The following is a 55,741-nucleotide window of genomic DNA, read 5'->3' on the forward strand; positions in this document are numbered from 1 at the left end:
CCCGGCAACCGACCGACGACCGCCACCCATGCAAAAGGGCCGCTGACGCGGCCCTTGCGGAAAGACGAAGCAGGTTGGCCGAGCTCGGCCAACCTCTACTCTATGGCGCGATCAACGCCGGCGACGCGGTGGACGGTCGCCAGCCGGCTTCGCAGCCGTCTTGCCCGCCGGTTTCTCCGCCGGCTCGGCGGAGGCGGCCGGGGCCGCCGGCTTCGCCGTCTTGCGACTGCGGCTGCGCGGCTTCTTGTCTGCGACTTCTTCATCCTTGAACAACACGAAATCGACCTGGGTCGCGTCGAGATCGACGCGCGCGACGCGCACCGTCATCGCGTCCCCCAACTGATAGCGCATGCCGCTCTTCTCGCCGACGATGGCCTGCATCTCCTGCTTGTAGTGGAAGTAGTCCTTGCCGAGCTCGGAGATGTGCACCAGCCCTTCGACGTACAGGTCGTCGAGCAGCACGAACACGCCGAAGCTGGTCACCGCGCTGATCTTGCCGCTGAACACCTCGCCGACTTTGTCGCGCATGTAGTAGGTCTTGAGCCACGACTCGACGTCGCGGCTGGCGTCGTCGGCGCGCCGCTCGGTCATCGAGCAATGCACGCCGAGCTTGGCCCACTTGCCCGGCTTGTAGGTTTCGCCCTTGAGCACCGCCTTGATCGCGCGGTGGACCAGCAGGTCGGGGTAGCGGCGAATCGGCGAGGTGAAGTGGGTGTAGGCCTCGTAGGCGAGACCGAAGTGACCGACGTTGTCCGGGCTGTAGACCGCCTGCTGCATCGAGCGCAGCAGCATGGTCTGCACCATCGCGGCATCGGGACGATTCTCGAGCTGGGACGCCAGCGCCGCGTAGTCCTTGGTGGTCGGCTTTTCGCCGCCCTCCAGCGTCAGGCCGAGCAGGCGCAACGCCTTGCGCAGGTTGTCGAGTTTCTCCGGCGTCGGACCCTCGTGGATGCGGTAGAGCGCCTTGTGCTTGTTCTTCTCGAGGAACTTCGCCGAGCAGACGTTGGCCGCCAGCATGCACTCCTCGATCAGGCGGTGCGCGTCGTTGCGCACCACCGGCACGATCTTCTCGATCTTGCCGGCGTCGTTGAAGATCATCTGCGTCTCGACGGTGTCGAATTCGATCGCGCCGCGCACCGCGCGCGTCGCGTGCAGCAGCTTGAACAGCGCGTACAGCGTCTGGATCTGCGGCAGCAGCGGATGATCGCTGCCGTTCTGCAGCCAATCCCAGACCTGGTTGTAGGTCAGGCGTGCCTTCGAGTGCATCACCGCCTCGTAGAAAGCGTAGCGCTTGATCTGGCCCTTGGCACCGATCTGCATGTCGCAGACCATGCACAGGCGCTCGACGTCGGGATTCAGCGAACAGATGCCGTTGGACAGCGCCTCGGGCAGCATCGGAATCACGCGACGCGGGAAGTAGACCGAATTGCCGCGCGCGAGCGCCTCGACGTCGAGCGCGTCGCCCGGCTGCACGTAGTGGCTGACATCGGCGATCGCGACCACCAGGCGGAAGCCCTTGCCGGACTTCTCGGCGTAGACCGCGTCGTCGAAGTCGCGCGCCGTTTCGCCATCGATGGTCACCAGCGGCAGGTCGCGCAGATCAACGCGGCCCTTGATGTCCTTCTTGCGCACCTTCTGCGGAATCTTCTTGGCGAGCTTCTGCACTTCGTCCGGGAACTGGTGCGGCAGGTCGTGCTTCCTGAGCGCGATCTCGATCTCCATGCCCGGGTCGGCGTAGTCGCCGATCACCTCGGTGACGCGACCGATCGCCTGACGGTAGTCGCCCGGCTGCTCGACGATCTCGAGCATCACCACCTGGCCGTGGCGGGCGCCGTTCTCGCCGCCCGGCTCGATCAGGATGTCCTGATTGATGCGGCGCTCCTCGGGACGGGCAAACCACACGCCGCGCTCCTCGTAGATGCGCGCGACCAGTTTCTGCACCGCGCGCTCGAGCACCTCGACCACGCGCCCCTCGCGGCGACCGCGGCGGTCGGTGCCGGCCGGACGCACCATCACGACGTCACCGTGCATCACTTTGTGCATCTCGCGCTCGGGCAGGAACAGGTCGCTACCCTCGCCGTCTTCCGGCACGGCGAAACCGAAGCCGTCGCGATGGCCGACGACACGGCATTTGACCAGTTCGACCTTCGCGGCGACGCAGATCGCGCCCTTGCGGTTGATCAGCACCTCGCCGTCGCGCGCCATCGCGGCGAGGCGGCGTTCGAAGAAGGGCATTTCCTGCGGCTGGATATCGAGCAGCGCGGCCAATTCGGCCGCCTCGCTCGGCACACCCTGCTCGGCAAGCAGCGTCAGCATGTACTCGCGGCTCGGCAGGGGATGCTCGTATTTGGTTTTTTCACGCTCAAGATAAGGATCCCGCTCGCGCAGGGATAGTTCTTTTTGTTTTTTTTGCTTGGGGGCCATTGACATCCTCAAATAGGGGCCTATAATGCACAGCTCATCGGCGCTGCGCTGATTTCAACGAATCATACAGCAAACCGATGCCCAGGTGGCGGAATTGGTAGACGCACTAGGTTCAGGTCCTAGCGGTGGCAACACTGTGGAAGTTCGAGTCTTCTCCTGGGCACCAAGAATTCAAATGAATCTGTTGGTTATCATCGACAGATTCTAGTAGTACAGTAGCAGAGACAATTTAAGTACATGCCCAGGTGGCGGAATTGGTAGACGCACTAGGTTCAGGTCCTAGCGGTGGCAACACTGTGGAAGTTCGAGTCTTCTCCTGGGCACCAAGGTTTCAAACGGATCGGTTGATCATGACCGATGCGGGCAGCACAGACAATTAAGAGTTTCATGCCCAGGTGGCGGAATTGGTAGACGCACTAGGTTCAGGTCCTAGCGGTGGCAACACTGTGGAAGTTCGAGTCTTCTCCTGGGCACCACTTGAAAAAGCCGTTCTCTTTCGAGAACGGCTTTTTTTCATTCCACCCCACCCGCGCACCCGCTGCCGCATCAAAACGGTGCGAGCGCCCGCCCATCGTTCCGATCCGGCGATCTGCCATCCCTCGCAGCCATCCGGCAACGACAGCCCACAAAAAAGCCGCCCTCGACGGGGCGGCTTTCATCGCGGACCGATCGCTCGGCCAACCTTGAAGACTTACAGGCCGAACGGATGGCGCAGCACGATGGTCTCTTCGCGGTCCGGACCGGTCGAGATGATGTCGACCGGCGCTTCGCACACTTCCTCGATGCGCTTGAGGTAGGCGCGTGCGGCTTCCGGCAGGTCTTCGTACTTCTTCACGCCGGCGGTGCTCTCGCTCCAGCCCGGCAGCGTTTCGTAGACCGGCTCGCACTGGGCGACGGCTTCCGAGCCGAACGGCAGGATGTCGACGGTCTCGCCGTTCAGCGTGTAGCCGACGCACAGCTTGATCTCGTCCATGCCGTCCATCACGTCGAGCTTGGTCACGCACAGGCCGGACACGCCGTTGATCTGGATCGAGCGCTTGAGCGCGGCGGCGTCGAACCAGCCGCAGCGACGCGGACGGCCGGTCACCGAGCCGAACTCGTTGCCGCGCTTGGCGAGGAAGGCACCGACGTCGTTTTCCTGCTCGGTCGGGAACGGGCCCGAGCCGACGCGGGTGGTGTAGCCCTTCACGATGCCGAGCACGTAGTTCAGCATCTGCGGCGCCACGCCGGCGCCCGGCGCGGCCGCGCCGGCCACGCAGTTGGACGAGGTCACGAACGGGTAGGTGCCGTGGTCGATGTCGAGCAGGGTGCCCTGCGCGCCTTCGAACAAGAGCTTGTCGCCCTTCTTGTTCAGCTCGTACAGCGTGCGCGACACGTCGCCGACCATCGGCTTGATGCGCTCGGCCAACTTCATGGTGGTCGCGAGGATCTCGTCGAAGTTCACCGGCTCGGCCTTGAAGTACTGGGTCAGCTGGAAGTTGTAGTAGTCGACGTTTTCCTTCAGCTTGGCGGCGAAGCGCTCGGCGTCGAACAGGTCGATCACGCGCAGCGCGCGGCGGGCGACCTTGTCCTCGTAGGCCGGGCCGATGCCGCGGCCGGTGGTGCCGATCTTGCCGGCGCCCTTGGCCGCCTCGCGCGCCTGGTCGAGCGCGACGTGGTACGGCAGGATCAGCGGGCAGGTCTGCGCGATGGTCAGGCGACCGACCACGGTCACGCCGGCTTCGTCGAGCTCGTCGATTTCCTTCAGCAGCGCCTCGGGCGACAGCACCACGCCGTTGCCGATGAAGCAGGCGACGCCGTCGCGCAGGATGCCGGACGGAATCAGACGCAGCACGGTTTTCTTGCCGTTCACCCACAGGGTGTGGCCGGCGTTGTGGCCGCCCTGGAAGCGGACCACCCCCTTGGCGTGATCGGTGAGCCAGTCAACGATCTTGCCCTTACCTTCGTCACCCCACTGGGTGCCGATCACGACAACGTTCTTGGACATGGGAAAACAACCTCTTTACGTCAGATACCGGTTCAATTGAACGGAACCACCTGCCAGCCGGAAGCGGCCGGGATGAGTTCGCGATCGCAATACAGGGCCTCGGCGGATTCGCCCAGGTAGTCGATCAGCACGACTTCGCCGGCGGCGCGCAGCCGGGCGATTTCAGCCTTGGCCGCCGGCAGCTGCGCCGCGGCGACGCGGATGCCGCGCACGCTGTCGCGCTCGGGCAGGATGCGGATCAGGTCGCGCAGGTCGAGCGAGAAGCCGGTGGCCGGTCGCGCGCGGCCGAAGCGTTCGCCGACGTTGTCGTAGCGGCCGCCGCGCGCCAGCGCCTCGGACCAGCCCGGCGCGTAGGCGGCGTAGACGAGACCGGTGTGGTAGTCGTCGCCGCGCAGTTCGGCAAGGTCGAAACCGATCTCGGCCTGGCCCTTGAGCGCGTCGCCGAGTGCGGCGAGCTGGTCGAGCGCCGCGTCGATCTCGGGCAGCGGCGGCAGCACGGCGCGCGCGCGCGCGAGCACGTCGGCCGGGCCATACAGTTCCGGCAGCGCCAGCACCGCGGCGCGCCACGGCTCGGCCAGACGGCCGGCCAGCTCGTTGACGGTGCCGACGTCCTTGCCCTGCAGCGCGAGAAACAGTTCGCGCGTCGCCTTGTGCGACAGGCCGGCCGCCGCGGCCAGCGCGCGGAAGATGCCGACGTGACCGAGGTCGAGCCGCAGGCCGGCGACGCCGGCCTGGCTGAGCACCTCGAGCATCAGCGCGATGATTTCCTCGTCGGCCTCGATGCCGGCGTAGCCGTACAGTTCGGCGCCGACCTGCAACGGCTCGCGCGAGCTCATCAACCCCGACGGCAGCGCGTGCACGACGCTGCCGGCGTAGCACAGGCGGGTGACGCCCTGGCGGCCGGACAGGAGATGGGCGTCGATGCGCGCCACCTGCGGCGTGATGTCCGCCCTCAGGCCCAACTGGCGGCCGGACAGCTGGTCGACCAGCTTGAAGGTTTTCAAATCGAGCGCGTCGTCGCCCTCGCTGATCAGCGAGTCGGCGTATTCGATCAGCGGTGGCGAGACGAGCTCGTAGCCGGCGCTGCGGAACAGGTCGAGCATCGCGGCCTTGGCCGACTCCACCTGGCGCGCGGTGGCGGGCAGGATGTCGGCGATATGTTCGGGTAACAGCCAGTTGCGCATGGCGTGTCGTCGTTTCTTTCACATGAAACAGGCGGGGAGGTCCCCGCCTGCGTTTTAAGTGCGCCCCGGCACGGGGCCGCACGATCGGATATTGTACCCGCTTCGCGCTACTTGGTCCGCTCCCCGCCCTGCGGGTTCTGGAAGTAGCGGAAGAAGGCCGAATTCGGCTCCAGCACCAGCACGTCGCTCTTGTCCTTGAACGACTGCTTGTAGGCCTCCATGCTGCGCCAGAAGGCGTAGAACTCGGGGTTCTTGCCCAGCGCCTCGGTATAGATGGCGGCCGCCTTCGCGTCGCCCTCGCCCTTGATGGCCTGGGCCTGGCGATAGGCGTCGGCGAGGATCACCTCGCGCTGGCGGTCGGCGTCGGCGCGGATGCGTTCGGCCTCGGCTGCCCCCTCGCTGCGCAGCTGGTTGGCCACCGTGCGGCGCTCGGACTGCATGCGGTCGTAGACCGAAGAGCTGATTCTATCCGGAAAATCGACGCGCTTTAAGCGCACATCCAAAATTTGCACGCCGATCTTGCGCGCGTCGGCGTCGGCGCGGCGCCTGACGACCTCCATCACCTTGTCGCGCTGCCCGGAAATCACGTCGGCGACGGTCTTCTGGCCGAACTCCGCCCTGAGGCCGTCGTTGATGGTCTGCCTGAGGCGCGCCACCGCGGCGGCCTCGTTGCCGCCGACGCTCTTGTAGAACTGTTCGACGTCGATCACGCGCCATTTGACGAAGCTGTCGACCAGCACGTTCTTCTTCTCGCGCGTGTTGAACAGCTCCGGCGTCTCGGCGTCGATGGTCAGGATGCGGCGGTCGAAATAGCGCACGTTCTGCACCAGCGGGATCTTGAACTGGATGCCGGGCTCCTTGATGACGCGCACCACCTCGCCGAACTGGAACACCAGCGCGAACTGGCGCTGGTCGACGGTGAACAGCGCCAGACTGCTCACGAACAGCGCGAGGACGACGGCGACGGCAACGGGAATCAGCTTGTCCATGTCAGCGCCCCCCCAGTTCGCGGCCGCGCGTGCTGTCGCGCCCGGAACGCCCCTCGGAAGGCGCGGCCTCGGCGGGCAACTCCGGTGGCGCCGCCTTGGCAGACGCCGTGCCGGGCGGCGTTGCGCCGGCCTTGCCGGCTTCGAGCAACTGGTTCAGCGGCAGATAGAGCAGCTTGCCGCTGCCCGACTTGCTGTCGATGACGATCTTGCTGGTATTGCCGATGACCTGCTGCATCATTTCGAAATAGAGTCGGTTGCGTGTCACGGCCGGAGCCTTGTTGTATTCGGGCAACAACTGGCGGAAGCGCGCCGAGTCACCCTCGGCGGTCGACACCATGCGCTCGCGGTAGCCTTCGGCCTCGGCGATCAGGCGCGACGCCATGCCCTTGGCCTTCGGGATCACGTCGTTGGCGTAGGCCAGGCCCTCGTTTTTCAGCCTGTCCTTGTCCTGGCCGGCCTTGATCGCGTCCTCGAAGGCCGCCTGCACCGGCGCCGGCGGCTGTACGTCGTTGATGTTGACCTTGGCGATGCGCACGCCGAGGCCGTAACGGTCGAGGATGTCCTGCATGCCCTTCTGCGTGTCGACGGCGATCTGCGCGCGGCCCTCGTTGAGTACGAAGTCGACCAGACTCTTGCCGACCACCTCGCGGATCGCGGTCTCGCCGGCCTGCTTGACGATGTCCTTGGCGTCCGCGTCCTGTGCCAGGTTGTTGAACAGGAAGGCGCGCGCGTCCTTCACGTCGTACTGCACCGACAGCTGCACGTCGATGATGTTCTGGTCCTCGGTCAGCATCAGCGACTCCTCCGGCACGCGGTTCTGCGCGCTGCCGCGGTAGCCGATCTCGACGCTGCGCACCTCGGTCAGGTTGACGATCTCGGCGCGCTCGAACGGCGCCGGAAAGTGCCAGTGCAAGCCGGAGTCGCTCAGACGGTTGAAGCTGCCCAGCCGCAGCACCACGCCCTGCTCGCGCGCGTCGACCACGTAGAAGCCGCTGACCAGCCACAACGCGAGCGCGACGCCGCCTGCGGCCAGCAAGCTGCCCTTGAGCGCGAGGCCCGGCGCGGGTTCGGGCGTGTTGCCGCCCTGCGGCGGCTTGGCGCCCAGCAGCCTTGCCAGCTTCTGGTTGAGCTGGCGGAACAGCTCGTCGAGATCGGGTGGGCCATCGCGTCGGCCCCGGTTCGGGTCATGCTGTGACATCGTTTTCCTGTTCGTCGTTTCCGGATTCTGGCGACTCGCCCGTCACGCGCTCGATCAGCGCCGCGCGCAAGAGGTCGAGCCCCTCGCCCGTCAGGGCAGACACTCTGACCGCGACGAGCCGCCCCAGTTCATCGCGCTCCATGCCAGGTGGCAGGCCTTTCAGGTCGGTCTTATTCCAGACGATGAGCTGTGGAATGTCGTCGGCGCCGATCTCGGCCAACACCTTGTCGACCTCCTCGATCTGCTTGTCGCGCGCCTCGTTGGCCGAGTCGACCACGTGCAGCAACAGATCGGCCTCGATCGTTTCCTCGAGCGTGGCGCGGAAGGCGGCGACCAGCGTGTGCGGCAGGTCGCGGATGAAGCCGACGGTGTCGGACACCACCAGCGATACGTTCTCGTTCAGGTACAGCCGGCGGCTGGTGGTGTCGAGCGTCGCGAACAGCTGGTCGGCGGCGTAGGCGCGCGCCTTGGTCAGGCTGTTGAACAGCGTCGACTTGCCGGCGTTGGTGTAGCCGACGATGGACACCGAGTAGACGCCGTTGCGCTCGCGGCCGCGCCGCTGCGTCTTGCGCTGGCGCCCCACCGCCTCGAGCCGGTCCTTGAGCAGCTTGACGCGCTTGCCGAGCAGCCGGCGGTCGGTCTCCAGCTGCGTCTCGCCGGGGCCACGAAGGCCGATGCCGCCCTTCTGGCGTTCGAGGTGGGTCCAGCCGCGCACCAGGCGCGTAGCGAGGTGGTTCAGCTGCGCCAGTTCGACCTGCAACTTGCCCTCGTGGCTGCGCGCGCGCTGCGCGAAGATGTCGAGGATCAGGCTGACGCGGTCGACGACGCGGCACTGGATCGCGCGTTCGAGGTTGCGCTCCTGTGCCGGCGACAGGCTGTGGTTGAAGATCACCACGTTGGCCGAGTGCATCTTCACCAGCGCGGCGATTTCCTCGACCTTGCCCTTGCCGGCGAACAGCGCGGCGTCGGGGCGGCTGCGCCTGGCCTCGACCACGTCGAGCACCTCGACGCCGGAACTCTTGACCAGGTCGACGCACTCGGCGACGCCGTCGGCGTAGTCCGGCTCGCCGAAGTCCAGGCAGACCAGTACGGCTTTATCGCCGATATCGGGACGATCAAACAATAGCTATTCACTCATGCGGTAGACATGAAAACCGGCCGCCCGGGGCGCGATGCCCGGTGCGGCCGGCCCGATGCACGGTCGGTCGGGATCAACCTTCCTGCGATTCCTGCTTGTGGTTCGCACCGTGCTCGTGCTGGATGCTGACCGGGCGGGCCGGCACCACGGTCGAGATCGCGTGCTTGTACACCATCTGGGTGACGGTGTTCTTCAACAGCACCACGTACTGGTCGAAAGACTCGATCTGGCCCTGCAGCTTGATGCCGTTGACCAGATAGATGGACACCGGCACGTGTTCCTTGCGCAACGTGTTGAGGAACGGGTCTTGTAACATTTGCCCTTTGGCGCTCATGCGTGATTCTCCGAATCGTTGATTTGTTGTAATGGCTCAGTCTGCAGGGTCTTTCGGCTCACAAGGCTATTTGTAGCAGAAAAAAACCCAACGTACTATTTCTTGCCGGTCTTTGCCTTGCCAAAGCGCGGCGTTTCGCGGTGCGAACGCCCGCGCAGCGCGTGCCGCGGCATTTCCTTGGCCTTGACGCGCGCCTTGGGGTTGGCCGAGGCGTCCTTGTCGACGAAGGGGTTGTCGCTCGACTTGTATTGCACCCGCAACGGCGTCCCCTGCAGTTTGAACGCTTTTCGGAAGGTATGTTCCAGGTAGCGTGTATAACTGTCGGGCACCGCGTCGAGCGCGTTGCCGTGGATCACGATGATCGGCGGATTCATGCCGCCCTGGTGCGCGTAGCGCAGCTTGGGGCGGACCAGACCGGCGCGCGGCGGCTGCTGGCGCTCAAGCGCCACCTCCAGCACGCGGGTCAGCTTCGGCGTCGCCAGCTTCGCCATCGCGGCCTGATAAGCCTCGTCGATCGACTTGAACAGCTCGCCCACCCCCTTGCCCTGCAGCGCAGAGATGTAGTGGAACTTCGCGAATTCAAGGAAGCCGAGCTTGCGCGCGATCTCGCGCTTGATGTTGTCCTTGTGCTCGTTGTCGAGGTTGTCCCACTTGTTGACCGCGACGACCAGCGCGCGACCGGCCTCCAGCGCGAAGCCGGCGATGGTCGCGTCCTGCTCGGAGATGTCGAGCTGGGCGTCGAGCACCAGCACGGCGACGTTGGCGTCCTCGATCGCCTTCATCGTCTTGATCACCGAGAACTTCTCGATCGCCTCGTTGACCTTGCCGCGGCGGCGCACGCCGGCGGTGTCGATGATGGTGTACGGTTTGCCCTCGCGCTCGAAGTCGATGTATATGCTGTCGCGCGTCGTACCGGCCTGGTCGAAGGCGATCACGCGCTCCTCGCCGAGCACCGCGTTGACCAGCGTCGACTTGCCGACGTTAGGCCGGCCGATCACCGCGAACTTCGGATGCCTGAGGTTTTCCTCCTCCTCCGCCTCGGGGAAGGGCTCGAGCACCATTTCCATCAGCTCGCGCACGCCGTCGCCGTGCGCGGCGGAGATCACCAGGGGGTCGCCGAGGCCGAGCTCGTGGAATTCCGACGCGGCGATCGCGCGGTTCATGCCCTCGGCCTTGTTGACCGCGAGATAGACCGGACGGTCGCTCTGGCGCAAGCGGTTGGCGATGATCTTGTCCTGCGGCGTCAGGCCGTTGCGGCCGTCGACCAGGAACACGACCGCGTCGGCCTCGTCGACGGCCTGCAAGGTCTGGCGCGCCATTTCGAACAGGATGCCTTCGTCGACCACCGGCTCGAAACCGCCGGTGTCGACCACGAGGTAGGGCTTGCTGCCGACACGGCCGATGCCGTAGTGGCGGTCGCGGGTCAGGCCCGGCAGGTCCGCCACCAACGCGTCGCGCGTGCGGGTCAGCCGGTTGAACAGGGTCGACTTGCCCACGTTGGGCCGCCCGACCAGGGCTACGGTAGCTTTCATTCCTGCAAAATCATCCCAGAGTGATGCGGGCGACGCGGCCATTGCGGCCGAGCAACAGCACGCCGTCCGGCAGCGAGATCAGTTCGACCGCGCTGGCGAAGTCGCCCTTGAGGCGACCGGCGAGCCGCCCGTCGTCGCGCGACAAGAGGTGCACGTAGCCCTCGCCGTCGGCGACCAGAAGATAGGGACCGAGACGGGCCGGACCCGACACGTCGCGGTACTTGAGGCCGGCCTGCTGCCACAGGTTGCGGCCGGTGGCGCGGTCGTAGGCCTGCACGCTGCCGTCGTCGGCGGTCACGTACAGGTTGCGCTCGTCGAGCGTCAGACCGCGCGTCGACGACAGCTCGCGCGCCCACATCAGCGTACCGCTGCGCGCGTCGAGGCAACCGACGCGCCCCTGGTAGGCGACCGCGCAGACCTGGCCGGCGTCGAACACCGGGCGGCTGACGACGTCGGTGACGCGCTCGATCTCGGTCGCGCCGCGCGGCGCGGCCAGCGTCGACTCCCACAGCACGTCGCCGGTGGACGGGCGCAGCACCGCGACGCGGCCGGCCGGCTGGCCGACCAAGAGCGCCCCGTCGCCGACCAGCTGCATCGAACCGGCGTTGCGCAGCAGAAGCTGCGGCTGGCTACGCGCGCTCGACCACAGCTGGCGGCCGTCATTGGCGTCGAAGCCGGTGATGCGACCGTCGCTCGTGCGCGCGATCACCACGGAGCCGGCCAGTTGCGGCGCCTCGGTCGGCAGGCTGGTCAGCGTCGCCGCCCAGCGCTGCTTGCCGCTGGCGCGCTCGAGCGCCAGCAGGCGGCCGTCGCGACTGCCGACGAACACGGTTTCGGCGTTGGCCGACACGCCGCTGGCGATGCCGTCCTTGATGCGCCATTCGCGCACGCGCTGGCCGCTGCTTGCCTCCCACTCGCTGAAGCGGCCGTCCTCGGCGACGGCCAGCACGTTGCCGCCCTGATAGAAGGGCATGAAGCCGCCGCCGGCGACCTCGCCGACCCTGGCCGACCACGCGAGGTTGACCTTCTGGCCGGCTTCGAGCCGGGTCAGCGGCGTCGGCGGGTTGGCCGAGCTGCCCTCGAACCAGCTGGCGCAGCCGCCGAGCGCGACGACGGCGAGCGCTGCGGCGATCAGGGTCGGACGCGGAAAGAATGCACGCATGTCAGGCTCCGAGGGCGTCGAGTTTGGTCTGGATGAACTGGCGGTTCGGCGACTCGCCGGCGAGCTTGGCGAGCGCGGCCTGATAAGCGTCGCGCGCGCCCTTGGCGTCGCCGCGCGCGGCGAGCACGTCGCCCTTCAGGTCGAGGAACAGCGCGTCGAAGCTGGCCGGATGCTCGCGGGCAAGCTCGGCGAGCGCCGCGTCGTAGCGCTGCTCGTCGAGCAGCACCGCCGCCAGGCGCAAGCGCGCCAGCGCCCTGAGCGCGTCCTCGTCGCTGCGCTCGGCGACCCAGGTCAGCTGCTGCTTGGCGTAGGCGAGGTCGCCCTTGTCGAAGGCGACGCGCGCCGCCAGCAGCGCGGCGCGGCTCGCGTAGGCGCTGCCCGGGTAGGCCTCGGCCAACGTCGCCTGCGCGCCCTTGACCGCCTTCAGGTCGCCGTTGGCGAGCGTCGCCTCGAAGCGCTCGAACACCGCCGCGGCGGCGAGCGACTGCTGCTTCTGGTAGTACTGCCAGCCCTGATAGCCGACGTAGGCGGCGACCGCGAGACCCAGCGCGCCGGCCAGCCACTTGCCCCAGCGCGACCAGAACGCCTTGAGCGCGTCGAGCTGTTCCTGTTCTTCCAAATCGAAGGCCATGCGTTCCCCTTAGGCTTTCAGACGGGCGACGGCGGCGGCGACCTCGGCCAACGCCACCGTCACCTGTTCACCGGCGCCGCGCAGCGGCTTGACCACCGCCTGCCCGGCGGCGATCTCGTTCTCGCCGACGATCACCGCGCACATGGCGCCGCTGGCGTCGGCTTTTTTCATCTGCGACTTGAAGCTCGCCTCGCCGCAGTGCTGGACGACCGACACGCCCGCCGCGCGCAGCGCGCCGGCCAGCAACAGCGCGTAGCGCGGCGCGCCCTCGCCCTGCTGGACGAGGTAGACGTCCGGGCCGGCCGCCTCCGGCAGCAGACCCTTGTCCTGCAACAGCAGCAACAGGCGCTCGACGCCCATCGCGAGGCCGACCGCCGGCGCGGCCTTGCCGCCGAGCTCCTCGATCAGGCCGTCGTAGCGGCCGCCGGCGCACACGGTGCCTTGCGCGCCCAGCTCGGTGGTCACCCACTCGAACACGGTCAGGTTGTAGTAGTCGAGGCCGCGCACCAGGCGCGGATTCTCCTCGTAGGCGACGCCGAGCGCGTCGAGCATCGCCTTCCAGTCCTGGTAATGCTTGAGCGACGCTTCGCCCAGGTAGTCGATCAGGCGCGGCGCGCCCTCGCACATTGCCTGCAGCGCCGGGTTCTTGGTGTCGAGCACGCGCAGCGGGTTGGTGTAGAGGCGGCGCTTGCCGTCCTCGTCGAGGATGTCCTGGAAGCCTTCCAGGTAACGGATCAGCTCGGCGCGGTGCGCGGCGCGCTCTTCCTTGTTGCCCAGCGTGTTGATCTGCAGCTTGACGCTGTCGGAAAGGCCGAGGCGGCGCCACAGGTCGGCGGTCATCGCGATCAGTTCGGCGTCGATATCCGGGCCGGCGAAGCCGAGCGCCTCGATGCCGATCTGGTGGAACTGGCGGTAGCGGCCCTTCTGCGGGCGCTCGTGGCGGAACATCGGGCCGGCGTACCACAGCCGCTGCGTGGTGTTATACAGCAGGTTGTGCTCGATCACCGCGCGCAGGCAGGCGGCGGTGCCCTCGGGGCGCAGCGTCAGGCTGTCGCCATTGAGCGCGTCGGTGAAGGTGTACATCTCCTTCTCGACGATGTCGGTCGCCTCGCCGATCGAGCGCACGAACAGCCGCGTGTCTTCGACGATCGGGGTGCGGATGTTCTGGTAGCCGTAGTCGGCGAGCAGACGCCGAACTTGCGACTCGAGGTATTCCCACTGCTGCGACTGGCCGGGCAGGATGTCGTTCATGCCGCGGATGGCCTGGATTTTCTGCGCCATGTTGCTTTCTTGGTTCGGGTTTTGCTGGATTCGTGAAGGTTGGCCGAGCCTAAAGCGGCCTGATCGGGATGGTGCGCGCCGCGCCGTCGCGGCGCTTGGCGCCACCCTCGCCGTAGCGGGTGCGCACGTAGTCGTCGATGATGGCGAGGAAGTCGGCGGTGATGGTGTCGCCCTTGAGCGTCACCGTCTTCTCGCCGTCGACGTAGACCGGCGCGACCGGCACCTCGCCGGTACCCGGCAGCGAAATGCCGATGTCGGCGAGCTTGGATTCGCCCGGCCCGTTCACCACGCAGCCCATCACCGCGACGTTCATGTCCTCGACGCCGGGGTAGCGCAGGCGCCATACCGGCATCTGCTCCCTGAGGTAGCTCTGGATGCCGTCGGCCAGTTCCTGGAAGAAGGTGCTGGTGGTGCGGCCGCAGCCCGGGCAGGCGGTCACGAGAGGCGTGAAGCTGCGCAAGCCCATGGTCTGCAGGATTTCCTGCGCGACGACCACCTCCTTGGTGCGCGACTCGCCCGGCTGCGGCGTCAGCGACACGCGGATGGTGTCGCCGATGCCCTCCTGCAGCAGCACCGACAGCGCCGCGGTCGACGCGACGATGCCCTTGGAACCCATGCCGGCCTCGGTCAGACCGAGGTGCAGCGGAAAGTCGCAACGGCTGGCCAGCGAGCGGTAGACCTTGATCAGGTCCTGCACGTGGCTGACCTTGCACGACAGGATGATCTTGTCGGCCGCAAGGCCCAGTTCCATCGCCTTGTCGGCGTTCTCGAGCGCCGACACGATCAGCGCCTCGCGCATCACCGCGTCGGGCGCCAGCGGCTTGGCCAGCTTGGCGTTGGCGTCCATCATGCGCGCCGCGAGCGACTGGTCGAGCGAGCCCCAGTTGACGCCGATGCGCACCGGTTTGTCGTGCTCGATCGCCTGGCGGATCATGAAGGCGAACTTGTCGTCGCCCTTGGCGCCACGGCCGACGTTGCCCGGGTTGATGCGGTACTTGGCGAGCGCGCGCGCCGCGTCCGGATAGTCGCGCAGCAGGCGCTCGCCGTTGAAGTGGAAATCGCCGACCAGCGGTACGCCGCAGCCCATGTCGTCGAGCCGCTGGCGGATCTCGGCGACGCGGGCCGCCGCCTCGGGGCTGTTGACGGTGATGCGCACCACCTCGGAGCCGGCGTCGGCCAGCTCCTTGACCTGCGCGGCGGTGGCCGCCGCGTCGGCGGTGTCGGTATTGGTCATCGACTGCACCACCACCGGCGCGTCGGACCCCATCAGCACGTGGCCGACCTTCACCGTGCGGGTGGGTCGACGCGCGATCGAAGCACTATCCATATCAGACATCAGTTCAGTTCGAGCCTCGCGGTCGCGCCGCGGGTCTTGGATGCCAGCGGTACCGGCTGGCCCTGGTAATAGATCTGCACCTGCGGCGCGTTGCCGATGCGCACCTTCAGCGGCGGCTTGCCGCTGACCGTTTTCTCGTTGCCGCCCTTGAGCGTTTCGTAGATCAGCCGCTTGCCGTCGGCGTCCTGCACCGCGACCCAGGCGTCGCCGGCGGCGACCACGCGCAGGCTGCCCGCGCCCGGCTGCGCGGCGGTGGCGGCCGGTGCCGGCGCCGAAGCGGCCGGCGTCGCCGGAACGACCGGAGCCGCAGGCGCCGCCGCGGCCGCCGGCGCGCTCGCGGCCGCGGCGTTGGCCGAGGCCTCGGTCATCATCGGCGCCAGCGTTTCACCGCCAGCCGGCGCCTCGGCAGGCCCGCCGCGGTTGAACCAGAACACCAGCGCGGCGGCGACGGCGACGGCGGCGCCGGCCAGCAGCCAGCCCTTCCTGCCGCCCGGTTCGGCCGCCTCGTCGTCGAGCGCCGCCAGCGACGGGCCCGCGGCGTCGTGGTGGGCGAGGTTGGGCACCTCCCTGACGCTGGACGGGAAGTGCGCGTCGAGCGCCTGCATCAGCGGCGCGACGTCCAGTTCGAGGTAGCGCGCGTAGTTGCGCACGAAGCCGCGCACGAAGGCGGCGCCCGGCAGCGCCTCGAAGTGGTCGGACTCGATCGCCTCGAGCTGCTTGAGCGACAGCTTGAGCCGGTCGGCGACCTCGCCAAGCGACAGACCGCGCGACTCGCGCGCGGCCTTCAGACGGGCGCCGACCGATTCGGTCACGCCGGATTGGGGGAATTCTGCGGGTTGCTCCATCGCTCAGCGTCCGGTTAGCAATTGCTGGGTTTCTTTGGCATCGGGAAAACGGCTGCGCAACTGCGCGCTCATCAGGGCTTCAAGCGCGCGGTCGCCGGTCTGCTGCGCCACGCTCAGGCCGAGCGACAGCTCCGCCGCCGTCGCCGGCGGCGCGACCTTGCGCAGGCGCTCGAAATAAAAGGCCGCCAGCTTGCCGTTGCCCTGCGCCAGCTGCAGCCGGACCATCTCGCGCAACGCCACCGGAAAATCCGGCGCGACGCGCAAGGCGGCCAGCAGCGCCTCGTTGGCCTCCTCGAGCCGCCCGAGCCGCGCGAGACAAACGCCCAGGTTGGCGTGCGCGGTGTGCGGACTGTCGTACAACGGGTCGGCCAGCGCCTTCTGGAAGTATGGCAGCGCCGCTTCGGCCCTGCCCCGCTCGCACAGGAACCAGCCGTAGTTGTTGTTCGCCTCCGGGCTGGACGGCTCGAGCGACAGCGCACGCCGCAGGCTCGCCTCCGCGTCGGCGTCCTGGCCCAGCAGCTGGTGGATATAGCCCTTGATCAGGTGACCGGCCATATAGCGCGGCGCGGTCCTGACCGCCATGTCGGCAGACTCCATCGCCGCGCGCAGGTTCCCCTCCCTGAGGTAGCCGACCGCCAGCTGCGTTCGCAGCTCGGCGATCTCCTGCGGCGGCGCAGGGTTGGCCGAGGCCGCCGGCGCGCCGAGGCAGAGCAGCGTCGCCAGCGCGATCAGGCCTTGTCGCCAGCCTCGGCGATCTGGATCCACTTGGCGCTGCGGCGCGTCTTGTCCTGCACCTGGCCGGCCAGCTGGCCGCAGGCCGCGTCGATGTCGTCGCCGCGCGTCTTCCTCACCGTCACGACGAAGCCCGCCTGCTGCAGCGTCTCGCGGAAGGCGTGGATCGCGTTGTTGCTCGAACGCTGATAACCCGAGTTCGGGAAGGGATTGAACGGGATCAGGTTGAACTTGCACGGCACATCCTTGACGAGTTCAATCAACTGGCGTGCATGTTCCGGTCTGTCGTTGACGCCGTCAAGCATGACGTATTCGAAGGTAATGAAATCGCGCGGCGCCTTTTCCAGGTAGCGCTGGCAGGCTGCCATCAGCTCGCGGAGCGGGTATTTCTTGTTGATCGGCACGATCACGTCGCGGATCGCGTCGTTCGGCGCGTGCAGGGAAACGGCGAGCGCGACCGGGCATTCCTCGCGCAGCCGGTCCATCTGCGGCACGAGGCCGGAGGTCGACAGCGTGACGCGGCGGCGGGAGAGACCGTAGCCGTGGTCGTCGAGCATGATGTTCAGCGCCGACACCACGTTGTCGAAGTTGGCCAACGGTTCGCCCATGCCCATCATCACGACGTTGGAGATCACGCGCTCGTTCTTCGGCGTCACGCCCATCGCCTTGTTCGCCCACCACAGCTGGCCGATGATCTCGGCGGTGCTGAGGTTGCGGTTGAAGCCCTGGCGGCCGGTGGAACAGAAGGTGCACTCGAGCGCGCAGCCGACCTGGGATGACACGCACAAGGTGCCGCGATCGTCTTCGGGGATGAACACGGTTTCGACACCGTTGCCGGTGCCGACGTCGAGCAGCCACTTGCGGGTGCCATCACTGCTGGCCTGCCCGGTCATAAGCTCCGGCACGCGCACCTCGGCCGACGCCTGGAGCTTGGCGCGCAGGCTCTTGGCGATGTCGGTCATGGCGTCGAAATCGGCCTCGCCCATCTGGTGCATCCAGCGCATGACCTGGCGGGCGCGGAAGGGCTTTTCTCCCATCGCGGCGAAGTGTTCGGTCAGTTGCGCGAGATTGAAGTCGAGCAGGTTGGTCTTCATGATGGTCTTTCTGGCATGACGGGGCCCGAAGGCCCCGTCCGGTACAACTCGATACCGCTTAGCGCTTAGCGGGCGATCTGGCTGGCCGCGAAGAAGTAGGCGATCTCGATCGCGGCGTTCTCCAGGCTGTCCGAACCGTGCACGGCGTTGGCGTCGATCGACTCGGCGAAGTCGGCGCGGATGGTGCCCGGCTCGGCCTTCTTCGGATCGGTGGCGCCCATCAGGTCGCGGTGCTTGAGCACGGCGTTCTCGCCTTCGAGCACCTGGATCATCACCGGACCGGAGATCATGAACGAGACCAGGTCGTTGAAGAACGGGCGCTCCTTGTGCACGGCGTAGAAGCCTTCCGCTTCGGCGCGCGACAGTTGCTTCATCTGGGCGGCGACGATCTTCAGGCCGCTGGATTCGAAACGGTCGTAGATCTTGCCGATCACGTTCTTGGCGACGGCGTCCGGTTTGATGATGGACAGAGTGCGTTCGATTGCCATAAAAATTCTCCCAATGACCAATACAAATGGCTAAACTGGTTCGAGCCTAGCCTGGGTGCGGGTGACCCGAATTCGAGGAACCCGCTATTTTAACAGCTTTTTTCCCACACGCTGCAAAGTTTGAGCGAGCCGATGAGCGACCCGCACCGCGAACCCGATACGCCCTCCCCCGAAGACGACAACCGGCGCAAGACCACCCGGCGCGTGCTGACCGCCGCCGTCCTGGTGGCGCTCGCAGTCGCCGGCGTCGCGCTGGTCGACTTCCTCTCCGAACCCGAGCGGGGGCCGGTCGGCGCCCGCACCCAGGCGCCGAGCACCGGCCGCATCGTCGAGAAGACCGCCTCCGCGCCTGCGATCGAGCTAGCGGACGACAGCGCCGCGGCGACAACGGCGAGCGAACCGGCCGCCGAGGCGGCGAGCGAGACGGCGGCCGCGCCGGGGCTGCCGCCGTCGCCGGCGACCGAGATCACCCCCGGCGTCGCCGCGACGCGCCCGACGCCGCCGCTGCCGCCCGCCCGCTCCACCGCGTCGCCCGCCGAGCGGGGGGCGCCGGAGAGCGCCCAGCCGGCCGCCGTCGCCCCCCGCGCCGCGCCGCCGACCACCCCGGCCACGGCAAGCCCCGCGCCCGCCGAAACGGCGCGCGCCTTCCGGCCGGACAGCGCGCGCGCCGCCCCCGCGCAGGAGGCACCCGTCGTCGCACCACGAACCGTCGCGCCGGCGCGCGACGCGGGCACCTCGGTCGGCTACCACGTGCAACTGGGGCTGTTCGGCAACCTCGATAACGCGCAGCGCCTGATCGCGGCGCTGAAGGCGCGCGGCATCGAGGCGAAGACCGAGACCCGCGTCTTCCTCGGCCCCTTCCGCACCCGCGCCGAGGCCGAGGAGGCGATGGCGGCGGTCAAGGACGTCGGCGCGCAGCCGATGCTGGTCCCCGCTGGCCGCTGAGCCGGCCCGGAACGCCAAAACCCCGTGTCGCAGGACACGGGGTTTTTTGCTTGCCCGCTGGCGGTGACGCGAAGGTCGCCCCGCTGCGGCCTGGCCGGGCGCTACTCGGCGACCTGGTCGGCCGGGGTCAGCAAGAAGGGGTCGACCAGATGCGGCAATTCGAGGTAGCTGGTCGACTGCATTTCGGTCAGCCGGCTGGCGGTGCGGAAAAATTCGCCCGACTGCACGCCCTCGGTGTAGATCAGCTCCGGCTCGACGGCGCTGGAGGCGGCGAACTTGACGCGATGGTCGTAGAAGACGTCGATCAGCCAGGTGAAACGGCGCGCCTCGGACGAATGCCGCGCCGACAGCTTCGGAATGCCCGACACCAGCACGGTGTGATAGCTCCTAGCCACCTCGAGGTAGTCGGTCTGCGCGCGCGGTCCGCCGCAGATCGCGTCGAAGTCGAACCAGATCACCCCCGGCGCGACCTTCTTGACCGGGATCGCGCGGCCGAGCACCTCGATCGCGCCGACCGCCTTGTCGCGCCCGCCGGCCAGCCGCGCGAACAGGTCGGCCAGCTTCGCCTCGGCCGCCGCGTCGGCCGGCACGAGGAAAAGCGGCTCGCGCGACAGCTCGCGCAGCCGGTAGTCGTTGCCGCTGTCGACGTTGATCACGTCGACGTTGGCCTGGATCAGCGCGATCGCCGGCAGGAAGCTCTCGCGGTGCAGACCGTTAGGATAGAGCTGGTCGGGCGGATAGTTGGAAGTCATCACGAACACCACGCCGCGCTCGAACAAGGCTTCGAGCAGGCGCGCGAGGATCATCGCGTCGGCGATGTCGCTGACGTGGAATTCGTCGAAGCACAGCAGCCGCGTCGCCTTGGCGATGCGCTCGGCCAGGGCCTTCATCGGGTCGGACTCGCCCGACAGCGCCTTGAGCTGCTTGTGCACCTCGGCCATGAACACGTGGAAGTGCACGCGGCGCTTGCGCCGGTACGGCACGCAGGCGAAGAAGGCGTCCATCAGGAAGCTCTTGCCGCGCCCGACGCCGCCCCAGAAGTACAGGCCGCGCGGCACCGCGGGCGAGCGCAGGCTGCGACCGAGGAAACGGTTGCGCTTTTTCTTGAACTCGACCAGCGCGTGCCACAGCGCGTCGAGCTTGTCGACGGCGGCCGCCTGCGCGTCGTCGGCGATGAAGCCGTCACGCCCCCTGACCGAGTCGTACCAGGCCTTCGGCGACATCGTGCCGTCGCTGACCGGCGGGGAAAAAGCATGCTGAACCATGGCGTGCCCTGCGTATGTCGAGGGCGTCGATTGTAGCCCGGTCGTTGCAGCGCAACAATCGCGGTCGCCCCGTAGTGTCCCTGACATGAAAACGGCTCGGCCAACCTTTTGAAGGTTGGCCGAGCCCCGGGGCGCCGCGCGGTCCAGCCCGGATCAGGCGAACAGGCCGGTCGACAGGTAGCGGTCGCCGCGGTCGCAGACGATGGAGACGATCACCGCGTTCTCGACTTCCTGCGACAGCCTGAGCGCCGCCGCGAGCGCGCCGCCCGACGACGGGCCGGCGAGAATGCCCTCCTCGCGCGCCATCAGGCGGGCCATCTCCTCGGCCTCGGTCTGGCTGACGTAGATCATGCGGTCGATGCGCGAGAAGTCGCAGATCTTCGGCAGGTATTCGTCTTCCCACTTGCGGATGCCGGGAATCTGCGCGCCCGGTTCCGGCTGCACGCCGACGATCTGGATGTCCGGGTTCCGCTCCTTCAGGAACTGGCTCACGCCCATGATGGTGCCGGTGGTGCCCATGCTCGACACGAAGTGCGTCACCGTGCCGGCGGTGTCGGCCCAGATCTCGGGGCCGGTCGCCTCGTAATGCGCGAGCGGGTTGTCCGGGTTGGCGAACTGGTCGAGGATGACGCCGACGCCGGCGGCCTCGAGGCGGCGCGCCTCGTCGATCGAGCCGGGCATCGACGCGGCAGCCGGCGTCAGCACCACCTCGGCGCCGTAGGCGCGCATCGTCTGCACGCGCTCGGCGCTCGAGTTCTCGGGCATCACCAGGATCAGCCTGTAGCCCATCATCGCCGCCGCCATCGCCAGCGCGATGCCGGTGTTGCCGCTGGTCGGCTCGATCAGCGTGTCGCCGGGCCTGATGCGGCCGCGCGCCTCGGCGTGGCGGATCATCGACAGCGCCGGGCGGTCCTTGACCGAGCCGGCGGGATTGTTGCCTTCGAGCTTCACCAGCACGGTGTTGCTCGTGTCGCCGGGCAGGCGCTTGAGCTTGACGAGCGGCGTGGCGCCGACGAAGTCTTCCAGATGCTTGAACGCGGGCAGGGACATGCTTTCCTCCGAGTGAGGCGGCCATTATAAGGGCAAAGCCGGCGCCGCTTCGGCGGGGTCCGGTTCTATGTTTATTCCAAAAATGCGACGGCATGCTCCGCCGTCCGCATGCAAAACGGCCCCGCGCGCGGGGCCGTGTCGAAGCGGGAAACGCCGGGCTGGCGCTTACTGCGCCAGCAGCCAGTCGACGTAGCGGTCGACGCCCTGCTCGACGGTCAGGAAGTCGGCGTCGTAGCCGGCGGCGCGCAGCTTGCCGATGTCGGCCTGCGTGAAGCTCTGGTACTTGCCCTTGAGCGCGTCCGGGAAGGCGATGTATTCGAGGATGCCCTGCTCGACCAGCTCGGAAAGGCTGAGCGCCGGCTTGCCCTCGTGGCGGCGGCAGGCGTTGACGGTGGCGACCGCCACGTCGTTGAACGGCTGCGCGCGGCCCGAGCCGAGGTTGAAGATACCCGACTTTTCCGGGTGGTCGAGGAAGTACAGGTTGACCTTGACCACGTCCTCGACCGACACGAAGTCGCGGCTCTGCTCGCCGTCACCCCAGCCGTCGTTGGCGCCGAACAGCTTGACCTTGCCGGTCTCGCGGTACTGGTTGAAGTTGTGGAAGGCGACCGACGCCATGCGGTCCTTGTGCTGCTCGCGCGGGCCGTAGACGTTGAAGTAGCGGAAGCCGGCCACCTGGGCGGTCAGGCCTTCGGCCATGCGCTGGCGCAGCACCTGGTCGAACAGGAACTTCGAGTAGCCGTAGACGTTCAGCGGACCCTCGTGCTCGCGCTCCTCGCGGAACACCGAGCCCTTGCCGTAGGTCGCGGCGCTGGACGCGTACAGGAAGGGGATCTCCTCGTCCTGGCAGAAGTTGAACAGCGCCAGCGTGTACTGATAGTTGTTCTCCATCATGTACTTGCCGTCGTGGTTCATCGTGTCCGAGCAGGCGCCCTGGTGCAGGATGGCGCTGATCTCGCCGTCGTAGGCGCCGTCGGCGACGAGAGCCAGAAAATCGCGCTTGTCGACGTAGTGCGCGATCTCGCAGTCGACCAGGTTCTTGAACTTGTCGCCGCGCGTCAGGTTGTCGACGGCGATGATGTCGGTGACGCCGCGCTCGTTGAGCGCCTTGACGAGGTTGGAGCCGATGAAACCGGCGGCGCCGGTGACGACGATGCTCATGGTGGTGTCCTCACGATTCGGGATTCAGAACGAGGAGCCGGGTTCACGCAGGAACGCGGCCTCCTCGGGGGTATTCGGTCGGCCAAGCGCCGCGTTGCGGTGCGGAAAGCGGCCGAAGCGCGCGACGATGTCGCGGTGGCGGCGCGCGTAATCGACCACGCCCGCGTAGCCGGGGCTGTCGGCCGGCAGCGCCTCGAACAGGGCGACGGCCATCTCCTGGTCGGCGAGGTCCTCGCCGTGCTCGAAGGGCAGGTAGACGAACCAGCGCGCGACCGGCGGCAATTGTCCATCCCAGCCCCGCCCGAGCGCGTGGCGCGCCAGCGCGCGCGCGGCGGCGTCGCTCGCGAACGCTTGCGCGTCGCCGCGGAACAGGTTGCGCGGGAACTGGTCGAGCACGATCAGCTGGGCCAGCGCCGCGCGCGGACCGTCGGCCTCGGCCAACCTTTGCCCGTCGCGCATGCTTTCCCACAGCGGCAGGAAACGCTCGCGCAGCAGCGCGTCGAAGGTGGCGTCCTTGCGGAACCACGCGTCGCGCGGCACGGCGAGCGCCGCGTCGTCGACGCCGCCGAACCAGGCGGTCAGCACCGCGTCGATCCAGTCGTCCATTGCCGTCATTCCCCGCAAAGCTTGGCCGAGCCCCGAAAGCGGCCGCGCGGCCGCTCAGGCCGCGAACAGCTCGTCCTGCCGGCACACCGCGGTGCCGAGCTTGGCGACCACGACGCCGGCCGCCGCGTTGGCCAGCTTCATCGCGCACGGCAGGTCGAGCCCGGCGGCGAGCCCGAGGCCCAGCGTGCCGATCACCGTGTCGCCGGCGCCGGAGACGTCGTACACCTCGCGCGCCAGGGTCGGCACGTTGAGCGCGCCTTCTGGGCGGAACAGCGTCATGCCCTCCTCGCTGCGCGTGACCAGCAGCGCGTCGAGGTCGAGTTCGGCGCGCAGCGCCTCGGCCTTGGCGGCCAGCTGCGCCTCGTCGCGCCACGAGCCGGCCACCTGCTTGAATTCGCTGCGGTTCGGCGTCAGCAAGGTCGCGCCGGCGTAGCGGCTGTAGTCCTCGCCCTTCGGGTCGATCAGCACCGGCTTGCCGGCGGCGCGCGCCGCCGCGATCATGCGCGTCACGTGCGTCAGGCCGCCCTTGCCGTAGTCGGACAGGATCACCACGTCGTGGTCGGCGACGATGGCCTCGTACTCGTCGAGCTTGTCGGCGAGGATCTCGTGGCTGGGCGCGTCTTCAAAATCCAGACGGATCAATTGCTGCTGGCGCGCGATCACGCGCAGCTTGATGGTGGTCGAGATGCCCGGGTCGCGCTTGAACGAGCAGCGGATGTTCGCCTCGCCCATCAGGCGCTCGAGCGCGCTGGCCGCCTCGTCGTCGCCGGTGACCGACAACAGCGTCGCCGTGCCGCCGAGGCTGGCGATATTGCGCGCGACGTTGGCCGCGCCGCCGGCGCGCTCCTCGAGCCGGTTGATCTTGGCGACCGGCACCGGCGCCTCCGGCGAAATGCGCTCGACGTCGCCGAACCAGTAGCGGTCGAGCATCACGTCGCCGACCACCAGCACGCGCGCGGACGCCAGCTGCGCGGCGAGCGCGTCGGCGGAAAGCTTCAGTTCGGACAGAATGCCCATCGTGAATGCTCCTTAACGGCCGATCGCGTGGTAGGTGAAACCGATCCCGCGCAGCCAGGCCGGGTCGTACATATTGCGGCCGTCGAAGATCAGCGGCTGCTTGAGCGCGGCGCGCACCGCGTCGAAGTCGGGGCTGCGGAACGCCTTCCACTCGGTGACGATCAGCAGCGCGTCGGCGCCCTCAAGCGGACTCATCATGTCGTCGGCGAAGGTCAGCCGCGGATTGTCGCCCATCACGCGGCGCGCCTCGTGCGCCGCCACCGGGTCGAAGGCAACCACCTCGGCGCCGCGGCGCGTCAGCTCGCGGACGATGACCCGGCTCGGCGCCTCGCGCATGTCGTCGGTGTTCGGCTTGAACGCCAGGCCCCACAGCGCAAAGCGGCGGCCGGACAGGTCGGCGCCGAACTCGCGCACCACCTTGTCGACCAGGCGCAGCTTCTGCGCGTCGTTGGCGGCCTCGACCGCGGAGAGGACCTTCAGCTCGTGGCCGTGCTCGTGGCCGCTGGCGACCAGCGCCTTGACGTCCTTCGGGAAGCACGAGCCGCCGTAGCCGACGCCCGGATAGAGGAAGTGGTAGCCGATGCGCGGGTCGGCGCCGATGCCCTGGCGCACCAGCTCGATGTCGGCGCCGAGCGTCTCGGCCAGGTTGGCCAACTCGTTCATGAACGAGATGCGCGTCGCCAGCATCGCGTTGGCGGCGTACTTGGTCAGCTCGGCCGAGCGCACGTCCATGCACAGGATGCGTTCGTGGTTGCGCTGGAACGGCGCGTACAGGCGGCGCATCAATTCGATCGCGCGCGCGTCGTCGGCGCCGACGACGATGCGGTCGGGCTTCATGAAGTCCTCGATCGCCGCGCCTTCCTTGAGGAACTCGGGGTTGGACACCACCGCGAACGGCAGCTCGACGCCGCGCTCGGCCAAGGTTTCGGCGATCGCCGCGCGCACCTTGTCGCCGGTGCCGACCGGCACGGTCGACTTGTCGACCACCACCTTGTAGCCGTCCATGTGGCGCGCGATGTTGCGCGCGGCGGCGAGCACGTATTGCAGGTCGGCCGAGCCGTCCTCGTCCGGCGGCGTGCCGACCGCGATGAACTGGATCTCGCCGAAGGCGACCGATTCGGCGACGTCGGTGGTGAAGGTCAGACGACCGGCGGCGACGTTGCGGCGCACCATCTCGTCGAGCCCCGGCTCGTAGATCGGGATGCCGCCGGCTTGCAGCATGGCGATCTTGGCCGGGTCGACGTCGAGGCAGCAGACGTGGTTGCCGACCTCGGCGAGGCAGGTGCCGGTGACGAGGCCGACGTAGCCGGAACCGATAACGGTGATTTTCATGGGCTAGCCCCTCAGTTCGATTGACGCCAGGCGGCGATGTCGGCGTTGATCGCAGCGAGCGTCGCGAGCGGGTCGGCCGACTGGGTGATCGGACGGCCGATCACCAGGTAGTCGGCGCCGCCTTGCAAGGCGGCGACCGGCGTCATCACGCGGCGCTGGTCGTCGCCCGGGCTGCCGGCGAGGCGAATGCCCGGCGTCACCAGCTTGAAGTCGGCGCCCAGCGCCGGTTTCAGCATCGACGCTTCCTGCGCCGAGCAGACCACGCCGTCGAGGCCGGAATCGCGCGCCAGCGTCGCCAGACGCAGCACCTGCTCCTCGGGCGGCACGGCGATGCCGATCTCGGCGAGATCGGACGCGTCCATGCTGGTCAGCACCGTCACGCCGATCAAGAGCGGACGGTGGCTGTAGCCTTCCAGCGCCTCGCGCGCGGCGCTCATCATGCGCCGGCCGCCCGAGGCGTGCACGTCGACCAGCCACACGCCGAGTTCGGCGGCGATCTTGCACGCGTGCGCGACCGTGTTCGGGATGTCGTGGAATTTGAGGTCGAGGAAGACCTCGAAACCGCGCGCGACCAGCTTTTCGATCAGGCTGCGGCCGGAAGCGGTGAACAGCTCCTTGCCGACCTTGACGCGGCAGGCGGCCGGGTCGAGGCGGGCGACGAAGTCGAGCGCGGCGGCTTCGCCGGGAAAGTCGAGCGCCACGATCACGGGCGAGGCCGGCGACGCTGCGCCGGCGTTGGCAACCAGGGGATTCATGAAATGGGTCCTGCGATTACTGGATTTCGGAACGGTTGGGCGTGAAGCTTTCCCACTCGCCGCAGGCCGGGCAATGCCAGAAGAAGGCGCGCGAGCGGAAATTGCAGCACTTGCAACGGTGCACGTTCAGGCGCTGCGCGTGCTTTTGCACCACCGCGCGCGCCATCTCGGCGTCGTAGCGTTTGTCGGGGTTGAGGTCGGTCAGCCGCGCCTCGATCAGCCGGTAGACGCCGGACAGGCTCGGGCGCGCGTGCACCGCCTCGCGCACGAAGTCGAGCGCGGCCGCCTCGCCCTCGTAGCTGGCGACCTTCTGGTACAAAAGATCGGTGATCTCCAGCTGCGGGAAGGTCTTCAGGTAGCCGCGCAACAACGCGATGCCGGCCTGGGGTTGGCCGAGCTTCTCGTAGGCGTCGAACAGCCGCTCGGCCGCCAGCGTCAGGTATTCGTAGTTCTGCTTCTCTATTCCCTGCCAGGCGGCGATCGCCGCCTCGGTGTGCCCTTCGGCGAACTCGATGTCGCCGAGGATCAGGCTGGCGCGCGCGCACTTGCGGTTGGCGGCCAGCGCGTCGGCGACGTAGCCGCGCGCGGCGGCGTAGTCGGACTGGTACAGCGCGCCCTGCGCGAGCTCGCAGTAGAACTGCGCGACCATGTGCGAGAACGAGTGCGCGTCGCTGCGCAATTCGCCGGCGGTGGCGATCGCCTTCTTCCAGTCGCGGTCCTGCTGGTAAATGTCCAGGAGCTCGCGGCGCGCCGCCAGCGACAGGTTGCCGGCCAGCAGCTTGACGAGGATTTCCTCGGCGCGGTCGACGAGGCCGGCCTTGCGAAAGTCCTGCGCCAGCTCGTAGCGCACCGTGTCGCGCCGCTCGGCGGCGAGGTCGGGCGAATCGAGCAGCGCCTGGTGCAGCCGGATCGCGCGGTCGTTCTCGCCGCGCTTGCGGTAGAGCTTACCGAGCGTCAGATGCAGCTCGAGCTCGCCCGACTGGCGCGACACCTCGGAGAGCGCCTGCGCGGCGACGTCGGTCTTGTCCTCGACCAGCGCGTCGAGGCCGCGGAAGAAGCCGGCCGGCACCGACTTGGCCTGCTTGAGCACCGCGCGCATGTCGACGCGCGCGGCCAGCCAGCCGAGCGCGAAAAAGGCCGGGAACAGCAGCAGCCACCACAGATCCAGTTCCAAACACAGTCCTTTCGGGAGTCAAGTCGGGCACGGCGCCGGACACGCGCGCGCCGCCCGGAACGGGCGGCGCGGGTGGACGGGCGCGTCAGTCGGCGAGCGCGTCGCTCGGGTCGGGAATGCGCTCGCCGGCCGGGCGGCTGCGCAGCTCCTTCTTCAGTTGCGACAGCTCGCGGCGCATTTTCAGGTAGTAGCCGAAGGTCGCCGCCAGGCCGATGACGGCGCCGGCGACGAAGAACACCAGCAGGAAGACGATCAGCGGCGCGGAAAGCTGCTGGCCGAAGAAGAGCCGGAATTCGACCACGTGGCTGTTTTGCACGGTCACCGCGATCAGCAGGATCAGCAGCGTCAGTTCGACGATCCGCAACAAATAGCGCATAGGGGTTCTCGCGTTTTATTGAGTATTTGCCCGCCAGTGTAAACGATTTGCCCGCGCGAACCCAAGGCGGGGCCCAGAATCTCAGAAGCGGTAGCCGAGCACCGTGTGCCTGAGCGTCCGCGCGCGCGCCTTGAGCGCATCGACGGCGCCGCGCGCCGGCGGGGCGTCGTCCGCCAGCCTCGCCTCCAGCTCGGCCAGCGCCTCCTCGAGCGCGGCGGCGGCGCGGTCGATGTCGCGGAACGCGCCCTCCTGCCCGGCGAGCAGCCGGTTGAACGCGCCCTCGGCGGCGACGTCGACCGGCGGCGCGTTCAGGCGCAGCGTCAGGTCGCGCAGCACCACCACCTCCTCGCAGGCGTGCGACAGCGCCATGAGGCGCGCCTCGTAGGCGCGGCGCGTGCGCCACAGGCCCCACAGCGCGAGCGCCGCGCCCAGCGCCGCCAGCGAGCGCGACAGGTAGCGCAGCGCGCGGATCTCGGCGTCGAGCGCATCGACCTCGACCTTCAGCCGCTGCGACACGCCCTCGTCGAAGCGGCTGAGCGGGACCATCACCTCGCGCTTGGCGAGGTTGTAGCCGGGCGCGAACAGCAGCTGCTGCGCCTGCTGGCGCGCGCGCGCCTCGTCGGCCGGGTCCGGCCTGAAGCCGAGTTGCTCCATCAGCCGCATCGCGCTGGCTTCCTTGCGCGACAGCGCGTCGGACGCGGCCTTCGCGCGCAGCAACAGCATCTTTTCCTCGCGGGTGAAGTCGGCCTGCTCGAGCAGCTGTTCGAAGGGCTCGGCGCGCGCGCCGGTGCGCGCCGGCACGAAGAAGCCCCAGCTGATCTGCGCCAGCGCACCGGGGCGCGGGCGGCGGCCGCTACGGATCTCAAGCGCGCTGAAGTAGTCGTCGTAGAAGCGGCGGTCGCGGGTCGCGACGTAGGAGCGGGCCGACGCGGTCAGCCGTTCGGTACTGCCGCGCAGCTCGTTGGCCAGCTGGAAGGCTTCGACGCGGAACTGCTGGCGCGCCTTCCAGTCGCTGACGACGGCGTCGAGCGCCAGTTGCCCGGCCGCGGCGCCGACGACGCAGACCGTCACCGCCACCGTCAGCCCCCACTGCAGGCGCCGACCCTGCAACCATTGGCCGGCCCGGCCGAGAAGCCGCGCGCGCCACTGTCCTGTCATTGTCCCCACCACATCACCAACCGATACGCGTTGAAACGGAGCGACATGATAAAGGGCAAACCCCTATCCGGGCAGGGGCAAGCGGCGCACGCGGGCGAATTACCCGTCCGCGCCGCCTCGCGCGGGGCTGCCGCGCCGGAAAAAGCGTTCAGAAACGCGGCGTTGGCACCGTCATTCGACCGGGAAATAATGCGTATCACCCGCGCGTGACGGCGCGCTTACAGGCCGAGCTCGGCCAACTCGACGCGCGGCGTCTTGCCGTAACGCGCGGCGAAATCCGCCGCCGGCATCGGCTTGGCGACCAGAAAGCCCTGCACGAGGTCGCAGCCCTCGCCGGCGAGGAAGTCCCACTGCTCGCGGGTCTCGACACCCTCGGCGACGACCTTCATGTTGAGGAACTTCGCCATATTGATGATGGCGCGGGTGATCGCCGCGTCGTCAGAATCGCCGGGGATATCGCGCACGAAGGAGCGGTCGATCTTGATCTTGTCGGCCTTGAAGCGCTTCAGGTAGGACAGGCTCGAGTAGCCGGTGCCGAAGTCGTCGACCGACAGCGACAGCCCCATGCCCTTGATGCGCTCGATCGCCGCCAGCGTCGCCTCGGCGTCCTCCATCACCACCGTCTCGGTCACCTCGACGTCGAGGCAGTCGCCGGACAGGCCGTGCTCGGCCAGCGCGTCTTCGATCACCGTCGACAGCTCCTGCTGGCGGAACTGCAGCGCCGACAGGTTGACGCTGACCTTCACGGCCGGCAGGCCGCGCGCCAGCCACTCGGCCAACTGGCGGCAGGCCTCGCGGATCACCCAGTTGCCGATCTGCACGATGAAGCCGCGCTCCTCGGCGACCTGGATGAAGCCGGCCGGGCCGATCAGGCCGAGGTTCGGGTGCTGCCAGCGGATCAGCGCCTCGGCGCCGACGACGCGGCCGCTGTGCATGTCGACCAGCGGCTGGTAGTGCAGCACGAACTCGTCGCGCTCGAGCGCGAAGCGCAGCTGGCTCTCGATCGCGAGGATCTCGCGCGCCCGCGCGTTGAGGTCGGCGGTGTAGAACTTGTAGCTGTTGCGGCCCGACGACTTGGCCAGGTACATCGCCGCGTCGGCGTTGCGCACCAGCGTCTCGAAGTCGCGGCCGTCGTCGGGGAACACGCTGATGCCGATAGACGGCGTGATCGTCAGCCGGTGGCCGTGCACGTCGAAGGCGGCGGCGAAGGCCTCGCGCACCGTCTCGGCGACGGCGGCGGCCTCGGCCGGCTCGGCCAACCTCGGCAACAGGATGATGAACTCGTCGCCGCCCTGGCGCGCCAGCATCGCGCCCGGCGCTAGCGAGTGCTTGATGCGCTCGGTGGCGGCCTGCAAGAGCGCGTCGCCGGCCGAGTGGCCGAGCGACTCGTTGATGGTCTTGAAACGGTCGAGGTCGAGCAGCAGCAGCGCGAGCTGATGGCCGTCGCGCAACGCGTTCTGGATCGCGATCTCGGCGCGGTCCTGCATGTGCGAGCGGTTCGGCAGGTTGGTCAGCACGTCGAAGTGCGCGAGGAACTGGATGCGCTCGTCGGCCGCCTTGCGTTCGGACAGGTCGCTGAACACCGCGACGTAATGGGTGATCTCGCCGGCGACGCCGCGCACCGCGTTGATCGCCAGCCATTCCGGGTACACCTCGCCGTCCTTGCGGCGGTTCCACACCTCGCCCTGCCAGGCGCCGTGCTCGGACAGGTGCTGCCACATCGACTCGTAAAACGGCTGCTCGTGGCGGCCCGACGACAGCACCGACGGCTTCTTGCCGAGCACCTCGTCCTCGCTGTAGCCGGTGATCTTCGTGAACGCGCGGTTGACGCTGCGGATGCGCAGGTCCGGGTCGGTGATCATGATGCCCTCGACGGTGTTCTCGAACACCTTGGACGCCAGCTGCATGCGCTCCTCGGCCTCGCGGCGCTCGGAGATGTCGCGCACCATGCGCCACACCGCGCTGATGCGGCCGCCGGCGTCGCGCATCGCGACCGTCTTGACGCTGACCGGCACCGGGTTGCCGAGCCGGTTGATGTAGACCGCCTCGAAGTCGTCGCAGTAGCCGAAGCGCATCACCTTGTTGTCGAGGTTGAAGCGCTCGACGGGCTCGCTGTCGCTGGCGACCAGCGTCCAGAAGTTCTGCAGCTTGAGCTGGTCGAGGCTGTAGCACATCAGGTTCAGGAAGGCCGGGTTGGCGTCGAGCACCTGGCCGTCGAGCGACGAGATCACGATGCCGTCGAGGTTGGACCAGAACAGCTCGCGGTACTTGCCCTCGGAACGGCGCAGCGCCTCCTCGACCTCGCGGCGGCGCGTCATGTCGGTCTCGAGCGCCTGCGTCTTGGCGCGCAACTCGCCGATCAGGCGCTTCAGTTCGGCGCGCGTCCATTCGAGGTGGTTGCCGAGCCGTCCCAGTTCGTCGCCGCGGCTCCAGATGAAGGGTTCGTCGAGCTTGAGGCCGGCAAGCTGGGTCGCCTGCTCGGTCAGCGTCTGCATCGGGCGGAAGAAACGCGACTGCAACAACCAGAAGATCAGCAGGCCGGAGAGCGCCAGCTGCGCGATCACCAGCAGGATCAGGTTCTTCAGCTGCTTGTTCAGCTCGATCGCCAGGTGTTCGGTGTCGAACTCGATGCTGACCTGGCCGATCTCCTCGCCGCGGTAGAGCACCGGTTTCTGCACGAAGGCGACGCCGCCGAGACGGCGCTCGCTCCTGAGCGACGACAGGAAGACGGTGTTGGACTGCGTGTCGGTGACGCGGATCGCGATCACGCGCGCGTCGTCCATCACCGAGGCGAGCAGAGGGCTGCCCGCCTGGCGCGACAGGTTCCACAGCGGCTCCTGCATGCCGAGCGCGACGATGTCGAGCAGACGCCGCTGGTCGGTTTCCAGTCGCTGCGTCAGCCGGTCGCGCTGCTCGCTGAAACCGACCAGCGTGATCAGCAGCGCGGGGATCAACAGGCCGAGCACCACCGCGATCAGGAACATCTGACGCAGCGTCAGCCGGCGCAACGCCGGGCGTTTCTTGTCTGCTGCAAGGTGGGGAATTGCCATTTTCTCAGGGGGTGCTTAGCGCCCCGGGCGGGCGGCCCGGGCGAAACGTTTGTCATGAGCGTGCAGAATACCGCCAGTATACACATTTGTCGTGGTTTACCTTGCTCGACGCGCGGCCTAAAATCGCCCGATTCTACCGAGTCACTCAAGGCCGCACGATATGTCCGCTCCCCGCTACGACGCGCTGATCCGCGCGCGCTGGATGATCACCGTCGAGAACGACGGCGAGGTCCTGGAAAACCACGCGCTGGCGCTCAAGGACGGCAAGATCGCCGCCCTGCTCTGCCCGGCCGACGCCACCGAAGCGCAGCAGCACGCCGCCCAGGTGCACACGCTCGACCATCACGTGCTGATGCCGGGCCTCGTCAACCTGCACGGCCACAGCGCGATGACGCTGCTGCGCGGCTACGCCGACGACCTGGCGCTGATGGACTGGCTGAACAACCACATCTGGCCGGCCGAGGGCAAACACGTCAGCGACGCCTTCGTCTACGACGGCACGCTGATCGCGATGGCCGAGATGATCCGCGGCGGCACCACCACCATCAACGACATGTATTTCCACCACGGCGCGGTCGCGCGCGCCGGCATCGCGTCGGGCGTACGCACCTTCGTCGGCTGCAGCATCCTGGAATTCCCGACCGGCTACGGCCAGAACGCCGACGACTACATCGCCAAGGCGCTGGCCGAGCGCCGCGCCTTCCTCGGCCAGGAGCGCGTCGACTTCGTGCTCGCGCCGCACGCGCCGTACACCGTGTCGGACGAGACTTTCAAGAAGGTGATCACGCTGGCCGAGCAGGAGGACATGCTGGTCCACTGCCACATCCACGAGACCGCCTTCGAGGTCGAATCGAGCGTCGCCGAACGCCACCAGCGCCCGCTGGCGCGCCTCAAGCAGCTCGGCCTCTTGTCGCCGCGCCTGACCGCCGCGCACATGGTGCACCTGTCGGACGACGAGATCGAACTGGCGGCGCGCCACGGCGTGAACGTCGCGCACAACCCGGCGTCGAACATGAAGCTCGCCTCCGGCATCGCGCCGGTGACGAAGATGCTGGCCGCCGGCGTCAACGTCGGCATCGGCACCGACGGCGCCGCGTCGAACAACAAGCTCGACATGTTGGCCGAGCTGCGCCTGGCGGCGCTGCTGGCCAAGGTCGGCACGCTGGAGCCGACCGCCGTGCCGGCGGCGACCGCGATCCGCATGGCGACGCTGAACGGCGCCAAGGCGCTGGGCATCGACGACAAGGTCGGCAGCCTCAAGGCCGGCAAGCAGGCCGACGTGATCGCGATCGACCTGTCGGCGCTCGAGACCGCGCCGCTGTTCGACCCGATCTCGCACGTCGTCTACGCCGCCGGCCGCGAGCAGGTCAGCCACGTATGGGTCGACGGCCAGTGCCTGATGCAAGAGCGCGAGCTGACCACCCTCAAGACCGACGACCTTCTGGCCCGCGCCGAGGACTGGCGCGCGCGCATCCAAGCGAGGAACGCATGAGCAACGTCGACGAACACGAAATCGACAAATTCAGCCAGATCGCGCACAAGTGGTGGGACAAGGACAGCGAGTTCAAGCCGCTGCACGAGATCAACCCGCTGCGGCTCGACTACATCGACACCCATAGCGGCGGCCTCGCCGGCAAGACCGTGCTCGACGTCGGCTGCGGCGGCGGCATCCTGGCCGAGAGCATGGCGGCCAAGGGCGCGACGGTGACCGGCATCGACCTGGCCAAGAAGTCGCTGAAGGTCGCCCAGTTGCACAGCCTCGAAACCGGCGTGGCGGTGAACTATCGCTGCGTCGCCGTCGAGGAGCTGGCGGCCGAGGCGCCGGCCAGCTTCGACGTCGTCACCTGCATGGAGATGCTCGAGCACGTGCCCGACCCGCAAAGCGTGGTCGACGCCTGCGCGCGCCTCGTCAAGCCGGACGGCTGGGTGTTCTTCTCGACGCTGAACCGCAACGCCAAGAGCTACCTGATGGCGATCGTCGGCGCCGAGTACCTGCTCGGTCTGTTGCCGCGCGGCACGCACGAGTACGCGCGCTTCCTCAAACCGTCGGAGCTGACGCGCATGACGCGCCACGCCGGCCTCGAACTGGCCGACATCAGCGGCATGGAGTACCACCCGCTGACGCGGCGCTACTTCCTGTCCGGCAACAGCGACGTCAACTACCTGATCGCGACGCGCCGTCCGCGCTGAACGCCCCACCCCGGCTCGGCCAACCCCACCCGGTTGGCCGGGCTTTTTTTGTCCGACGACCGACACGCCGACAATCGGACAAACGAACTGCCGGTCGATTGAACCCGACGACCTTGCACTGCACAATGAACGCGAATCCGATCCGGGAGATCCCCATGACGTTCAAGGCGAACGATTCGCTGACCGAACAGATCGCCCGCTACCTGGGCCGAAAAATCATCGAGGGCGACATGCCGCCCGGCGAGCGCATCCAGGAGTTGCGCGTCGCCGCCGAGCTCGAGGTCAGCCGCGGCTCGATCCGCGAGGCGCTCTTGATCCTGCAGCGCCGCCACCTGGTCGACATCTACCCGCGCCGCGGCGCGGTGGTCGCCGCGATCAGCCGCGACGCGATGCGCGACTTCTTCGAGCTGTGGTTCTGGCTGCTCGACAAGCTATTCGCCGACCTCGCCAGCGGCTGGCAGGACGGCGAGCTCGACGCCTTCGACGCGCGCCTGGCCACGCTCGCCGAATGCGCCGCCGCCGGCGACTGGCGCCGCTACTACGAGACCGGCGTCGAGCTGCTGGGCGCGCTCTACGACCGCTGCCGCAACCGCTACCTGCAGGAGTTGCTGGCCGACCTGCTGCCGCAGAGCCAGCGCTGCCTGTACGTGATCCTCAAGGGCGGCGCGGCGAGCATGGCGCACACGCTGGCGCTGTTGAACACCTTGTTCGAACAGGTGCGCGCGCGCCGGCTCGACGCGGTGCGCGCCACCGTCGCCGAGTTCTGCCGCGCCTACACCGAGCTGGCCGAGGCCTCGCTGCCGCAGCTGGGCGCGCCGCGTTAAGCACGCCGCCAACGGCACGAGGCCGCGCCCCGTCAAAGGAGCGCGGCCTCGTCGTTTTGCGCCGTTCCGGCCTTGGAGCTGCGGCTCGGCCAACCCAGGCCGCGCCGGATGCTTCAGCGGCGCCGGTACTCGACGAAGGCGTACGCGAGGCCCGAGGCGGCGACGTGCGCTTCGCGCGACACCTCGCGCCAGACGGCCGCGTCGACCGCCGGGAAGCGCGCGTCGCCGGCGACGGCCAGGTCGATCTCGGTGAGGATCAGCCGGTCGGCGCGGGCCATCGCCTGCGCGTACAGCTCGGCGCCGCCGACCACGCACACCTCGTCGACCCCGGCCAAGCGCTCCAGCGCCGCGTCGAGCGAGTGCGCGACCTCGACGCCGTCGGCGGCCCAGTCGCGGTTGCGCGTCACGACGATGTTGCGACGGCCCGGCAGCGGCCGGCCGATCGAGTCGTAGGTCTTGCGACCCATCACGATGGGCTTGCCGAGCGTGACCGCCTTGAAGTGCCTGAGGTCCTCGGGCAGGTGCCAGGGCAAGGTGTTGGCGACGCCGATCACATTGTCGTCGGCCATCGCCGCCACCAGCGTCAGCACGGGCTTGTCGTCGGGCTGCATGCGTCCTCCTCAGACCGCCATCGGCGCCGTCAGCGGCGCGTGGTGTTGGTAACCCTCGAGCACGAAGTCGCCCGGTTCGACCCGCTCGAGCCACTCGGGCTCGTAACGGCCGGTCGCCGCGTAGTCGGGGATGCGCTCGGACAGCACGAGGCGCGGGCTCGGCAAGGGCTCGCGCGTCAGCTGCTCGGCCAACATGTCGAGGTGGTTCTCGTAGATGTGCGCGTCGCCGATGAAATAGCTGAACCAGCGCGGCGTGTAGCCGGTGAGCCGGCCGACCAGCGTCAACAGCGCCGCGCCCTCGGCGATATTGAACGGCGCGCCCAGACCCAGGTCGTTCGAGCGGATGTAAAGGCACAGCGACAGCTCGCGCGTCGCGACGTTGGGCAGAAACTGGTACAGGAGGTGGCACGGCGGCAGCGCCATCTGGTCGAGCTGCGCCCAGTTCCAGCCGTGGAACAGGATGCGGCGGCTGCCCGGGTCGTTGACGATGGTGTCGAGGCACTGGCGCAACTGGTCGACCGCCTTGTACAGCAGCACCTTGTCCTCGCCGTCCTCGACCAGCGTCGCGACCACGCGGTAGCCGCGCCGCTGCGCGTCGTCGATCTGCGCGGTCTGGCGCGCCGCGAGCAGCTTGTACGCCGGCCACTGGCGCCACTGCACGCCGTAGACCTCGCCCAGGTCGTCGTCGCCGGCGCGGTAGGGGTTGGCGAGCCAGGCGGCATTCTCGTTGGCGTTCTGGTCCCAGACCTTGCAGCCGAGCGCGCGGAAGTCGGCGGCGCTCTTGTTCGCGCGCAAGAAGCCGACCAGCTCGCCGATCGCGGCCTTGAACGCGAGCTTGCGCGTGGTGACGGCGGGGAAGCCCTCGGCGAGGTCGAAGCGCATCATCGCGCCGGGGATGGCGATCGTGCGCACGCCGGTGCGGTTGTCCTGCCAGCTGCCGGTGGCGAGGACGGTCCGCACCAGGTCCAGATACTGTTTCATGCTGAGATCCTCTCCATATCGATGACAGGGACAATCCGCCCCGCCCCGACGAAAAAAACCGGCCGATTCTACCGCAGCCGGGCCGGCCTGGCGCGTCGCAAAGCTGTTATTGATCCGTCCCTTAGGCTAACATCGTCAGCTTTGTGAACGACCGGATACCCGGAACGAATAGCACGCGATGGCTTCCGAAGACTCCGACGAGGACCGCACCGAACCCGCCTCAGAGCGGCGCCTGCAACAGGCGCGCGAAGAAGGCAACATCCCCCGCTCCCGCGAGCTGGCGACCTTCGCGGTCACCATGACGGGCGTGGCGATGCTGATCGTGCAGGGTCCGGCGCTGTCCGACTTCCTGATGGAGCTGATCCGCCGGCTGTTCGCCTTCGACGCGCAGACCTTCCAGACCAACGACGTGATCGTCACCCGCTTTCGCGACGCCTTTTCCGACATGCTGATGGCGCTGCTGCCGACGCTGGGCGCGCTGATGCTGGTCGCCGCCGCCGCGCCGCTGCTGGTCGGCGGCTGGAACCTGACCGCCAAGGCGATCGAGCCGAAGTTCTCCAAGCTGAGCCCGCTGGCCGGCTTCAAGCGCATGTTCTCGGTCGCCGCCGCCGGCGAGGGGTTCAAGGCCATCCTCAAGAGCCTCTTGATCGGCGGCGTCGCGACCTGGGTGATCTGGGACGAGCGCGCCGAGCTGGTCGGTCTGGTCAGCCTGCCGCTCGAGGTCGGCATCGTACGGCTGGGCCAGATACTGATCCACACCTTCCTGATCGTGGTCGGCGCGATGCTCTTGCTCGTCGTCGTCGACGTGCCGCTGCAGCTGTGGCAGTACCACAAGAAGCTGCGCATGAGCAAGGAAGAGCTCAAGCGCGAACACAAGGAATCCGAGGGCTCGCCCGAGCTGAAGGGCCGCATCCGCCAGCTGCAGCGCGAGGCGGCGCGCAAGCGGATGATGAGCGAGATCCCGAAGGCCAGCGTGATCGTCACCAACCCGACCCACTACGCGGTGGCGATCCGCTACGAGGAAGGCATGCGCGCGCCGCAGGTGGTCGCCAAGGGCGCGCTGAAGTTGGCCGAGCGCATCATCGAAGCCGGCCGCGAACACCGCGTGACGCTGATGCGCGTGCCCAGCTTCACGCGCGCGGTCTACTTCAACGCCGAAGTCGGCGACGAGGTGCCGGCCAAGCTGTTCGAGGCGGCAGCGCAGGTACTGGCCTACGTCTACCAGCTCAAGCACTACCAGAGCAACGGCGGGCTGGCGCCGCTGTTCCCCGACGCGCTGCCGGTGCCGAGCGAGCTCGACCCGCAATCGAAACGAAACGACGAAGCCGCCTGAGGGCGGCCTAGCGAGCCATGGACACACTGCGCGAACTGCTCAAATCGGCCAACCTGACCCGCCTCGCGGGCCCGGTGCTCATCCTGCTGATCCTGTCGATGATGGTGCTGCCCTTGCCGCCCGTCCTGCTCGACATGTTCTTCACCTTCAACATCGCGATCTCGGTGATCGTGCTCCTGGTCGGCATCAACGTGCGCGCGCCGCTCGAGTTCTCGGCCTTCCCGGCGGTGCTGCTCGTCACCACGCTGCTCAGGCTGTCGCTGAACGTCGCCAGCTCGCGGATCATCCTGCTCGAGGGCCACACCGGCCCGGCGGCCGCCGGCCACGTGATCGAATCGTTCGCGACCTTCCTGGTCGGCGGCAACATCGCGATCGGCATCGTCGTGTTCGTGATCCTGACCATCATCAACTTCGTGGTGATCACCAAGGGTGCCGGCCGCATCGCCGAGGTGTCGGCGCGCTTCACGCTCGACGCGATGCCGGGCAAGCAGATGGCGATCGACGCCGACCTGAACGCCGGCCTGATCGGCGAGGACGAGGCGCGCCGCCGCCGCTCGACCATCACCGAGGAGGCCGGCTTCTTCGGCGCGATGGACGGTGCGTCCAAGTTCGTGCGCGGCGACGCGATGGCCGGCATCATGATCATGCTGATCAACGTCGTCGGCGGCCTGATCGTCGGCGTCGCGCAGCACGACCTGGGCGCCGCCGAAGCGGCCCGCACCTACACCTTGCTGACCATCGGCGACGGCCTGGTCGCGCAGATTCCGGCGCTGATCATCTCGACCGCCGCCGGCGTCGTGGTGTCGCGCGTCGGCACCGAGAAGGACATGTCCGAACAGTTGCTCGGCCAACTGTTCATGAAGCCGCAGGTGCTGTACATCACCGCGGCGGTGATCGGCCTGATCGGCCTGATCCCGAACATGCCGCACTTCGCCTTCCTCTTGATCGCCAGCATGCTGGCCGGCCTCGCCTGGTGGCTGGAAAAGCGCCAGGCGCGCGAGGCGGCCGCCGAGGTCGAGCGCCAGGCCGCCGCGCCGCCGCCGATCGAGACGCCGATGGCCGAGGTCAGCTGGAACGACGTACAGCCGGTCGACGCGCTCGGTCTCGAGGTCGGCTACCGGCTGATCCCGCTGGTCGACCGCGCGCAGGACGGCGAACTGTTGCGCCGCATCCGCGGCATCCGCAAGAAGATCGCGCAGGAGCTCGGTTTTTTGGTGCCGGCGGTGCACATCCGCGACAACCTCGAGATCAAGCCGAACGCCTACCGCATCCTGCTCAAGGGCGTCGAGGTCGGCAGCGGCGAGGCCTACAACGGTCAGTTCCTCGCGATCAACCCGGGGCGCGTCGCCGGCGAGATCCAGGGCACGCCGACCACCGACCCGGCCTTCGGCTTGCCGGCGGTGTGGATCGACGCGTCGCGCCGCGACGAGGCGCAGACGCTGGGCTACACCGTGGTCGACGCCTCGACCGTGGTCGCCACCCACCTGTCCAACCTGCTGCACAGCCACGCCGCCGAACTGCTCGGTCGCGAGGAGGTGCAGGCGCTGATCGACCACCAGGCCAAGGAGTCGCCGAAGCTGATCGAAGACCTGGTGCCCAAGGTCGTCAACGTCGGCACGCTGCAGAAGGTGCTGCAGCAACTGTTGACCGACGGCATCCACATCCGCGACTTCCGCACCATCGTCGAGACGCTGGCCGACCACGTCGGCGTTACGCAGGACATCGACGAGCTGACCGGCGCGGTGCGCGCCGCGCTGTCGCGCGCGATCGCGCAGCAGCTCTTCCCCGGCGAGGCCGAGCTGCCGCTGATGACGCTCGACCCGATGCTCGAGAACGTGCTGCTGCAGGCGGTGCAGTCCAAGGCCGGCGGCGGGCTCGAACCGGGCCTGGCCGAGAACCTGCTGGCCAGCGCCGCGCAGGAGTCCGAACAGGTCGAGTCGCAGGGCTACGCGCCGGTGCTCTTGACGCCGCCGGGGCTGCGGCCGCTGCTGGCGCGCTTCCTGCGCCGCGCGCTGCCGCAACTGCGGGTGATCTCGCATAATGAGATACCCGACAACAAATCCATTCGTATAATTGCCGTCATCGGCGGGAGCAAGGGCTAAGGGACTGAACGCTCATGGTGGTCAAAAAGTACTACGGCAAAACCACGCGCGACGCGCTGCGCCAGGTCCGTGAGGAACTCGGCGCGGACGCGCTCATCCTGTCGAACCGGCCGACGGCCGGCGGCGGGGTCGAGATCATGGCGGTCGCCGACGCCGACGTCGCCACGCTGGCCACCACGCTGTCGACCTCCAGCCGTCACCCGCCGCGCAACGCGCCGGGCGGCGGCCTCGCGACCGCACCCGCCGGCGCCGGCAACGCGCTCAACCGCGCGATCGCCCGCACCTACGCGATGCCGGTCGAGGCGCTCGCCCCGGCCGCGCCGCCCGAGCCCGCCCACGCGCCCCCCGTCTCCCCTGCGCCCGCGCAACCGGCCACCGACGCGTCCGACGCGCTGTGGCGGCGCTCGCCGCCCCCGCGCCGCGAGGCGCCGCCCGCGCCCCAGCCGGCGCAGGCCGAGACACCGCCCGCGCCACCGCGCGCGCAAGCACCCGCGCGACATCCCGACGAGGCTGCGGCGCCCGCCGCCGAAGCGCGCGCCGAAGCCTCGGCCGACGAGATCCGCCAGATCGGCGACGAGCTGAAGCTGTTGCGCAGCCTGCTGCAAAGCCAGCTGGCCAGCTTCGCCTGGAACCACCTCGAGGAACGCACGCCGCAACGCGCCGAACTGTTCCGCCACCTGCTCGCCTCCGGGCTGTCGGCGGCGCTGATCCGCCAGCTGGTCGACAAGATGCCGGGGCAGTACGAGGGCGAGGTCGCCAGCAAGTGGGCACGCTCGGCGCTGGCGCACAACCTCAAGTGCGCCGAGGCCGACCGCGAACTGCTCGACCAGGGCGGCATCTTCGCGCTGGTCGGGCCGACCGGCGTCGGCAAGACGACCACGGTCGCCAAGCTCGCCGCGCGCGCGGTGATGAAGTTCGGCGCCCAGCATGTCGCGCTCGTCACCACCGACGGCTACCGGATCGGCGCGCAGGACCAGCTGCGCATCTACGGCAAGATCCTCGGCGTGCCGGTGTACGCGGTGCAGAACGGCGCCGAGTTCGAGCTGACGCTGGCCGACCTCGCCAGCCGCCATCTGGTCTTCATCGACACCGTCGGCATGGGCCAGCGCGACGCGCGCGTGACGCAGCAGACGGCGATGTTCGCCGACGCCGGCCGGCCGGTGGAGCGCATCCTGCTGCTCTCGGCCAACGCCGACGGCCACACGCTCGAGGACGTCGTCCGCCACTACCGCGGCGGCGGGCTGGCCGGCTGCATCCTGTCCAAGATCGACGAGGCGGTGTCGCTCGGCCCGGCGCTCGACGCGGTGATCCGCAACCGGATGCGTCTGTTCTACGTCACCAACGGCCAGCGCGTGCCCGAGGATCTGCACCAGGCCAGCGCCGGCTATCTGATCGACCGCGCGCTCAAGGCGCCGCAGCAGGTCGCCTCGCCGTTCGAACTGCGCGCCGACGAAATGTCGCTGATGCACGCCGCGCAGGCGGCCTGGCTGTGAACGCCCGCCCGTGCGCGACAACGCTACAAGACCACGTCAGGAAAAGGGGATAATGCAGGACCAAGCCGCCAGCCTTCGTCGCCTTTCGCCGCGCCCCGCGCGCGCGCCCAGCTTCGCCTTCGTCGGCGCGCCCGGCAGCGGCACGAGCACGCTGGCGACCGAACTGGCCGTCGCCGCCAGCTACGCCGGCACCCGCACCGTGCTGATCGACTGCCAGAACGGCCAGCAACTGGCGCGCCGCCTCGGCGTGCCGTCGACCGCGACGCTCGAGACGCAGCGCGTCAGCCAGGGCGGGCTGGCCGCGATGAGCACCGCGTCGCGGCACGGCGTCGACCTGATCAACCTCTACGCGCCGCCGCTCGAGCGCCGGCTGTTCTCGCCGCAACTGTGGCTGAAGCTGACCGGCGAATTCGCCGCGCGCGAGCGCGACGCCGACGCGCTGATCGTCGACTGCCCGTCCCCGTCGCTCGATGCGGTGCCCGCCGGCGTCGCCGACAACCTGATACTGGTGCTCACACCGTCGGCCGACTCGCTGACCGCCGCCTACGCGGCGATCAAGCGGCTGGCACAGGAAGCCGGCCGCAGCGCCTTCAACGTGCTCGTCAACCGCGCGCGCACCTTGGCCGAGGCGCGCGGCCTGTTCACCCGCCTGTCGGCCGTGGTCGGCGAGTTCCTCGCGGTGTCGCTGCGCTGGCTGGGCTTCGTGCCCGAGGACAATCTGGTGCGCCGCAGCCAGAGCCTGAGACGGCCGCTGGTCGAGGCGTTTCCCGACAGCGAGGCCGCGCAGGCCTTCGCGCAACTGGCGGCGGTGATGCCGCACTGGCACGGCGCCGAACACGGCCGGCGCGACGCCGGCTACCTCGACATGCTGATCGCCGCCTCGCGCGACTGGTCGCCGGACGGGGTCTGAACATGGTGCATTACGCCGCCGGCCAACGCCGCCACCTCGCCTACGCCGCCCATGCGCCGGTCGCCGACATCGACGTGACCGACTACGCGCCGCTGGTGAAGAAGCTCGCCGGCATCATGGTCGCGCGGCTGCCCGCGTCGGTCGACGTCGACGACCTGATCCAGGTCGGCGTGATCGGCCTGATCGAGGCGGCGCGCCAGTTCGACCCGGCCCAGGGCGTCGCCTTCGAAACCTTCGCCAGCCAGCGCATCCGCGGCGCGATGCTCGACGAGCTGCGCCGCGAGGACTGGCTGCCGCGTCAGGCGCGCCGCCAGCTGCGCGAGATCGAGGCCGCGATCGCCCGGCTCGAGCAGCAGCTGGGCCGCGCGCCGCAGGAAGCGGAGATCGCCGACGCGCTCGGCGTCGCGCTCGACGACTACCAGACGATGCTCGGCGACTGCCGCGGCGCGTCGCTGGTGCGCTTTGGCGACCTGAGCGGCGACGACGGCGAAGCGGCCGACGCGGTCGAGCGCGTCGTCGACGAGAACGCGCGCAACCCGCTCGAGACCCTGGCCGAGCAGGGCTTCCGCGAGGAACTGGTCGCGGCGATCAAGGCGCTGCCCGAGCGCGACCAGTTGGTGATGGCGCTCTACTACGAACAGGAGCTGAACCTCAAGGAAATCGGCGCGGTGCTCGGCGTGTCCGAATCGCGCGTCAGCCAGTTGCACAGCCAGGCGATCGCGCGGCTCAGGGCCAAGCTCAGGGAATGGTTGTAGCCTCCCGACCCACTCTAACGGACGACATTTGGACAAGATCAGCCTCATCGCCGTCATCGGCGGCATCACCGTCATCCTCGCCGGCCAGGCGCTCGAAGGAGGGCACGTCGGCTCGCTGCTGCAGCTGACCGCCTTCATGATCGTGATCGGCGGCACCGCCAGCGCCGTCATGCTGCAGTCGACCCCCAAGCAGTTCGTCGCCGGCGTCAAGATGCTGCGCTGGGTATTCCAGCCGCCGGACTTCGACCACGAACGCGTGATCCGCGACATCGTCGGCTGGAGCCAGACCGCGCGGCGCGGCGGCTTCCTCGCGCTCGAGGGCGCGATCGCCGCGCAGAAGGACCCGTTCACCCGCAAGGCGCTGCAGATGCTGGTCGACGGCACCGAGCCGGACACGCTGCGCTCGGTGATGGACGTCGAGATCGCGATGTTCGAGCACGCGCGCCGGCAGTCGGCCAAGATCTGGGAGTCGGCCGGCGGCTACGCGCCGACCATGGGCATCCTCGGCGCGGTGCTCGGCCTGATCCACGTGATGGAAAACCTGTCGGACCCGACCAAGCTCGGCTCGGGCATCGCGGTCGCCTTCGTCGCGACCGTCTACGGCGTCGGCTCGGCCAACCTGCTGTTCCTGCCGGCCGCGCACAAACTCAAGAACCTGATCGCCGCCGAGGTGGCGACCAAGGAGCTGGTCGTCGAGGGGCTGGCGGCGATCGCCAACGGCGAAAACCCGCGGCTGATCGAGACGCGGCTGCGCGGCTTCCTCGCGATGCACGACTAAAGCCCCTCCCCTCGCGCGCCCGACCGCGCTTTCTTCTTCGATACACCCTGCACAACGACCTTGGCCGAGCCCATCCGCCCCGGCCAAGCGTTTGTGCTTGCGAGGGCGCCGCTCCGGCCCTTAGGCCGGCTCGGTGTCGAGCAAGCGCAGCACGGTGTGCTCGGGCAGTTTCTTCAGCAAGCCGCCGAACAGCCGGTAGGTGTCGAGGTCGAACGCCGCGTCGCCGTCGAGCGGGCCGTCGGCGTCGCGGCGCGAGCCGAGGTAGCACCAGCGATCGAACACATGCTCGGCGATCTCGCCCGTCACCGCGTCGGTCTCGACCACCGCGACCGGCCCCGGGAACGGCCAGCCCGGCACCCGGATGCGCGCCAGCGCCATCATCAGCCGCGCGTTGTGGTTGGGCACCGGCTCGCGCCCCAGGCAGGCGCCGCGGCAGCGGCCGAGCGCCCAGGCGTGGCAGGGACGGCCCTTCTTCGGCGTCGGCCGCTGGATGCCCAGCGTGCTCTCGCACAGGCCCTGCGTGCGCGCCAGGTCGGACAGGAGGCGCTGCGCTTCGCGCGGCGAGCGGAACAGGCCGAACAGCTCGGCGGCGCGCGAGAAATCGACCTCGTCGGCGCGCACGACGGTCGGGCGCAGCACCTCGTCGTCGCCGGCGTCGAGCCGGATCGAGCACAGGCTGGTCTGCGGCCGGCCCTTGACGTTGTGCAGCGGTTGCAGGCGGCGGATGGTCTGCATCTCCAGCAGCATCGCGCCGAACTCGCCGACCGTTTCGACCCAGTCGACGCGCGCCACGCCTGTGGCGACGCGCCCCTCCTTCTTGCGCCGCGCCTCGTCCGAAAAGTGCGCGAGCACCGCGCTCCTGAGGTTGTTGCCGCGTCCGGCGAACAGCGGCGCGTCGTTCTCGTCGTAGAACACGTAGACGCCCGGCACGTCGGGCAACGCGTCGACCACGTCCGCGTCCAGCCCCTCGGGCACCGCCGGGCGCGCCAGCACGTGGGCCGCGGCGTCGTGAACCGCCGCCTCGCCCAGCTCGGCGCGCGCGCGCTGCAGGAAGATCCACACCGCCTCGGCGTCGGCGAGCGCGCGGTGGCGCTCGGCCAACTCGATGCCGTGCCGCTCGATCAGGCTGTCGAGGTTGTGCTTGTAGTACTGCGGGTAGAGCCTGCGCGACAGCTTGACGCTGCACAGCACCTCGGTCTGGAAGCGGATGCCGACGCGCCGGAAGGCGTTCTTCAGAAAGCCGTAGTCGAAGCGCGCGTTGTGCGCGATGAACAAGCGGCCGGCCAGCCGTTCGGCCAAAGCCTCGGCCAACTCGTCGAAGGCCGGCGCAGACGCGACCATCGCGTCGGAGATGCCGGTCATCTTCTCGATGAAGGGCGGGATCGCCTGCCCCGGGTTGACCAGCGTCGAAAAGCGCTCGACCCGCTCGCCGTCGACGAGGACGACGCCGATCTCGGTGATGCGGTCGCGGGTGATGTGGCCGCCGGTGGTTTCGAGGTCGACGATCGCGCAGGGTCGGTCAAACAGCATTGAATCGGTTCGCTTTCACGATGAGGGGTTTCGTCTTGGCCGGAGAGAGGGAGCGCGGCGACGCCTTGCCGCTTTGTCGCGGTCGCCGCGGCGCTGGCCGCGCGGCACGAAAGACGGCCGCCGCCCGGCGGCAAACGGCGTCGGCGCGCCCGGCGAAACGGACGGCGCTTTTTTACATTTTACTGCAAAGGGGCTTGACGGGGATAAACAGGGCCTATAATATTCGCGTCCTCGCTGCAGCACACAGCAGCGGCGAGAACCGCGCACCCGTAGCTCAGTTGGATAGAGTATCTGGCTACGAACCAGAGGGTCGGGCGTTCGAATCGCTCCGGGTGCGCCACCAAGTCCCTATAGTTTAGCGGTTAGAACACCGCCCTTTCACGGCGGTAGCCGGGGTTCGATTCCCCGTGGGGACGCCAGTTTCAACGAAAAAGCCAGCGCATGCGCTGGCTTTTTCGCGTTCAGCGGCCGACAGACGCGACGATGAACCGGCAGGAACGCAAGCTTCCTCCCCCGGAAACGGCAGGCCCGTCGCCGATCGCCGGCAAACGGTGGGCCGCGTTCGCTACCGCGCCGTCGAGCGCGCGAGCCACACCGCCTTCGCGACGGCGGCGACCCCGCTCGGCCGAACGGGAAGCCGGCAGAACGGCGCGCTTGGCATATGCTGAAAGCCGAACCGTCCTTCCCCACGCCAAGGAAGCCGCCATGGACAACGATTTCCCCAGCCTGATGTCCCACGTGTCGATCGGTACCGACGACCTCGAGCGCGCGACGCGCTTTTACGACGCGGTGCTCGCGACGCTCGGCTGCAAGCGGGTGATGGAACACCCGGGCGCGGTCGCCTACGGGCGGCTGTACCCCGAGTTCTGGGTACAGATACCGCTCGACGGCGCGCCGGCGACGCGGGGCAACGGCACACACTTTGGCTTTCTCGCCCGCTCGCGCGCCGAAGTCGACGCCTTCCACCGCGCGGCGCTGGTCGCCGGCGGCGTCGACGACGGCGCGCCGGGATCCCGCCCGCATTACGGCGCCCCCTACTACGGCGGCTTCGTGCGCGACCCCGACGGCCACAAGATCGAAGCCTGCTTCTGGGACGCCGCGCTCGACGAGAGCGCCGACGCCTGAGCGCCGACGCCCGCCCATCCGCCCCCGGCCTCTGCTGCCGCCGGCTTTACTGGCGCGCGAGGCAGCGCTGGTAGCGGCCGTCGACGCGGTTGGCGAACCACTCGGTGGTCAGCTTGCGGGTGATCTTGGGGCTCTTGAGGTCGATCTGCGGCATCGCCTCGCGCGGCAGCGCGCGGCCGGCGGCCGCGTCGGCGAGCGCGAACACGCGCCGGTACAGCTCGCTCTGACCGAAGGCGGCGCTCTTCTCGAGCTTGAGGTCGCGCAGCACCGCGTCGTCGGACAGGCCGGTGCGGCGCGACAGCAGGCCGAGCGCACGGTAGGTACTGCCGCCGGACGGCACGCCGTCGCGGTAGTTCAGCAGGTCGCCGTCCAGCTCGAGCTCGCGGCCGGACAGGCGCGCGACCGCGGCCTGGAAGGCCGCGTTGCGGCTGGCGTAGCGGCCGGCGTTGAAGTCGGCGAAGCGGTAGCGCATCTCCTTGTAAGGTGCAGGGTAGTGCAGCAGGTTGGCGATGCCGAAATAGAGCCCGCCGCGCCGCGTGAACACCTCGTCGCGCCAGCTGCCGCGCTTGTTGAACGGATAGGGCCAGGCGCGCGCGTGCGCTTCGGCGAACTCGATGCTGACCTGCATCGGCCCGCCGGTGCGGATCGGATTCTTGCCGGCCGGCAGGCCGATGCGCCCGGCCTCGGCGGCCATATCCTCGTAGAGAGCGTTCATTTCCTTCTCGGTACGCAGCCGGTCGATGCGGGCGGTATAGCTCTCGCCGGTCGGCGACGGCTTCATCAGCGCGACGCGCACCGCCGCCATCGGCAGCCGGTAGTGTTCGGCCTTCTCGGCGATCTTGCCCCAGACGATCTTGGGCAAGCCCGGCACGGTCGGGTCGGCCTGCCAGCTCGACTCCTGCTCGATCACCGCGATCGCCGCGCAGAAGTTCTCCGGACTGTAGGGCAGCTTAAGGCCGGTGAAGACGTCGACGATGTCCTCCATCCAGCCGCGGCGGTCGGCGATGCCCGAGGGCATGACGCGTGCGAGCAGCGCGCGGCCTTCGCGCTCGCTGGTGTAGGGCATGACCCTGCGCGGCGGAACGGTCGGCGCGGCAGCCGGCGGCGCGGCCGGCACGACGGGCGGCAACGCCTCGCCGCCGGGCGGATAGAGTGGCGTCGGCGACTCGGTGCCGGGCAGGGGCGCCGGTACGCCCGGGCGGACGGCTTGCGGGGTGGTGCACGCCGCAGCGAGCAAGGCGGCGGCCAGCGGCAGGCACAGACGTTTGGACAGGATCATGGCGGAATTCGGCGGATGGACGACGGCCGCTATTGTAGGGCAGCCGGCGGCTTTGGGCAGCGCCTTGCGCTCCGGCGCCCGAGGGTTGTTCCGCGCTTGTCGCCGGCATGACCCCCACGCGATGATGGCCATTCCAAACAGATCACCGTAGACGATGGGATTGCAGCTATTCGCGGGGCTGGCGCTGGGACTGTGGCTGGCGACCTCGCACGCCGCCACGCCGCTGGCGGTCGCCGTCGGCATCGACAAGCCACCCTACGTCGAGGCCGGCGGCCAGAGCGGGCTGGAGGTCGAGATCGCGCGCGCCGCGCTCTTGCGCGCCGGCTTTCGCCCGGCGTTCCGCCCGCTGCCGCCGTCGCGCGGCCTCGAACAGCTCGGCCAGGGCCGCGTCGGCGCGATGCTCAGCCTCGCTCCCGGCGCACGCCCGGGCCTGTACTACTCGCAGCCGCTGCTCCACTACCACAACCGCGCGATCTTCCGCGCGGCCGACCGCCTCGTGCTGCGCGACGTCGCCGACCTGGCGCGCTACCGCGTCGCCGCCTTCCAGAATGCGCACGCACTGTTCGGCCCGCGCTACGCCGAAGTCGTGTCCGCGCATCCGGCCTACCGCGAGTACGGCGACCAGTCGCTGCTCGGGCCGCTGCTCTACCGCGGCCGCGTCGACGTCGTGATCGCCGACGTCGACGTCTTCGCGACGCAGGAAGCCCTGCGCGGCCACACGCCGTGCACGCGCCCGCGCCTGGCGCTGGCCGACATCCTGCCGCCGTCTCCGCGCCACGCCGCCTTCGCCCGAGCGGCCGACCGCGACGCCTTCGACCGCGCGCTGTCCGCGCTGCGCGCCGAAGGGGCGCTGACGCGGCTGCGCCAGCGTTTCCTGATACCGCGCGTCAGCGCGCTTCACCCCTGGGACTGCGGCAGCGACGCCGACGCCGCGCGCGACCCGACAAGTCGATGAAAGCAAAGCTTTTTCCGTGATCGCGGCGGGCAAATCTGGCACAATGCGCGTCTTGCCGAAAACCCCACCTGCCATGAACACCCAAAGCCCCGACGTCAAAGCTATCTTTTCCTACCGCAAGTACTGGGCCGCGCGCTTCGGCACCGCCCCGTTCCTGCCGATGAGCCGCGCCGAGATGGACGAACTCGGCTGGGACTCGTGCGACATCATCCTCGTCACCGGCGACTGCTACATCGACCACCCGAGCTTCGGCATGGCGCTGGTGGGGCGCCTGCTGGAATCGCAGGGTTTCCGCGTCGGTATCATCGCGCAGCCCGACTGGCAGTCGGCCGAGCCGTTCCGCGCGCTCGGTCGCCCGAACCTGTTCTTCGGCGTCACCGCCGGCAACATGGATTCGATGATCAACCGCTACACCGCCGACCGCAAACCGCGCTCGGACGACGCCTACACGCCGCACGGCGAGCCGAACAAGCGCCCGGACCGCGCCGTCACGGTGTACGCGCAACGTTGCCGCGAGGCCTATCCGGGCGTCGGCGTGATGATCGGCAGCATCGAGGCCTCCCTGCGCCGCATCGCGCACTACGACTACTGGAGCGACAAGGTACGGCCTTCGGTGCTGATTTCCTCGAAGGCCGACCTCCTCCTGTACGGCAACGCCGAGCGCGCGCTGGTCGAGATCGCGCACCGCGCCGCCGCCGGCGAGAAACTGTCCGAGATCCGCGATGTGCGCGGCACCGCCTTCATCGTGCCGCACTGCTGGCGTCCGGACGAGAGCTGGCAGGAGATGGATTCGACCACCGTCGACGTGCCGGGCCGGGTCGACCCGCTGCTCAACCCCTACGAGGAAATCCCCGAGCAGGCGGCCAAGCAGGCCGAGGCGAACGGCGGGGCCGCCACCGTCCAGCCGATCAAGTTCATGAACGTGCACGATCGCGTCGCGATCCGCCGCGCGCAGCGGGCCAAGACCGTGGTGCGCATCCCGGCCTACGAGGCGGTCGCCTACGACCCGGTGCTGTACGCGCACGCCAGCCGCGTGCTGCACCTCGAATCCAACCCGGGCAACGCCCGCGCGCTGGTGCAGATGCACGGCGAACGCGACGTGTGGCTCAACCCGCCGCCGATCCCGCTGACCACCGAGGAAATGGACTTCGTGTTCGGCCAACCCTACGCCCGCAACCCGCACCCGAGCTACGGCAAGGCGCACATCCCGGCGTGGGAGATGATCAAGTACTCGGTCAACATCATGCGCGGCTGCTTCGGCGGCTGTACCTTCTGCTCGATCACCGAGCACGAGGGCCGCATCATCCAAAGCCGTTCGGAGGAATCCATCCTCAAGGAGATCGAGGAAATCCGCGACAAGACCGAGGGCTTCACCGGCCACATCTCCGACCTCGGCGGCCCGACCGCCAACATGTACCGGCTCGCCTGCAAGGACAAGGCGATCGAGACCAAGTGCCGCAAGCTGTCGTGCGTCTACCCGGACGTGTGCGAGAACCTGAACACCGACCACAGCTCGCTGATCCAGCTCTACCGCAAGGCGCGCGCCATCCCGGGCGTGAAGAAGATCAACATCCAGTCGGGCCTGCGTTATGACCTGGCGGTGAAGTCGCCCGAGTACATCAAGGAGCTGGTGACCCACCACGTCGGCGGTTATCTGAAGATCGCGCCGGAACACACCGAGGAAGGCCCGCTCTCCAAGATGATGAAGCCGGGCATGGGCGCCTACGACAAGTTCAAGGCCCTGTTCGAGAAGTTCTCGAAGGAAGCGGGCAAGGAACAGTACCTGATCCCCTATTTCATCGCCGCGCACCCGGGCACCAGCGACGAGGACATGCTGAACCTCGCGCTGTGGCTGAAGAAGAACGACTTCCGCCTCGACCAGGTGCAGACCTTCACGCCGACGCCGATGGCGATGGCGACGACGATGTGGCACACCCGCCGCAACCCGCTCAAGAAGCTCGCGCGCTCGAGCGAGAAGGTCGACGTGGTGCGCGACGGCTACCGCAGGAAACTGCACAAGGCCTTCCTGCGCTACCACCACCCGGACAACTGGCAGATCCTCTACGACGCGCTGATCGATATGGGCCGGCAGGACCTGATCGGCTACGGCCGTCACCAGCTGATCCCGCCGGTGCCGCCCAAGGGCGGCGAGGACAAGGGCAAGCGCTTCAACACCGCGCGCACCGCCCACCACCCGACCCGCCGCTTCCAGGACGCGCCGCCGCCCGGCGCGCGCCGCCCTCAACCCCGCACCGGCGGCAAACCGGCGCCGGCCGCCAAGGGCGGCGGCAAGCCCGCCGCGCGCGGCAAGCCGACCGGCCGCCGCTGAGCCCCCGCCTTCGCCGCCGCCCACCGGGCGGCGGTGTCGCTTCACAGCTGTTAACACTCCGGCGGCCAACGCACATAGATACGCAACACTTCGTTTCTATGATGGGTACATCAATTTTCCCGCGCTCCCTGCCGATCATGAAAACCCTCCTCGCCACCCTCGGCCTGCTGACCGTCGCCCTGCTCGCCCTGCCCGCCCTCGCCGCCCTGCCACCCGACTGCGCGGCCGCCAAGCAGGCGCCGGCGCGCCACGACGCGGCGATCGCCGCACGGCTGGCGGAGCACGCCGCCGTCGCCGACCCGAGGCTGGCCGCCGCGGCGCGCGAGACGACGCCGATGGACAGGCTGGCACAAGCCGAACGCTGACTCCCTCCCCCTGCCGGACGGCTGCTCCGGCACTGCGATGGACTCCCACCGCCGTCGCACCCTCGGCCGCCTCCGGGCGGCCGTTTTTTTTGCGCGATGCGCAAGAAAAAGGCGCCCGACGGGCGCCTTGGCGGATCGCAATGCGGTGCGGGTTCAGAACGCTGGCACGATGGAGCCCTGGTACTTGGTCGCGAGGAAGGCTTTCACCTCGGGAGTGTTCAGCGCCTTCGCGAGCTTCTGCATCGCCGCGCTGTTCTTGTTGTCCGGGCGCGCGACCAGCAGGTTCGCGTACGGCGACTGCTTGCCCTCGATGAACAGCGCGTCCTTGGTCGGCACCAGCTTGGCTTCGAGCGCGTAGTTGGTGTTGATCAGCGCCAGATCGACCTGGTCGAGCACGCGCGGCAGCGTCGCGGCCTCGAGTTCGCGGATCTTCAGGTTCTTCGGGTTGGCCGAGATGTCGCGCGAGGTCGCCAACAGGTTCTTCGGATCCTTCAGCTTGATCAGGCCGTTGTTCTGCAGCAGCAACAGCGCGCGCGCGCCGTTGGACGGGTCGTTCGGGATCGCGACGGTCGCGCCGTCGGCCAGCTGCGCCTTGGCCTTGATCTTCTTCGAGTAGGCGCCGAACGGCTCGACGTGCACGGCGGTCACCGGCACCAGGCTGGTCTTCTTGGCCTTGTTGAACTCGTCGAGGTAGGGCTTGTGCTGGAAGAAGTTCGCGTCCAGGCGCTTCTCGGCCACCTGCACGTTCGGCTGCACGTAGTCGGTGAACACCTTGACCTCGAGGTCGACACCCTGCTTGGCGAGCGCCGGCTTGATGTGTTCGAGGATCTCGGCGTGCGGCACCGGGGTCGCGGCGACGACCAGCTTCTGGCCGGCGTGGGCGCCGACGGCGACGCTCGACAGGGCAAGGGCGATCAGGGTCTTTTTCATGTTCGGCATCCTTTTCTTGTGGAAGGGTAATGCGTCAAGACTTCAATAAAGCGGGCTCTCACCCGCGAAGCCGCCCCGCTCCGGGGCGGCCGGACTCATTTGCGCGACACGCGCGCGACCAGCCAGTCGCCGGCCATCTGCAGCGCCTGCACCATCGCGATCAGGATCACGACGGTGACGATCATCACCTCGGTCTGGAAGCGCTGGTAGCCGTAGCGGATCGCCAGGTCGCCGAGGCCGCCGCCGCCGATCACGCCCGACATCGCGGTGTACGACACCAGCGTGATCGCGGTGACGGTGACGGCGGCCATCAGGCCCGGGCGCGACTCGGGCAGCAGCACCTTCCAGACGATCTGCCAGCGCGTCGCGCCGAGCGACTGCACCGCCTCGATCACGCCGCGGTCGACCTCGCGCAGCGCGGTCTCGACCAGGCGCGCGAAGAACGGCGTCGCGCCGACCACCAAGGGCGGGATCGAGCCCTCGACGCCAAGCGAGGTGCCGACCAGCCAGGCGGTGACCGGAATCATCACCACCAGGAGGATCAGGAAGGGCACCGAACGCAGCACGTTGGCGACGAAGGACAGCACGCGGTTGAGCCAGCCGTTCGCCAGCAACTGGCGGCGCGAGGTCAGGAACAGCAGCACGCCGAGCGGCAGGCCGAACAGCACGGTGAAAAACAGCGACCAGCCGAGCATGCGCAGCGTGTCCCACGTCGCGACGCCGATCTCGGCCCAGTCGAGCAAACTCCAATCCAGTTCCATCAGCGCAACACCTCCACCACCACATTCCGCGCCGACAAGCCTTCGCGGGCCTCGGCCAACCTTGCCGCCTCGCCGTGCCACTCGACCACCAGCTGGCCGTAGGGCAGATCCTTGAGGCGCGACACCGTGCCCTGCAGCAGGCTGAACGACAGCCCGTAGCGGCTGGCGGTGTCGAACAGGATCGGTTCGTGGGTGGTCGCGCCGACGAAGGTCAGCCGCCACACCGCGCCGGTGGCGCTGTCGAGCAGGCCCGAATCCGCGAGCTCGTCGGCGTGGCTCAACTCGGCGACCATGCTCTGCGTCGCCGCGTGCTGCGGGTGCAGGAACACCTCGGCGACCGGGCCCATCTCGACGATGCGCCCGCCGTCGATCACCGCGACGCGGTCGGCGATGCGACGGATCACGCCCATCTCGTGCGTGATCAGCACCACGGTCAGGTTCAGCTTCCTGTTGATGTCGGCGATCAGGTCGAGGATGGACTGCGTGGTTTGCGGGTCGAGCGCGCTGGTCGCCTCGTCGCACAGCAGCAGTTTCGGCCGGTTCGCCAGCGCGCGCGCGATGCCGACGCGCTGCTTCTGGCCGCCGGACAGCTGGCTCGGGTACTTGTCGCGGTGCGCGGCGAGGCCGACCAGTTCCAGCAGCTCGGCGACGCGCGCATCCTGCTCGGCGCGGCTGCCCGAGGCGGTCAATTCGAGCGGCAGGCGCACGTTCTCGGCGACGGTGCGCGACGAGAGCAGGTTGAAGTGCTGGAACACCATGCCGATCTGCTGGCGTACGCCGCGCAGCGCGGCGTCGGACAGGCCGGTGATGTCGCGGCCGTCGATCGCGATGCGGCCCGAGTCGGGGCGTTCGAGCAGGTTCAACATGCGGATCAGCGTGCTCTTGCCGGCGCCGGAGCGGCCGATGATGCCGAACACCTCGCCCTCGGGCACGTCGAGCGAGATGCCGTTGAGCGCCGGCACGGCGCGGCCGTCGACGACGAAGGTTTTTTGCAGGTTTTCTAGACGTATCACGAGGGTAACCGTGTTTTTTTCAAGCGCTTATCGAGTGCGGGGTACGCAGGGGACGAATGTTACCGTCTGGGCCATAGTCAGTAAACGAATAATAAATATTGTATATATTCTATTTTTAGCTATAAGACACCCCGTACGGAAAACGTCGCGCTATAAGAACCGATCCTCGGGAGGCGCCAGCCATGCGATCCGGCAAAACCTGCCGCGCATGTCATGCACAAAACATTACCGCAGCGCGCCAAGCTGCGCCCGGCCCGGTTTGACCGTCACGGCGACGGCGACCGCTTCGCCGACGCGATGCAGACCGAACGGGCCGCCGCCCCGGCGCATGACTCGCCCGCCGGCGACTGTCAAGCGTCGTCGTGAAATTTCGGGCATTTTCCGTTCAAATGCTGTATAGTAGCGTTCGTTGCCAAGACGCTATCCATCACTTGGCCGCTTCTGATTGTCTTGCCCATGGCTTTGGCTTCTTCGGGCACCTCTCTCTCAAACGGTTGGAAGTCTCTTGTTCGACGGCCGCTGCGGCTCTCGCGCAAGACCATAGCGTTCTTGGTCCGCACCACGGCGGGACGACGGGTCCCCCTTCGGCATTCGATCAGTCCGTCTGAAACTGCATCGACTGATGCCACCCCACAGCAAAAGAAAGGTATCTCTCATGGCAAAAGAAGACGTGATCGAGCTGGAAGGCTCGGTAATCGAGGCCCTGCCCGAATCCCGCTTCCGCGTGGCGCTCGACAACGGCGTCGAAATCCTCGCCTACGAATCGGGCAAGATGCGCATGCACCGCATCAAGATCATCGTCGGCGACCGCGTGACCGTCGAAATGTCGCCCTACGATCTGACCAAGGGTCGGATCAACTATCGCCACCCCACCCCGCGCCCGGACGGCTCGCGCCCGCCGCCCCGTCCGCGCCGCTAAGCGCGCGCCGGCCCGACCGCGCGGCCGGCACGCTGCGGACAGAACCAGGAAATACCATGCAAGTGAAAGAACTGTTGCCCGGTGACAAGGTCACCGAACAAGGCAATCATGCCGCCGTCGACTTCGAAGTCGTCTCGATCAATAAAATCGGACCGCGCTTCTGGGTGACCTTCCGCTCCATCCTCGGCATCGCGTCGGCCAGCTATCCGGGCGACGCCTATATCGCCGCCTCGCGCTGAAGCACGCCGCCCCGGACGGGCAACGAAAAGCTCGGCCAACCCGACAGGGGTTGGCCGAGCTTTTTTTCGTCGCGC

50 protein-coding genes and 5 tRNA genes are annotated in these 55,741 nt (G+C 68.3%); 21 read left to right on the forward strand and 34 right to left on the reverse strand.

Translation table 11 applies throughout. From position 1 onward, the window contains the following. Nucleotides 1–111: 111 nt before the first annotated feature. A complete protein-coding gene (gene rnr / locus EV683_RS10720; protein ID WP_424948507.1) occupies nt 112–2,430 on the reverse strand; it encodes a ribonuclease R in 2,319 nt (772 codons plus the stop codon). A 73-nt stretch (nt 2,431–2,503) separates the two neighbouring features. On the opposite strand from rnr, the gene EV683_RS10725 reads away from it, so the two are divergent. The 3 genes from EV683_RS10725 to EV683_RS10735 all read left to right on the forward strand — a co-directional run bounded on the left by EV683_RS10725 (nt 2,504) and on the right by EV683_RS10735 (nt 2,900). Continuing rightward, nucleotides 2,504–2,590 (forward strand) — tRNA-Leu (locus EV683_RS10725). A gap of 73 nt (nt 2,591–2,663) precedes the next feature. After that, a tRNA-Leu gene (locus EV683_RS10730) sits at nt 2,664–2,750 on the forward strand. 63 nt (nt 2,751–2,813) lie between these two features. Next, nucleotides 2,814–2,900: transfer RNA gene (locus tag EV683_RS10735), tRNA-Leu, on the forward strand. Nucleotides 2,901–3,115: 215 nt separating this feature from the next. Here the strand turns inward: EV683_RS10735 and EV683_RS10740 are convergent. The 15 genes from EV683_RS10740 to ndk form a co-directional block, all read right to left on the reverse strand. Next, nucleotides 3,116–4,411 carry an adenylosuccinate synthase gene (locus EV683_RS10740; protein ID WP_131862783.1) on the reverse strand — a complete coding sequence of 432 codons (1,296 nt, stop codon included), beginning with the start codon at nt 4,409–4,411 and terminating at the stop codon, nt 3,116–3,118. A 32-nt stretch (nt 4,412–4,443) separates the two neighbouring features. Then, a complete protein-coding gene (locus EV683_RS10745; RefSeq protein ID WP_131862784.1) occupies nt 4,444–5,595 on the reverse strand; it encodes an ATP phosphoribosyltransferase regulatory subunit in 1,152 nt (383 codons plus the stop codon). A gap of 107 nt (nt 5,596–5,702) precedes the next feature. Further along, nucleotides 5,703–6,584, reverse strand: coding sequence for a protease modulator HflC (gene hflC, locus EV683_RS10750; RefSeq protein WP_066611411.1), 882 nt, complete (start codon nt 6,582–6,584; stop codon nt 5,703–5,705). 1 nt (nt 6,585) lies between these two features. Further along, nucleotides 6,586–7,782 (reverse strand): FtsH protease activity modulator HflK, encoded by a 1,197-nt coding sequence (gene hflK, locus EV683_RS10755; protein WP_131862785.1) that lies wholly within the window; start codon nt 7,780–7,782, stop codon nt 6,586–6,588. After that, complete coding sequence (gene hflX / locus EV683_RS10760; protein WP_131862786.1) at nt 7,769–8,905, reverse strand: ribosome rescue GTPase HflX; 1,137 nt, start codon at nt 8,903–8,905, stop codon at nt 7,769–7,771. Before hflX ends, hflK begins: the two co-directional genes overlap by 14 nt. Before the next feature lie 88 nt (nt 8,906–8,993). Beyond that, a complete protein-coding gene (hfq, locus tag EV683_RS10765) occupies nt 8,994–9,254 on the reverse strand; it encodes an RNA chaperone Hfq (protein ID WP_066611418.1) in 261 nt (86 codons plus the stop codon). 95 nt (nt 9,255–9,349) lie between these two features. Continuing rightward, on the reverse strand, nt 9,350–10,786 hold the full coding sequence (gene der / locus EV683_RS10770) for a ribosome biogenesis GTPase Der (RefSeq protein WP_131862787.1): 1,437 nt from the start codon (nt 10,784–10,786) through the stop codon (nt 9,350–9,352). A 10-nt stretch (nt 10,787–10,796) separates the two neighbouring features. Beyond that, nucleotides 10,797–11,948 carry an outer membrane protein assembly factor BamB gene (gene bamB, locus EV683_RS10775; protein WP_131862788.1) on the reverse strand — a complete coding sequence of 384 codons (1,152 nt, stop codon included), beginning with the start codon at nt 11,946–11,948 and terminating at the stop codon, nt 10,797–10,799. Between the two features lies 1 nt (nt 11,949). Further along, nucleotides 11,950–12,579 (reverse strand): YfgM family protein, encoded by a 630-nt coding sequence (locus EV683_RS10780; RefSeq protein WP_131862789.1) that lies wholly within the window; start codon nt 12,577–12,579, stop codon nt 11,950–11,952. Nucleotides 12,580–12,588: 9 nt separating this feature from the next. Further along, nucleotides 12,589–13,860, reverse strand: a complete 1,272-nt coding sequence (gene hisS, locus EV683_RS10785) for a histidine--tRNA ligase (protein WP_131862790.1) — start codon at nt 13,858–13,860, stop codon at nt 12,589–12,591. 49 nt (nt 13,861–13,909) lie between these two features. After that, entirely contained in the window at nt 13,910–15,187 is a 1,278-nt protein-coding gene (gene ispG / locus EV683_RS10790; RefSeq protein ID WP_131862791.1) for a flavodoxin-dependent (E)-4-hydroxy-3-methylbut-2-enyl-diphosphate synthase, read from the reverse strand. An 8-nt stretch (nt 15,188–15,195) separates the two neighbouring features. Then, entirely contained in the window at nt 15,196–16,041 is an 846-nt protein-coding gene (locus EV683_RS10795; RefSeq protein ID WP_066611430.1) for a RodZ domain-containing protein, read from the reverse strand. Nucleotides 16,042–16,044: 3 nt separating this feature from the next. Beyond that, nucleotides 16,045–16,806: a type IV pilus biogenesis/stability protein PilW gene (gene pilW / locus EV683_RS10800; protein ID WP_231879847.1), complete on the reverse strand. Its 762-nt coding sequence runs from the start codon at nt 16,804–16,806 to the stop codon at nt 16,045–16,047. Next, nucleotides 16,770–17,867 (reverse strand): dual-specificity RNA methyltransferase RlmN, encoded by a 1,098-nt coding sequence (gene rlmN / locus EV683_RS10805; protein ID WP_131862792.1) that lies wholly within the window; start codon nt 17,865–17,867, stop codon nt 16,770–16,772. The genes pilW and rlmN overlap by 37 nt, the downstream gene beginning before the upstream one ends. A 65-nt stretch (nt 17,868–17,932) precedes the next feature. Continuing rightward, on the reverse strand, nt 17,933–18,355 hold the full coding sequence (gene ndk / locus EV683_RS10810) for a nucleoside-diphosphate kinase (protein WP_131862793.1): 423 nt from the start codon (nt 18,353–18,355) through the stop codon (nt 17,933–17,935). Nucleotides 18,356–18,487: 132 nt separating this feature from the next. On the opposite strand from ndk, the gene EV683_RS10815 reads away from it, so the two are divergent. Then, nucleotides 18,488–19,300 carry an SPOR domain-containing protein gene (locus EV683_RS10815; RefSeq protein WP_131862794.1) on the forward strand — a complete coding sequence of 271 codons (813 nt, stop codon included), beginning with the start codon at nt 18,488–18,490 and terminating at the stop codon, nt 19,298–19,300. A 101-nt stretch (nt 19,301–19,401) separates the two neighbouring features. Here the strand turns inward: EV683_RS10815 and zapE are convergent, their stop codons facing one another. From zapE to EV683_RS10870, 11 genes are all read right to left on the reverse strand, one after another. After that, a complete protein-coding gene (gene zapE / locus EV683_RS10820) occupies nt 19,402–20,565 on the reverse strand; it encodes a cell division protein ZapE (RefSeq protein WP_424948508.1) in 1,164 nt (387 codons plus the stop codon). Nucleotides 20,566–20,718: 153 nt separating this feature from the next. Further along, complete coding sequence (cysM, locus tag EV683_RS10825) at nt 20,719–21,615, reverse strand: cysteine synthase CysM (protein ID WP_131862795.1); 897 nt, start codon at nt 21,613–21,615, stop codon at nt 20,719–20,721. Nucleotides 21,616–21,780: 165 nt separating this feature from the next. Further along, nucleotides 21,781–22,776, reverse strand: a complete 996-nt coding sequence (gene rfaD, locus EV683_RS10830) for an ADP-glyceromanno-heptose 6-epimerase (RefSeq protein ID WP_066611439.1) — start codon at nt 22,774–22,776, stop codon at nt 21,781–21,783. Between the two features lie 24 nt (nt 22,777–22,800). After that, nucleotides 22,801–23,382: a DUF924 family protein gene (locus tag EV683_RS10835; RefSeq protein WP_131862796.1), complete on the reverse strand. Its 582-nt coding sequence runs from the start codon at nt 23,380–23,382 to the stop codon at nt 22,801–22,803. 54 nt (nt 23,383–23,436) lie between these two features. Beyond that, a complete protein-coding gene (rfaE1, locus tag EV683_RS10840; RefSeq protein ID WP_131862797.1) occupies nt 23,437–24,399 on the reverse strand; it encodes a D-glycero-beta-D-manno-heptose-7-phosphate kinase in 963 nt (320 codons plus the stop codon). Between the two features lie 12 nt (nt 24,400–24,411). After that, nucleotides 24,412–25,731: a UDP-glucose dehydrogenase family protein gene (locus EV683_RS10845; protein WP_131862798.1), complete on the reverse strand. Its 1,320-nt coding sequence runs from the start codon at nt 25,729–25,731 to the stop codon at nt 24,412–24,414. 11 nt (nt 25,732–25,742) lie between these two features. Next, nucleotides 25,743–26,486 carry an orotidine-5'-phosphate decarboxylase gene (gene pyrF / locus EV683_RS10850; protein ID WP_131862799.1) on the reverse strand — a complete coding sequence of 248 codons (744 nt, stop codon included), beginning with the start codon at nt 26,484–26,486 and terminating at the stop codon, nt 25,743–25,745. A 16-nt stretch (nt 26,487–26,502) separates the two neighbouring features. Continuing rightward, nucleotides 26,503–27,660 carry a lipopolysaccharide assembly protein LapB gene (gene lapB, locus EV683_RS10855; RefSeq protein ID WP_197457417.1) on the reverse strand — a complete coding sequence of 386 codons (1,158 nt, stop codon included), beginning with the start codon at nt 27,658–27,660 and terminating at the stop codon, nt 26,503–26,505. Nucleotides 27,661–27,745: 85 nt separating this feature from the next. Then, nucleotides 27,746–28,036: a LapA family protein gene (locus EV683_RS10860; RefSeq protein ID WP_131862800.1), complete on the reverse strand. Its 291-nt coding sequence runs from the start codon at nt 28,034–28,036 to the stop codon at nt 27,746–27,748. A gap of 81 nt (nt 28,037–28,117) precedes the next feature. Next, complete coding sequence (locus EV683_RS10865) at nt 28,118–29,194, reverse strand: hypothetical protein (protein ID WP_131862801.1); 1,077 nt, start codon at nt 29,192–29,194, stop codon at nt 28,118–28,120. A gap of 218 nt (nt 29,195–29,412) precedes the next feature. Next, complete coding sequence (locus EV683_RS10870) at nt 29,413–32,244, reverse strand: EAL domain-containing protein (protein WP_066611453.1); 2,832 nt, start codon at nt 32,242–32,244, stop codon at nt 29,413–29,415. Between the two features lie 160 nt (nt 32,245–32,404). Here EV683_RS10870 and EV683_RS10875 point away from each other — a divergent pair, with 160 nt between their 5' ends. The 3 genes from EV683_RS10875 (at nt 32,405) to EV683_RS10885 (ending at nt 35,258) form a co-directional block, all read left to right on the forward strand. Then, a complete protein-coding gene (locus tag EV683_RS10875; protein WP_131862802.1) occupies nt 32,405–33,736 on the forward strand; it encodes a TRZ/ATZ family hydrolase in 1,332 nt (443 codons plus the stop codon). Then, nucleotides 33,733–34,434, forward strand: coding sequence for a bifunctional 2-polyprenyl-6-hydroxyphenol methylase/3-demethylubiquinol 3-O-methyltransferase UbiG (ubiG, locus tag EV683_RS10880; RefSeq protein ID WP_131862803.1), 702 nt, complete (start codon nt 33,733–33,735; stop codon nt 34,432–34,434). Before EV683_RS10875 ends, ubiG begins: the two co-directional genes overlap by 4 nt. Nucleotides 34,435–34,589: 155 nt before the next feature. Further along, nucleotides 34,590–35,258, forward strand: coding sequence for a GntR family transcriptional regulator (locus EV683_RS10885; RefSeq protein WP_066611459.1), 669 nt, complete (start codon nt 34,590–34,592; stop codon nt 35,256–35,258). A gap of 113 nt (nt 35,259–35,371) precedes the next feature. On the opposite strand, the gene EV683_RS10890 is transcribed toward EV683_RS10885, so the two are convergent. Then, nucleotides 35,372–35,869 (reverse strand): dihydrofolate reductase, encoded by a 498-nt coding sequence (locus tag EV683_RS10890; RefSeq protein WP_131862804.1) that lies wholly within the window; start codon nt 35,867–35,869, stop codon nt 35,372–35,374. A gap of 9 nt (nt 35,870–35,878) precedes the next feature. Further along, nucleotides 35,879–36,850, reverse strand: a complete 972-nt coding sequence (locus EV683_RS10895) for a thymidylate synthase (RefSeq protein WP_066611461.1) — start codon at nt 36,848–36,850, stop codon at nt 35,879–35,881. A 178-nt stretch (nt 36,851–37,028) separates the two neighbouring features. On the opposite strand from EV683_RS10895, the gene flhB reads away from it, so the two are divergent. The 6 genes from flhB to EV683_RS10925 are packed head-to-tail and all read left to right on the forward strand — an operon-like array spanning nt 37,029 to nt 44,221. Next, a complete protein-coding gene (gene flhB / locus EV683_RS10900) occupies nt 37,029–38,183 on the forward strand; it encodes a flagellar biosynthesis protein FlhB (protein WP_131862805.1) in 1,155 nt (384 codons plus the stop codon). A 17-nt stretch (nt 38,184–38,200) separates the two neighbouring features. Continuing rightward, complete coding sequence (gene flhA, locus EV683_RS10905; RefSeq protein WP_131862806.1) at nt 38,201–40,285, forward strand: flagellar biosynthesis protein FlhA; 2,085 nt, start codon at nt 38,201–38,203, stop codon at nt 40,283–40,285. Nucleotides 40,286–40,299: 14 nt separating this feature from the next. Then, a complete protein-coding gene (flhF, locus tag EV683_RS10910; protein WP_131862807.1) occupies nt 40,300–41,778 on the forward strand; it encodes a flagellar biosynthesis GTPase FlhF in 1,479 nt (492 codons plus the stop codon). Nucleotides 41,779–41,830: 52 nt separating this feature from the next. Further along, a complete protein-coding gene (locus EV683_RS10915; RefSeq protein ID WP_066611468.1) occupies nt 41,831–42,688 on the forward strand; it encodes a MinD/ParA family ATP-binding protein in 858 nt (285 codons plus the stop codon). 2 nt (nt 42,689–42,690) lie between these two features. After that, nucleotides 42,691–43,443, forward strand: a complete 753-nt coding sequence (locus EV683_RS10920) for an RNA polymerase sigma factor FliA (RefSeq protein WP_066611470.1) — start codon at nt 42,691–42,693, stop codon at nt 43,441–43,443. Between the two features lie 28 nt (nt 43,444–43,471). Continuing rightward, nucleotides 43,472–44,221 carry a flagellar motor protein gene (locus tag EV683_RS10925; protein ID WP_066611472.1) on the forward strand — a complete coding sequence of 250 codons (750 nt, stop codon included), beginning with the start codon at nt 43,472–43,474 and terminating at the stop codon, nt 44,219–44,221. A gap of 120 nt (nt 44,222–44,341) precedes the next feature. On the opposite strand, the gene EV683_RS10930 is transcribed toward EV683_RS10925, so the two are convergent. Continuing rightward, nucleotides 44,342–45,751, reverse strand: coding sequence for a 3'-5' exonuclease family protein (locus tag EV683_RS10930; protein ID WP_131862808.1), 1,410 nt, complete (start codon nt 45,749–45,751; stop codon nt 44,342–44,344). A 263-nt stretch (nt 45,752–46,014) separates the two neighbouring features. On the opposite strand from EV683_RS10930, the gene EV683_RS10935 reads away from it, so the two are divergent. From EV683_RS10935 to EV683_RS10945, 3 genes are all read left to right on the forward strand, one after another. Continuing rightward, nucleotides 46,015–46,091 (forward strand) — tRNA-Arg (locus tag EV683_RS10935). A 4-nt stretch (nt 46,092–46,095) separates the two neighbouring features. Further along, nucleotides 46,096–46,170: transfer RNA gene (locus EV683_RS10940), tRNA-Glu, on the forward strand. 286 nt (nt 46,171–46,456) lie between these two features. Next, nucleotides 46,457–46,876 carry a VOC family protein gene (locus EV683_RS10945; RefSeq protein WP_131862809.1) on the forward strand — a complete coding sequence of 140 codons (420 nt, stop codon included), beginning with the start codon at nt 46,457–46,459 and terminating at the stop codon, nt 46,874–46,876. A gap of 46 nt (nt 46,877–46,922) precedes the next feature. On the opposite strand, the gene EV683_RS10950 is transcribed toward EV683_RS10945, so the two are convergent. Next, nucleotides 46,923–48,155 (reverse strand): DUF1615 domain-containing protein, encoded by a 1,233-nt coding sequence (locus EV683_RS10950; protein ID WP_066611479.1) that lies wholly within the window; start codon nt 48,153–48,155, stop codon nt 46,923–46,925. 160 nt (nt 48,156–48,315) lie between these two features. On the opposite strand from EV683_RS10950, the gene EV683_RS10955 reads away from it, so the two are divergent. The 3 genes from EV683_RS10955 to EV683_RS10965 all read left to right on the forward strand — a co-directional run bounded on the left by EV683_RS10955 (nt 48,316) and on the right by EV683_RS10965 (nt 51,804). After that, the gene (locus EV683_RS10955; RefSeq protein ID WP_165916821.1) at nt 48,316–49,110 is read left to right on the forward strand and encodes a substrate-binding periplasmic protein; all 795 of its coding nucleotides are present in this window, start codon (nt 48,316–48,318) and stop codon (nt 49,108–49,110) included. Nucleotides 49,111–49,183: 73 nt separating this feature from the next. Beyond that, the gene (locus tag EV683_RS10960; RefSeq protein WP_131862811.1) at nt 49,184–51,439 is read left to right on the forward strand and encodes a YgiQ family radical SAM protein; all 2,256 of its coding nucleotides are present in this window, start codon (nt 49,184–49,186) and stop codon (nt 51,437–51,439) included. A 137-nt stretch (nt 51,440–51,576) separates the two neighbouring features. Beyond that, nucleotides 51,577–51,804: a hypothetical protein gene (locus EV683_RS10965; protein WP_131862812.1), complete on the forward strand. Its 228-nt coding sequence runs from the start codon at nt 51,577–51,579 to the stop codon at nt 51,802–51,804. A 153-nt stretch (nt 51,805–51,957) separates the two neighbouring features. On the opposite strand, the gene EV683_RS10970 is transcribed toward EV683_RS10965, so the two are convergent. From EV683_RS10970 to EV683_RS10980, 3 genes are all read right to left on the reverse strand, one after another. After that, a complete protein-coding gene (locus EV683_RS10970) occupies nt 51,958–52,734 on the reverse strand; it encodes a MetQ/NlpA family ABC transporter substrate-binding protein (RefSeq protein WP_066612083.1) in 777 nt (258 codons plus the stop codon). A gap of 95 nt (nt 52,735–52,829) precedes the next feature. Beyond that, a complete protein-coding gene (locus tag EV683_RS10975) occupies nt 52,830–53,495 on the reverse strand; it encodes a methionine ABC transporter permease (protein ID WP_207910448.1) in 666 nt (221 codons plus the stop codon). After that, on the reverse strand, nt 53,495–54,508 hold the full coding sequence (locus EV683_RS10980) for a methionine ABC transporter ATP-binding protein (RefSeq protein ID WP_066611487.1): 1,014 nt from the start codon (nt 54,506–54,508) through the stop codon (nt 53,495–53,497). The genes EV683_RS10975 and EV683_RS10980 overlap by 1 nt, the downstream gene beginning before the upstream one ends. A 655-nt stretch (nt 54,509–55,163) precedes the next feature. Here EV683_RS10980 and infA point away from each other — a divergent pair. Both infA and EV683_RS10990 read left to right on the forward strand, forming a co-directional pair. Further along, a complete protein-coding gene (infA, locus tag EV683_RS10985) occupies nt 55,164–55,427 on the forward strand; it encodes a translation initiation factor IF-1 (protein ID WP_066611489.1) in 264 nt (87 codons plus the stop codon). A gap of 56 nt (nt 55,428–55,483) precedes the next feature. Continuing rightward, nucleotides 55,484–55,666, forward strand: a complete 183-nt coding sequence (locus EV683_RS10990) for a hypothetical protein (protein WP_066611491.1) — start codon at nt 55,484–55,486, stop codon at nt 55,664–55,666. The last annotated feature ends 75 nt before the right edge of the window (nt 55,667–55,741 follow it).

The organism is Crenobacter luteus (assembly GCF_004345725.1).
Classification (GTDB): Bacteria; Pseudomonadota; Gammaproteobacteria; order Burkholderiales; family Chromobacteriaceae; genus Crenobacter; species Crenobacter luteus.

What these genes read in the sequence shown, in the direction of transcription:
- bamB (WP_131862788.1), bottom strand. Translation starts at nt 11,948, where the DNA reads ATGCGTGCATTCTTTCCGCGTCCGACCCTGATCGCCGCAGCGCTCGCC.
- EV683_RS10745 (WP_131862784.1), bottom strand. Translation starts at nt 5,595, where the DNA reads ATGCGCAACTGGCTGTTACCCGAACATATCGCCGACATCCTGCCCGCC.
- ubiG (WP_131862803.1), top strand. Translation starts at nt 33,733, where the DNA reads ATGAGCAACGTCGACGAACACGAAATCGACAAATTCAGCCAGATCGCG.
- hflC (WP_066611411.1), bottom strand. Translation starts at nt 6,584, where the DNA reads ATGGACAAGCTGATTCCCGTTGCCGTCGCCGTCGTCCTCGCGCTGTTC.
- EV683_RS10960 (WP_131862811.1), top strand. Translation starts at nt 49,184, where the DNA reads ATGAACACCCAAAGCCCCGACGTCAAAGCTATCTTTTCCTACCGCAAG.
- rnr (WP_424948507.1), bottom strand. Translation starts at nt 2,430, where the DNA reads ATGTCAATGGCCCCCAAGCAAAAAAAACAAAAAGAACTATCCCTGCGC.
- EV683_RS10740 (WP_131862783.1), bottom strand. Translation starts at nt 4,411, where the DNA reads ATGTCCAAGAACGTTGTCGTGATCGGCACCCAGTGGGGTGACGAAGGT.
- hfq (WP_066611418.1), bottom strand. Translation starts at nt 9,254, where the DNA reads ATGAGCGCCAAAGGGCAAATGTTACAAGACCCGTTCCTCAACACGTTG.
- EV683_RS10865 (WP_131862801.1), bottom strand. Translation starts at nt 29,194, where the DNA reads ATGACAGGACAGTGGCGCGCGCGGCTTCTCGGCCGGGCCGGCCAATGG.
- flhB (WP_131862805.1), top strand. Translation starts at nt 37,029, where the DNA reads ATGGCTTCCGAAGACTCCGACGAGGACCGCACCGAACCCGCCTCAGAG.
- cysM (WP_131862795.1), bottom strand. Translation starts at nt 21,615, where the DNA reads ATGTCCCTGCCCGCGTTCAAGCATCTGGAAGACTTCGTCGGCGCCACG.
- flhF (WP_131862807.1), top strand. Translation starts at nt 40,300, where the DNA reads ATGGTGGTCAAAAAGTACTACGGCAAAACCACGCGCGACGCGCTGCGC.
- EV683_RS10845 (WP_131862798.1), bottom strand. Translation starts at nt 25,731, where the DNA reads ATGAAAATCACCGTTATCGGTTCCGGCTACGTCGGCCTCGTCACCGGC.
- EV683_RS10875 (WP_131862802.1), top strand. Translation starts at nt 32,405, where the DNA reads ATGTCCGCTCCCCGCTACGACGCGCTGATCCGCGCGCGCTGGATGATC.
- EV683_RS10915 (WP_066611468.1), top strand. Translation starts at nt 41,831, where the DNA reads ATGCAGGACCAAGCCGCCAGCCTTCGTCGCCTTTCGCCGCGCCCCGCG.
- EV683_RS10780 (WP_131862789.1), bottom strand. Translation starts at nt 12,579, where the DNA reads ATGGCCTTCGATTTGGAAGAACAGGAACAGCTCGACGCGCTCAAGGCG.
- EV683_RS10860 (WP_131862800.1), bottom strand. Translation starts at nt 28,036, where the DNA reads ATGCGCTATTTGTTGCGGATCGTCGAACTGACGCTGCTGATCCTGCTG.
- hisS (WP_131862790.1), bottom strand. Translation starts at nt 13,860, where the DNA reads ATGGCGCAGAAAATCCAGGCCATCCGCGGCATGAACGACATCCTGCCC.
- EV683_RS10950 (WP_066611479.1), bottom strand. Translation starts at nt 48,155, where the DNA reads ATGATCCTGTCCAAACGTCTGTGCCTGCCGCTGGCCGCCGCCTTGCTC.
- EV683_RS10815 (WP_131862794.1), top strand. Translation starts at nt 18,488, where the DNA reads ATGAGCGACCCGCACCGCGAACCCGATACGCCCTCCCCCGAAGACGAC.
- EV683_RS10885 (WP_066611459.1), top strand. Translation starts at nt 34,590, where the DNA reads ATGACGTTCAAGGCGAACGATTCGCTGACCGAACAGATCGCCCGCTAC.
- EV683_RS10975 (WP_207910448.1), bottom strand. Translation starts at nt 53,495, where the DNA reads ATGGAACTGGATTGGAGTTTGCTCGACTGGGCCGAGATCGGCGTCGCG.
- EV683_RS10795 (WP_066611430.1), bottom strand. Translation starts at nt 16,041, where the DNA reads ATGGAGCAACCCGCAGAATTCCCCCAATCCGGCGTGACCGAATCGGTC.
- EV683_RS10930 (WP_131862808.1), bottom strand. Translation starts at nt 45,751, where the DNA reads ATGCTGTTTGACCGACCCTGCGCGATCGTCGACCTCGAAACCACCGGC.
- zapE (WP_424948508.1), bottom strand. Translation starts at nt 20,565, where the DNA reads ATGGTTCAGCATGCTTTTTCCCCGCCGGTCAGCGACGGCACGATGTCG.
- rlmN (WP_131862792.1), bottom strand. Translation starts at nt 17,867, where the DNA reads ATGAAGACCAACCTGCTCGACTTCAATCTCGCGCAACTGACCGAACAC.
- rfaE1 (WP_131862797.1), bottom strand. Translation starts at nt 24,399, where the DNA reads ATGGGCATTCTGTCCGAACTGAAGCTTTCCGCCGACGCGCTCGCCGCG.
- EV683_RS10920 (WP_066611470.1), top strand. Translation starts at nt 42,691, where the DNA reads ATGGTGCATTACGCCGCCGGCCAACGCCGCCACCTCGCCTACGCCGCC.
- EV683_RS10990 (WP_066611491.1), top strand. Translation starts at nt 55,484, where the DNA reads ATGCAAGTGAAAGAACTGTTGCCCGGTGACAAGGTCACCGAACAAGGC.
- EV683_RS10965 (WP_131862812.1), top strand. Translation starts at nt 51,577, where the DNA reads ATGAAAACCCTCCTCGCCACCCTCGGCCTGCTGACCGTCGCCCTGCTC.
- ndk (WP_131862793.1), bottom strand. Translation starts at nt 18,355, where the DNA reads ATGGCAATCGAACGCACTCTGTCCATCATCAAACCGGACGCCGTCGCC.
- flhA (WP_131862806.1), top strand. Translation starts at nt 38,201, where the DNA reads ATGGACACACTGCGCGAACTGCTCAAATCGGCCAACCTGACCCGCCTC.
- EV683_RS10890 (WP_131862804.1), bottom strand. Translation starts at nt 35,869, where the DNA reads ATGCAGCCCGACGACAAGCCCGTGCTGACGCTGGTGGCGGCGATGGCC.
- EV683_RS10870 (WP_066611453.1), bottom strand. Translation starts at nt 32,244, where the DNA reads ATGGCAATTCCCCACCTTGCAGCAGACAAGAAACGCCCGGCGTTGCGC.
- EV683_RS10970 (WP_066612083.1), bottom strand. Translation starts at nt 52,734, where the DNA reads ATGAAAAAGACCCTGATCGCCCTTGCCCTGTCGAGCGTCGCCGTCGGC.
- EV683_RS10895 (WP_066611461.1), bottom strand. Translation starts at nt 36,850, where the DNA reads ATGAAACAGTATCTGGACCTGGTGCGGACCGTCCTCGCCACCGGCAGC.
- hflK (WP_131862785.1), bottom strand. Translation starts at nt 7,782, where the DNA reads ATGTCACAGCATGACCCGAACCGGGGCCGACGCGATGGCCCACCCGAT.
- EV683_RS10945 (WP_131862809.1), top strand. Translation starts at nt 46,457, where the DNA reads ATGGACAACGATTTCCCCAGCCTGATGTCCCACGTGTCGATCGGTACC.
- ispG (WP_131862791.1), bottom strand. Translation starts at nt 15,187, where the DNA reads ATGGATAGTGCTTCGATCGCGCGTCGACCCACCCGCACGGTGAAGGTC.
- pyrF (WP_131862799.1), bottom strand. Translation starts at nt 26,486, where the DNA reads ATGAATCCCCTGGTTGCCAACGCCGGCGCAGCGTCGCCGGCCTCGCCC.
- EV683_RS10835 (WP_131862796.1), bottom strand. Translation starts at nt 23,382, where the DNA reads ATGGACGACTGGATCGACGCGGTGCTGACCGCCTGGTTCGGCGGCGTC.
- infA (WP_066611489.1), top strand. Translation starts at nt 55,164, where the DNA reads ATGGCAAAAGAAGACGTGATCGAGCTGGAAGGCTCGGTAATCGAGGCC.
- rfaD (WP_066611439.1), bottom strand. Translation starts at nt 22,776, where the DNA reads ATGAGCATCGTCGTCACCGGCGCCGCCGGTTTCATCGGCTCCAACCTC.
- der (WP_131862787.1), bottom strand. Translation starts at nt 10,786, where the DNA reads ATGAAAGCTACCGTAGCCCTGGTCGGGCGGCCCAACGTGGGCAAGTCG.